The organism is Cryobacterium sp. (assembly GCF_026786305.1).
Classification (GTDB): domain Bacteria; phylum Actinomycetota; class Actinomycetes; order Actinomycetales; family Microbacteriaceae; genus Cryobacterium.
In genome coordinates, this window is record NZ_JAJAYI010000010.1 from 1 (window position 1) to 41,128 (window position 41,128).

The 41,128-nt window shown below is 66.0% G+C and carries 30 protein-coding genes, 1 tRNA gene and 2 pseudogenes; 18 read left to right on the forward strand and 15 right to left on the reverse strand.

The features are described from left to right. The 3 genes and pseudogenes from LH475_RS00810 to LH475_RS00820 all read left to right on the forward strand — a co-directional run. Positions 1–163, forward strand: a pseudogene (locus LH475_RS00810) (ferredoxin); the annotation flags it as partial. Between the two features lie 45 nt (positions 164–208). Continuing rightward, entirely contained in the window at positions 209–1,273 is a 1,065-nt protein-coding gene (gene dapC / locus LH475_RS00815) for a succinyldiaminopimelate transaminase (protein WP_297412658.1), read from the forward strand. A 233-nt stretch (positions 1,274–1,506) separates the two neighbouring features. Continuing rightward, positions 1,507–2,793, forward strand: a complete 1,287-nt coding sequence (locus tag LH475_RS00820; protein ID WP_297412659.1) for a citrate synthase — start codon at positions 1,507–1,509, stop codon at positions 2,791–2,793. Positions 2,794–2,825: 32 nt separating this feature from the next. Here the strand turns inward: LH475_RS00820 and LH475_RS00825 are convergent, their stop codons facing one another. Both LH475_RS00825 and dapD read right to left on the reverse strand, forming a co-directional pair. Further along, positions 2,826–5,396, reverse strand: coding sequence for a penicillin acylase family protein (locus LH475_RS00825; RefSeq protein WP_297412660.1), 2,571 nt, complete (start codon positions 5,394–5,396; stop codon positions 2,826–2,828). A gap of 138 nt (positions 5,397–5,534) precedes the next feature. Further along, positions 5,535–6,527, reverse strand: coding sequence for a 2,3,4,5-tetrahydropyridine-2,6-dicarboxylate N-succinyltransferase (gene dapD / locus LH475_RS00830; RefSeq protein ID WP_196843287.1), 993 nt, complete (start codon positions 6,525–6,527; stop codon positions 5,535–5,537). A gap of 17 nt (positions 6,528–6,544) precedes the next feature. On the opposite strand from dapD, the gene dapE reads away from it, so the two are divergent. From dapE to LH475_RS00845, 3 genes are all read left to right on the forward strand, one after another. After that, on the forward strand, positions 6,545–7,666 hold the full coding sequence (dapE, locus tag LH475_RS00835; RefSeq protein WP_297412646.1) for a succinyl-diaminopimelate desuccinylase: 1,122 nt from the start codon (positions 6,545–6,547) through the stop codon (positions 7,664–7,666). A 29-nt stretch (positions 7,667–7,695) separates the two neighbouring features. Continuing rightward, positions 7,696–8,910 (forward strand): mannosyltransferase family protein, encoded by a 1,215-nt coding sequence (locus LH475_RS00840; RefSeq protein ID WP_297412648.1) that lies wholly within the window; start codon positions 7,696–7,698, stop codon positions 8,908–8,910. Between the two features lie 105 nt (positions 8,911–9,015). Then, on the forward strand, positions 9,016–9,192 hold the full coding sequence (locus LH475_RS00845; protein WP_104084115.1) for a DUF3117 domain-containing protein: 177 nt from the start codon (positions 9,016–9,018) through the stop codon (positions 9,190–9,192). Positions 9,193–9,305: 113 nt separating this feature from the next. Here LH475_RS00845 and LH475_RS00850 read toward each other — a convergent pair whose 3' ends face one another. Then, positions 9,306–9,938, reverse strand: a complete 633-nt coding sequence (locus tag LH475_RS00850) for an O-methyltransferase (protein ID WP_196843289.1) — start codon at positions 9,936–9,938, stop codon at positions 9,306–9,308. An 87-nt stretch (positions 9,939–10,025) separates the two neighbouring features. Here LH475_RS00850 and LH475_RS00855 point away from each other — a divergent pair, with 87 nt between their 5' ends. Next, positions 10,026–10,415, forward strand: a complete 390-nt coding sequence (locus LH475_RS00855) for a sec-independent translocase (protein ID WP_196843290.1) — start codon at positions 10,026–10,028, stop codon at positions 10,413–10,415. Positions 10,416–10,445: 30 nt separating this feature from the next. Next, positions 10,446–11,270 (forward strand): polyphosphate kinase 2, encoded by an 825-nt coding sequence (ppk2, locus tag LH475_RS00860; RefSeq protein WP_297412649.1) that lies wholly within the window; start codon positions 10,446–10,448, stop codon positions 11,268–11,270. 3 nt (positions 11,271–11,273) lie between these two features. On the opposite strand, the gene LH475_RS00865 is transcribed toward ppk2, so the two are convergent. From LH475_RS00865 to LH475_RS00875, 3 genes are read right to left on the reverse strand one after another with little or no spacing between them, the layout of a single operon-like run. Beyond that, entirely contained in the window at positions 11,274–12,431 is a 1,158-nt protein-coding gene (locus tag LH475_RS00865) for an Mrp/NBP35 family ATP-binding protein (protein ID WP_196843292.1), read from the reverse strand. Next, on the reverse strand, positions 12,428–12,982 hold the full coding sequence (locus tag LH475_RS00870) for a DUF1003 domain-containing protein (RefSeq protein ID WP_196843293.1): 555 nt from the start codon (positions 12,980–12,982) through the stop codon (positions 12,428–12,430). Before LH475_RS00870 ends, LH475_RS00865 begins: the two co-directional genes overlap by 4 nt. Then, a complete protein-coding gene (locus LH475_RS00875; protein WP_196843294.1) occupies positions 12,969–14,300 on the reverse strand; it encodes a CBS domain-containing protein in 1,332 nt (443 codons plus the stop codon). The genes LH475_RS00870 and LH475_RS00875 overlap by 14 nt, the downstream gene beginning before the upstream one ends. 111 nt (positions 14,301–14,411) lie before the next feature. Here LH475_RS00875 and LH475_RS00880 point away from each other — a divergent pair, with 111 nt between their 5' ends. Further along, on the forward strand, positions 14,412–14,939 hold the full coding sequence (locus tag LH475_RS00880; protein WP_196843295.1) for a general stress protein: 528 nt from the start codon (positions 14,412–14,414) through the stop codon (positions 14,937–14,939). 8 nt (positions 14,940–14,947) lie between these two features. Here LH475_RS00880 and LH475_RS00885 read toward each other — a convergent pair whose 3' ends face one another. After that, on the reverse strand, positions 14,948–16,492 hold the full coding sequence (locus LH475_RS00885) for an aminopeptidase P family protein (protein WP_297412650.1): 1,545 nt from the start codon (positions 16,490–16,492) through the stop codon (positions 14,948–14,950). 70 nt (positions 16,493–16,562) lie between these two features. Next, complete coding sequence (locus LH475_RS00890; protein WP_196843297.1) at positions 16,563–17,654, reverse strand: endonuclease/exonuclease/phosphatase family protein; 1,092 nt, start codon at positions 17,652–17,654, stop codon at positions 16,563–16,565. A gap of 97 nt (positions 17,655–17,751) precedes the next feature. On the opposite strand from LH475_RS00890, the gene LH475_RS00895 reads away from it, so the two are divergent. Then, positions 17,752–18,621, forward strand: a complete 870-nt coding sequence (locus LH475_RS00895) for a PHP domain-containing protein (protein WP_297412651.1) — start codon at positions 17,752–17,754, stop codon at positions 18,619–18,621. Between the two features lie 155 nt (positions 18,622–18,776). Here the strand turns inward: LH475_RS00895 and LH475_RS00900 are convergent, their stop codons facing one another. Further along, positions 18,777–20,402 carry a DEAD/DEAH box helicase gene (locus LH475_RS00900; RefSeq protein WP_297412652.1) on the reverse strand — a complete coding sequence of 542 codons (1,626 nt, stop codon included), beginning with the start codon at positions 20,400–20,402 and terminating at the stop codon, positions 18,777–18,779. Between the two features lie 229 nt (positions 20,403–20,631). Here LH475_RS00900 and LH475_RS00905 point away from each other — a divergent pair, with 229 nt between their 5' ends. After that, positions 20,632–21,264 carry a ferritin-like fold-containing protein gene (locus LH475_RS00905; RefSeq protein WP_297412653.1) on the forward strand — a complete coding sequence of 211 codons (633 nt, stop codon included), beginning with the start codon at positions 20,632–20,634 and terminating at the stop codon, positions 21,262–21,264. A gap of 29 nt (positions 21,265–21,293) precedes the next feature. Here LH475_RS00905 and LH475_RS00910 read toward each other — a convergent pair whose 3' ends face one another. Both LH475_RS00910 and LH475_RS00915 read right to left on the reverse strand, forming a co-directional pair. After that, complete coding sequence (locus LH475_RS00910; RefSeq protein ID WP_196843301.1) at positions 21,294–21,602, reverse strand: hypothetical protein; 309 nt, start codon at positions 21,600–21,602, stop codon at positions 21,294–21,296. A gap of 6 nt (positions 21,603–21,608) precedes the next feature. Continuing rightward, the gene (locus tag LH475_RS00915) at positions 21,609–21,833 is read right to left on the reverse strand and encodes a DUF3107 domain-containing protein (protein WP_092108379.1); all 225 of its coding nucleotides are present in this window, start codon (positions 21,831–21,833) and stop codon (positions 21,609–21,611) included. 94 nt (positions 21,834–21,927) lie between these two features. Here LH475_RS00915 and LH475_RS00920 point away from each other — a divergent pair, with 94 nt between their 5' ends. Both LH475_RS00920 and LH475_RS00925 read left to right on the forward strand, forming a co-directional pair. After that, a complete protein-coding gene (locus LH475_RS00920) occupies positions 21,928–25,179 on the forward strand; it encodes an ATP-dependent DNA helicase (RefSeq protein WP_297412654.1) in 3,252 nt (1,083 codons plus the stop codon). Further along, a complete protein-coding gene (locus LH475_RS00925) occupies positions 25,176–28,541 on the forward strand; it encodes an ATP-dependent DNA helicase (RefSeq protein WP_366145576.1) in 3,366 nt (1,121 codons plus the stop codon). The genes LH475_RS00920 and LH475_RS00925 overlap by 4 nt, the downstream gene beginning before the upstream one ends. Before the next feature lie 308 nt (positions 28,542–28,849). Here the strand turns inward: LH475_RS00925 and LH475_RS14460 are convergent. After that, positions 28,850–29,659: pseudogene (locus LH475_RS14460) on the reverse strand (phosphotransferase); the annotation flags it as partial. Between LH475_RS14460 and nudC the strand changes: the two are divergent. After that, positions 29,658–30,650: an NAD(+) diphosphatase gene (gene nudC, locus LH475_RS00935; protein ID WP_196843303.1), complete on the forward strand. Its 993-nt coding sequence runs from the start codon at positions 29,658–29,660 to the stop codon at positions 30,648–30,650. The pseudogene LH475_RS14460 and the gene nudC sit on opposite strands and share 2 nt — an antisense overlap. A gap of 8 nt (positions 30,651–30,658) precedes the next feature. Then, positions 30,659–32,374: an ATP-dependent helicase gene (locus LH475_RS00940; protein ID WP_297412656.1), complete on the forward strand. Its 1,716-nt coding sequence runs from the start codon at positions 30,659–30,661 to the stop codon at positions 32,372–32,374. Here the strand turns inward: LH475_RS00940 and LH475_RS00945 are convergent. The 3 genes from LH475_RS00945 to LH475_RS00955 form a co-directional block, all read right to left on the reverse strand. Further along, entirely contained in the window at positions 32,265–33,110 is an 846-nt protein-coding gene (locus LH475_RS00945; protein ID WP_196843304.1) for a hypothetical protein, read from the reverse strand. The two genes, LH475_RS00940 and LH475_RS00945, sit on opposite strands and share 110 nt — an antisense overlap. Before the next feature lie 141 nt (positions 33,111–33,251). Continuing rightward, a complete protein-coding gene (adhP, locus tag LH475_RS00950) occupies positions 33,252–34,262 on the reverse strand; it encodes an alcohol dehydrogenase AdhP (RefSeq protein WP_196843335.1) in 1,011 nt (336 codons plus the stop codon). A 153-nt stretch (positions 34,263–34,415) separates the two neighbouring features. Continuing rightward, on the reverse strand, positions 34,416–35,717 hold the full coding sequence (locus LH475_RS00955; RefSeq protein ID WP_196843336.1) for a zinc-dependent metalloprotease: 1,302 nt from the start codon (positions 35,715–35,717) through the stop codon (positions 34,416–34,418). A 239-nt stretch (positions 35,718–35,956) separates the two neighbouring features. Between LH475_RS00955 and LH475_RS00960 the strand changes: the two genes are divergently transcribed. From LH475_RS00960 to LH475_RS00970, 3 genes are all read left to right on the forward strand, one after another. Next, entirely contained in the window at positions 35,957–37,057 is a 1,101-nt protein-coding gene (locus tag LH475_RS00960; RefSeq protein ID WP_297412657.1) for a S16 family serine protease, read from the forward strand. Positions 37,058–37,159: 102 nt separating this feature from the next. After that, positions 37,160–40,072, forward strand: coding sequence for a UPF0182 family protein (locus LH475_RS00965; RefSeq protein ID WP_196843306.1), 2,913 nt, complete (start codon positions 37,160–37,162; stop codon positions 40,070–40,072). Between the two features lie 171 nt (positions 40,073–40,243). Further along, positions 40,244–40,317, forward strand: a tRNA-Met gene (locus LH475_RS00970). Positions 40,318–41,128 lie beyond the last annotated feature (811 nt).

Genomic DNA, 41,128 nt, shown 5'->3' on the forward strand with positions numbered 1-41,128 from the left:
CATCTACTACGAAGACGACCTGCCCGAACAGTGGGCCGACTACTACAAGGCCAACGTCGAATTCTTCGACGACCTCGGATCCCCGGGCGGCGCCGCCAAGATCGGCGTACTCGCCAAAGACCACCCCGTCATCTCCGTGCTACCGCCGCAGGTTCAGTACTAAGCGATTTTCGTGCTGAAGCCGCTTCCGGACTACCCCTGGGACCAGATGGTCCCCTTTGCCACGCAGGCCCGGCAGCACGCCGACGGCATCGTCGACCTGTCGATCGGTTCGCCGGTCGATGCCACGCCCGACGTGGTGCAGCAAGCGCTCCGCGCGGCAACGGATGCCCACGCCTACCCGCAAACCGTCGGTACGCCCGCCCTGCAGCTGGCGATCATCGCCTGGTATGCCCGGCGCCGCGGTGTCACCGGCCTGCAACCCAAGAACGTGTTGCCCACGATCGGTTCCAAGGAACTCGTCGCGCTCATGCCGTTCATGCTCGGCCTCGGCGAGGGTGACGTGGTCGTGCACCCGCGCGCCGCATACCCGACCTACGCGATCGGCGCCGCTATCGCCGGCGCCACGGCCGTGGCCTCCGATGATCCGGCGGACTGGCCCGATTCGACCAAACTGATCTGGCTCAACAGCCCGGGCAACCCGGATGGCCGGGTGCTGTCCGTTGACGAGCTGCGCGCCGCCGTTGCCCGCGCTCGAGAACTCGATGCGGTCATCGTCGGCGACGAATGCTACGCCGAGCTCGGTTGGGACGCCCCGTGGAATGCTGAGCCGATCCCGAGCATCCTCGACCCCCGGGTGATTGAGGGAGACCGACGCAAGATCGTGGCGATCTACTCGCTCAGCAAACAATCCAACATGGCGGGGTACCGGTCGGCCTTTGCCGCCGGCTGCAGCGGCGTGCTCGAGCGACTGCTGACCGTGCGCAAGCACGCCGGGCTCATGCTCCCGGCACCGCTTCAGGCGGCCATGATAGCCGCCCTCGAAGACGACGAGCACGTGGCCGTGCAGAAGGAGCGCTACCGGGCCCGCCGTGAGACACTGCGACCGGCTCTGGAACGGGCCGGCTTTCGGATCGATCGCAGCGAGGCCGGGCTCTACCTCTGGGCGACCGAGGGGCGACCCGCGTGGGAATCCATTGAACGACTGGCCGCCCTGGGTATTCTGGCCGGTCCGGGGCAGTTCTACGGCGATATCTACCCGGAGCATGTGCGCTTCTCGCTCACCGCGACCGATGAGCGCATCGCTGCGGCCGCTGCACGCCTGCGTTCCTGACGGTTTCCCCGAGTGCGGAATAGGCCCTGTGGACTATCACCAACGAACCGCCCGAAGTCTTGGCTGATGCAACAGTAGGCGTTCGGGCGGATTAGGCTGTAGTCGCGACAGAGTCGACCACAGCGGTTTCACCACTGGCCGTCTCGGTGACGCGTCGCCACATTTCATCCAGCAGTGATACCCGAGGAGGCTCCGTGACCGACGTCGCGCAGCACACAACATCCGGCGAACCGATGAGCGCTGACCCCAACAAGGTCACCCTGACTTTCCCCGGCGGGAGCGCAGAGTTCCCGATCCTGACCAGCGTGGACGGCGTGTCGAGCATCGACATCTCCACCCTGACCAAGAAGACCGGCCTCACCACGTTGGACTACGGTTTCGTGAACACGGCGGCGACACGCTCCGCGATCACCTACATCGACGGCGATGCCGGCATCCTGCGCTATCGCGGGTATCCGATCGAGCAGATCGCCCAGAACTCTAACTTTCTTGAGACGGCCTGGCTGCTCATCTACGGCGAGCTGCCCAGCGCGAGTGAACTCGCCAACTTTGACGATCGCATCCGCCACCACACGCTGTTGCACGAAGACATGCGCCGATTCTTTGATTCCCTGCCGCACAAGGCACACCCGATGAGCGTGCTCGCCTCCGGCGTCTCGGCCCTGTCGACGTTCTACCAGGACTCGCTCGACCCGAAAGACCCGGAGCAGGTCGAGATTTCGACCATTCGCCTGCTGGCCAAGTTGCCGGTCATGGCCGCCTACGCGCACAAGAAAAGCATCGGTCAGGCTTTTCTCTACCCCGACAACTCCTTGAGCTTCGTCGACAACTTTCTTATGCTCAACTTCGGCAACATGGCCGAGCCCTACGAGGTCAACCCGGTCGTCAGCAGGGCCCTTGAGCGCCTTCTCATGCTGCACGAAGACCACGAGCAGAACGCGTCCACCTCAACCGTGCGTCTGGTCGGTTCGACCGAGGCCAACCTGTTCGCGTCGGTCTCGTCCGGCATCAACGCCCTGTTCGGCCCGCTGCATGGCGGTGCCAACGAAGCCGTGCTGTCGATGCTCGGCGAGATTCAGGCATCCGGTCAGGGCGTCGAAAAGTACGTCGAACGCGTCAAGAACAAAGAGCAGGGTGTGAAGCTCATGGGCTTTGGCCACCGGGTCTACAAGAACTACGACCCGCGCGCCACCCTGGTCAAGGAGAGCGCCCACGAGGTGCTCGCCGCTCTCGGCGTCAAGGACGACCTACTCGACATCGCTCAGGAGCTCGAGCACATCGCGCTGAGCGACGATTACTTCAAGGAACGTCGACTGTACCCCAACGTCGACTTCTATACCGGCGTCATCTACAAGGCGATGGGCTTTCCGACGCGTATGTTCACCGTCTTGTTCGCGATCGGCCGTCTACCCGGCTGGGTCGCGCACTGGCGTGAGATGAACGAGGATCCGGCCACCAAGATCGGCCGCCCGCAGCAGCTCTACGTGGGCTCCCCGGCCCGCGACTACCCGCTCCGCTAGACGGTCCCCTCCCAGCAAACCCTCCTCATGACCTACGAGGAAGGATCGAGGGTCAGCGTGTTGCTCGCGTCTGCGTTGATGGCGGCCGGAGTGAAGAGCCACGGGCGACTCTCGTGGTCCCGCCAGAGCGGGGCCTGGTCGGTGTAGTTGGTGTGGAAGGCGTGACCGGATGCCCCGGTGAGGTTGATCCAGGTGGAGTCGTCGAAGTTGTCGAGGCTGACCACCTGCCGCATCGACGGTACCCAGTCCACCTGGTAGCCCCGCGTGGCATCCCAGCCGACCGCGTTCACGACGGCCGAGCCTCCGGCGAGCTCATAGGGCCCCCGGTTGAACAGCCACTCCAGCGGCGCGATCCCCGACTCGCCGAAGCTGGCATTCTTGAGCTCGAGCGTGTGGATGCTGCCCCACCGCCAGTCTGTGGGGTTTGAGCCCATCAGGTCGGCGGCCTCCGCTGCGGCGTCCGTCATCACCCGTCGCAACATGCTGTCCTCGCCGACTGTGCCGTAGGCGGGGTTCGACCACCACGGGGAGTTCGGCTGATCGAGCAGGCTGGTGACCACGGAGAACGCGCGGTCACCGCCGGTGAGGGCTGCGCCCGCATCGATCTTGCCGGTGAACATGTCTGTGAGCAGCGTGCGCCAGATCACGTTGAAGTACGCAGCCGCCGCACTGTCCGCATCGACGTGGTAGTCCCACCCGTCGAGCAGCCTCTGAGCCTGGGCGGCGTTGCCGCTGAGCCTCACCTGCTGCAAGGCAGGAACGAGAGATGCGGCAATGGCACTGTAATTGTCCCCCTGAATCTCACTCATCAACCGGCTGGTCAACGGGGTTTTCGCGGCGATGAGTTCTTGCAGCCGAGCCGTGATCTGGTTCGCCCGGTAGCCCAGATCCCAATCCGCGGTCAGCAGATAGGGATAACTTGCGTCGGCGGCCGCGTTATTGGCCGTGACGATGTACCCGCTCGGCGGATTGAACGTGCTCGGCAGGGCGTCAAAGGGAATGTACCCCGTCCAGCCGTACTGGCTGGTCCAGCCCGGCACAGGGAGCGTTCCGTTGCCGCTGGCCCGAATAGGAATGAGGCCGGGCGCCTGATAGCCGATATTTCCGTCGATGTCGGCATAGGTCAGATTCTGCGCCGGCACCTCGAACAGGGCGGCCGCGGCCCGAAAACTGGTCCAGTCGGTCGCCTGGTTCAGAGCGAAAATAGCGGATGCTGTTCGCCCCGGGGTCAGCGCCGTCCACTGCAACGACAGCTCATAGGTGGTCGGTTCAGCGCCGTCGATGGGCGGAGCGGGAGTTGGTAGCCCGGCCGCTGTGGGAAAGTCGCTCGCGATCTGGGGGTATGCGGTGCCTTCGAAACCGCTCAGGAGCGGACCACGTTCGGTGGCACGAATCTCGATTTTCACGTCGTCACCGCCAGCGACGGAAATCTTTTCGTCCCGCAGCAGCAGGGGCTTGGCCACACCGTCGAATTCGTAGCTGTCGCCGGTGACCTTCTCGATGTAGAGGTCAGCGACGTCGGGCCCGAGGTTGGTCAAGCCCCAGGCGATGCGCTCGTTGTGACCAATGATGATGCCGGGCATACCCGAGAAGCTGTACCCGGCGACGTCGAACGGACAGTCCACGGTGATCGACTGGCAGCGCAGCCCCACCTGATACCAGACCGACGGTAGCGCTGGCCCGAGGTGCGGGTCATTGGCCAGCAGGGGCATGCCGGTGTCGGTCAATGCGCCGGAGACCACCCAGGAATTGGAGCCGATCTCGCCGCCCGCCGGCCCGAGAAGCTCCGGCACCGACCCGAGGTGTGCGCGCAGTTCCGAGAGGGCTCCAGCGTAGGAGCTGACATCAGCGGGCTCCTGCGCAGCAGGGACATCCGTCGAATCTGTGCCCGGCGCGGCATCGGCCGGCGCCCCGGCCGACGGCACGGTCACGGCCTGGCTGCCGGTGATGGTGGGGTGCTGGCCGACCGGAAAGTCGGGGTGCAGCTGGTTCACCTCGGCGGGGGTGAGAGTGGTCGAGAGCAGCGCCCGGTCAATCTCGTCGTCAAGGTTGGAACGCAGGTCCCAGGCCATGGCCTTCAACCACGCAACCGAGTCGGCCGGGGTCCACGGTGCGACCTCATAGCCTGAGTTCTGGAAGCCGAGTACGGCATATTCGAGAGACAGGTCCGCGCCCTGATGGGTGTCGAGATAGGCGTTCACACCGTCGGCGTAGGACTGGTAATAGCCGAGGGTTACCGGGTCGAGCAGGGCTACTTCTTGCTCGGCGACGGCCCGCCAGCCCAGCGTGCGCACGAATGTGTCGGTGCCGACCTGGCTTTCTCCGAACAGTTCCGATAGGCGGCCGCTCGTGACGTGACGGCGAAAGTCCATCTCCCAGAAGCGGTCCTGGGCGTGCACGTAGCCCTCGGCCAGAAACAGGTCGGCCGCGGTCTTCGCCGTGATCTGAGGAATTCCGGCCTCGTCGCGGGTCACGGTCACCGCGCTCGACAGACCCGTGATGTCGACGGTGCCCGACAGAGTGGGAAACGACCGCGTGACCGTCCAGACGCCGAGCCCGGCAGCGACCAGGACGAGGCTGGCCACGACCCCGAGCGCAATCATCACGCGCCGAACGCGACGGTGGCCCGTACTGCGTGGTGCGTCGGTGCCCACAGCACTCCCTCGTGTGGTGGGCTACCCGAGTGGATGCCGCTTCTCGGATGCTAGCGGAACCCGCCGACATCCGCTGGGCACGAGGTACTACACGTGCAGCGCGGCGTTCAGGGTGATGCCGCTGCCCGTGCGTGCGAGCACCTCGACAGCGCCCGAGATGGAGTTGCGTCGGAACAGCAGGTTCGGCACGCCCGAGAGTTCGACCGCTTTCACCGTGGGCCGGGTGCCGTCTGCTGTGACCGGTTCGCCGACCAGAACAACCTTGGTGCCGGCCGTGACGTAGAGCCCGGCCTCCACAACGCTGTCCTCACCGATGGCGATACCCACACCGGAGTTAGCGCCGAGCAGGGCGCGGGCGCCGATCGAGATGCGCTGGGTGCCGCCCCCAGACAGAGTGCCCATAATGGATGCACCGCCACCGATATCGGCGCCGTCACCGACCACGACACCCTGCGAGATACGGCCCTCGACCATCGAGGAGCCGAGGGTTCCGGCGTTGAAATTGACGAAGCCTTCGTGCATCACGGTGGTGCCGGGGGCGAGGTGGGCGCCAAGCCGTACCCGGGAGGCATCCGCTATTCTCACGCCGGCCGGCACGACGTAGTCGAGCAGTGGCGGAAACTTGTCGACGCCGCTGGCCTGAATGCCGGCGCGCTGTAGGGTCGCACGCAGGCGCGCGAAGTCGACTGGCCGGATGGGGCCGGCGTTGGTCCAGACCACCGTCGGCAGGTGCGCGAAGATGGCGTCGAGGTTGATGCTGTTTGGCAGAACGAGCAGGTGGGACAGCAGGTGCAGCCGCAGGTAGGCATCCGACGTGCTCGCCGGTGCGGTGTCGAGCCTGATCTCCACAGTGACGGCCTCGAGGCGCACCGCACGGCGGGCATCATCGCCGGTCGCTTCGCTGAGCTCGGCCGGAACAATCCAGCGATCGCGGCCGGTCGGCAGCGCGCCGAGCGCCGGGGACGGAAACCAGGTGTCGAGCACGGTGCCGTCGGCGGTGGCAACGGTCGCTAGACCATACCCCCAGGCCTGGGTCGGTGTCGCGTCAGCAAGGGCGTTTTCGGAAACAACGGGGGGCATACCTCTAGATTAGTAGGGTGACTTCTACGACTCCGGCTCCGTCCACTCCCGCGAAACTCACCGTGCTTGACCTCACGGCCACGTCAATCGAACTGACCAGGCAAATCTGCGACATGGAGTCGGTCTCGGGCAATGAGACCGCCCTCGCCGACGCGATCGTCGCCGCCCTTGACGGGTTCGACCATCTCGAGATCATTCGCGACGGCGACACCGTCGTCGCCCGCACGAACCTGGGCCGCGCGCAGCGCGTCGTCATCGCCGGGCATATCGACACCGTGCCGCTCAACGGCAACCTGCCCACCCGCTACGAGACCATCGATGGCACCGAGTACCTCTGGGGCCGCGGCACCGTCGATATGAAGGCCGGCGTGGCTGTGCAGCTGAAGCTCGCCGCCGAACTGAGCAGCCCCGGAGTCGACGTGACCTGGATGTGGTACGACCACGAAGAGGTCTCTGACGACCTCAACGGCCTTGGCCGTCTGGCCCGCAACCGTCCCGACCTGTTCGCGGGCGATTTCGCCATTCTCGGCGAGCCGACCAAGAGCCAGGTCGAGGGCGGCTGCAACGGCAACCTGCGCGTGGAAATTCGAACCTTTGGCCTGCGCTCGCACTCCGCGCGCAGCTGGGTCGGCGACAACGCCATCCACAAGGCCGCCCCGATACTCAACATTCTGGCCCAGTACCAGGCTCGCGAGGTCGAGGTCGAAGGCCTCGTCTACCGGGAAGGACTGAACGCGGTCGGCATCACCGGCGGCGTCGCCGGCAACATCATCCCCGACGAATGCATGGTGCACGTCAACTACCGATTCGCCCCGAGCCGCAGCGGCGACGACGCCGTCATCCACCTGCGCGAGCTGTTCGCCGGCTACGAGCTCACCGTCGTGGACCGCGCCGAGGGCGCCCGCCCCGGCCTCGACGCCCCCCTCGCCCGAGACTTTTTGAACGCCGTCGGCGGCGTCGCCACGCCCAAATACGGCTGGACCGACGTCGCCCGCTTCTCCGCCCTCGATGTTCCGGCCGTCAACTATGGCCCCGGCGACCCGCTCAAGGCGCACGCCGACGACGAACGCGTGGCCGTAGCCGAGATCACGGCCTGCGAAAACGGCCTGCGCGCCTGGCTGAGCCCTTCCGTTCGCTAACCACACTCACACGCCCGATGACTGAGCGGATGCTCCGCACACCGCCGCCCCGCCGGCTGCCAGCCTCCTGGCACGCGCGCTACCGGCTGGCCCCGTGGTGGGGCAAGGTCTTTGTGGTCTGGGCACTGTCGCGCCTGGTCACCACGAGCCTCGTGCTGGTGTTGGCGAGCGTGCAAGGGCCCAACGCCTGGACCGGCGCGAGCCCGAAATACACCGATTTCGCGACCATGTGGGATGGCCGCTGGTACAACATCGTCGCCGTCGGCGGCTACCCGAGCGTGCTGCCGATCACCGATACCGGGCAGATCGGCGAGAACGCCTGGGCGTTTATGCCGGGCTACCCGGTTGTTGTCCGGCTGCTCATGGAGCTGACCGACTCTTTGTGGGCACCGGTGGCCGTGTTCGTGTCGGTCGCGTTCAGCCTCGGCACCGCGTTACTGTTCTACCGCCTGATGGCGCGGGTGCAGTCACCGGCCACGGCCCTGTTCGCGGTCGTGCTGTTTTGCGTTGCCCCGCTGTCGCCGATTCTGCAGTTCGCCTACGCCGAATCGATGTACCTATTTTTTCTGACCCTCGCGCTCTATCTGCTGCTCCAACGCCGCTACTGGCTGCTCTACCCCGTCATCGCGGTGATGGCGCTGACCCGGCCGAGCGGGCTCGCTTTCGCCCTCGCACTCGGGCTGCACGTGATCCATCGCTTCGTCACGCGATCCCGCGACCCGTTTCCCGTTCGAGAGCGGATGCTGGCGGCATCCGTCGCCCTGTTCAGCGCGCTGATGGGACTTGCCTGGCCGGTCGCCGCCTGGGTGGCGACCGGCGACCTGTGGGCCTACACCGACACAGAGCTGGCCTGGCGGGCACCGTACATCGGCTACCAGGAGCTCGTGCCCTTCACTGCCTGGTTTCAGAGCGGTGTCTGGTGGCTGGGCAACCCGTGGGGCGTCGTCGTGGTCACCGCCCTTATTCTGGCCTTCGCGCTCCTGCTGTTCACGCCGGCGGTGCGGCGGCTCGGCATCGACCTTCGGCTGTGGCTGACCAGCTACGGGCTGTACCTGCTCGCCGTGTTCTTTCCGCAGTCCAGCACGTTTCGGCTGCTCATGCCGCTGTTTCCGCTGCTCGGCGCGGCCGCGCTGCCGCGCAGCCGAATCTACCGGGTATCGATCGTGCTGCTCTTCGTGGCCGGCCAGTGGGGCTGGCTGCTGATCTGCTGGGGCGTGGACGGGTACGACTGGACTCCGCCGTAAAGAGCCGCCACAAACCCCAGATCTGACACCCAGTCCGATCCGAATTTACGTCTCGGGCCGAGATAGTCGATAATAGGGATACAAAGACGAATGGAAGGGGAGTTCATGGCGGCCATGAAACCACGGACCGGAGACGGTCCAATGGAGGCTGTAAAAGAGGGGCGCCTGATCATCGTGCGTGTACCGCTCGAAGGTGGGGGTCGGCTCGTGGTCTCAGTCAATGACGCCGAGGCCAAGGAACTTCACGATGCACTCGCCGGGGTTGTCGCGGCCGTGAAATAGCCTCGTGCCGGCGTGAACTCGTGCTGGCGTGAACTCGTGATGGCGTGAACGACGTGTGAGACGCGGAACGGCCGCGCAGTGACTGCGCGGCCGTTCTTGTGTGTGACGGCGCCTCAGGCGCGCAGCTTGGTGATCTGCAGCAGACCATCGCCGACGGGCGAGAGGGCGCTGATCACGGCGCTCGATGCGGCGATCTCGGTCAGCAGCGTACGAAACCCGGTCGCGACATCGTCGCGCTGGGCCGGGTCGGCCACGCGGCCGCGCCAGAGGGCGTGCGCGACCAGCACGGTTCCGCCCGGACGGGCCAGGCGCAGCCCGTGCTCGACGTATTCGATGACCGACTGCGGGTCGGCGTCAATGAATACAATGTCGTAAGAATTCTCATTCATGCGCGGGAGCACTTCGCCGGCCTTGCCGGTGATGAGGCGCACCCGGTTGGCCGGAATCTTTGCCTCGGTGAAATTCGCCTTGGCGTGCTGCAGGTGGTCGACCTCGGTATCGATCGAGGTGAGGGTTGCGCCGGGCGCTCCGGTCAGCAGCCAGATGCCCGATACTCCGGCACCCGTACCCACCTCCAGGATGCTGCGCGCCCCGGTCGCGGCCGCCACAACGGCCGACTGCGCCCCGACGGAGGGGGCGATCGCATCGATTCCCAACTCGAGGGATTGCTGGCGCGCTCGGGCGATGGCTTCGGACTCCACGACACAGTCGTCGGAAAATTTCCAGTTCAATTCAATGTCAGACACAAATAACTCCAGTAGATGATTAGGTCAAGACTAGGGCCGGGGCGCGTGTGGTCTGTGGATGCCTCGCCGGGCAGTTACTCTAAGGACATGTTTGGGCTGACGTTCGAGAAGATACTTCTGATCGGGATCATCGCTGTCTTCTTGCTCGGCCCCGACAAGCTACCGCACTATGCCGCCCAACTCGCTCGACTTGTGCGCCAGCTGCGCGATATGGCCAACGGTGCCAAAGACCGCATGCGCGACGAAATGGGTCCGGAATTCGACGATCTGGACTGGAAAAAACTGGACCCGCGCCAGTATGACCCGCGCCGCATCATTCGGGAAGCCCTCGCCGACGAAGACCCATTCAAGGAACAGTCCGCGACGATTTCCCGCGCCGAACCCAACCCCGACGGCGCCTATCTGAAACGCAAACGTGCCCGGGAAGCGGCTCTGGCCGCGCTCGAGCCGGCCCCGTTCGATTCTGAGGCCACGTAAGGCACACCATTCGTTCGCAAAGGAGTCTCGATGTCTCAAAGCCCGCCAACGCTTCGGCGCGTCAAGAAGAAGGTCTACGAGGCCGAACTGGCCCGCCTGCAGGCCGAACTGGTCACGATGCAACAGTGGGTGAAGGCATCCGGTACCCGGGTCGTGGTGATCTTCGAGGGCCGCGATGCCGCAGGCAAGGGCTCGACGATCAAACGCATCACCGAGTACCTCAACCCGCGCGTTGCGCGCATCGTGGCTCTGCCGATGCCCACCGAACGCCAGCGCGGCCAGTGGTATTTTCAACGCTACGTCGAGCATCTGCCGTCGACCGGGGAGATCGTCCTGATGGATCGCTCCTGGTACAACCGGGCCGGCGTCGAACGGGTCATGGGCTATTGCACCTCCGATGAATACCGCCGCTTTCTGCACCAGGCGCCACTATTCGAACGGATGCTCGTCGAAGACGGAATTCTGTTGGTCAAGTACTGGTTCTCGGTGTCGGACCTGGAGCAGGAACGACGTTTTCGTTCCCGCCTGAACGACCCGATGCGGCGCTGGAAGCTCTCCGAAACGGATGTGCTGTCGATCACCAAATGGGTTGACTATTCCAAGGCGAAAGATGAGATGTTCGTGCACACCGACATCGCCGAAGCACCCTGGTGGGTGGTGGAGAGCGAAGACAAGCGGGCATCTCGCCTGAACGTGATCAGCCATCTGCTCTCGCTCGTGCCGTACGAGAAGCTCGACCCGCCCAAGGTGCGCATTCCGCCGCGACCGCCGGCCTCCGACTATGAGCGGCCGCCGCGCGAAGAGAACCACCAGATTCCCGACCACGCGGCGACGCTGATCAAGCCCAAGGATTAGGCGTCAGCGAGGCCTGAGCCCGAGGCTGAGGCCGGCCAGGCCCCGGGCGCGTGTCTTCATGCTGTGAGCCAGGCGCAGAATGGCGCGGGCGGCGGGGTCGTCGGGCGCGCCGAGCACAACGGGCAGCCCGGCATCTCCTCCTGTGCGCAGCGGTACGCTCAGCGGTACCTGTGCGAGCACCGGAACCGGGACGGGCTGACCCAGCGACAAGCGCCGAGCCACCTCAGCGCCGCCACCCGAGCCGAACAGTTCGAGCAGGCTGCCGTCGGGCTGTACCATCGCCGACATGTTCTCGATCACGCCGTAGACGCTCTGCCCGGTCTGCCGGGCCACGATTCCGCTGCGTTCAGCGACATCCGCCGCCGCCGCCTGCGGGGTGGTCACGACGATGACCTCGGCGTGCGGCAGCAGCTGGCCGACCGTGATGGCGACGTCGCCGGTGCCCGGTGGCAGGTCGAGCAGCAGAACGTCCAGGTCGCCGAAATACACGTCGGTGAGAAACTGTTTGATGGTGCGGTGCAGCATCGGTCCGCGCCAGGCGACCGCGGCCGACGCATCGTCGATGAACATGCCGATCGAGATGATCTTTACGTCGTGCGCGATCGGCGGCAAGATCATGTCTCCGACCTGGGTCGGCTTCACCGCGAGCCCGTCGTGCACGAGGCCGAGCAGGCCTGGAATGCTGAAGCCGTGTACGTCGGCGTCGACGATGCCCACTCGGAGGCCCTCGCCGGCCAGTGCGACCGCCAGATTTGCGGTGACGGTGGACTTGCCCACGCCGCCCTTGCCGCTCGTGATCGCGTACACCCGGGTGAGGGATTCCGGACCGAACTGCACGCTGCGTTCCACCTGGCCGCCGCGCAGCTTCTCGGTGAGCGCGGTGCGCTGCTCCCGCGTCATGATCGCGACCTCGACGCTTGCGCGACCTGCGCCCGACACCGACTCGGCGGCGGCCAGAACGTCGCTCTCAATGCGCTGGGCGGCCGGACAACCGGCAATGGTCAAGCGGATTCCGACGGTCACCTGCCCCGTCTCGGTCACCGTCACGCCCGACACCATGTCGAGATCAGTGATGGGCTTGCGAATCTCCGGATCGGTCACCCCGGCCAAAGCGGTGAATACTCTCGAGCGGATGCTGTCGGTCAGGGGAGCAGGACTCATACGTGTGGGCGGCTTTCCGTGGTGCTTTGTTCAGGGTCGTCATCGGACGGACTGCGCTCGTCTAAATGCTCGAGCAACGCGCGCAGTTCCGCGCGAATGAAATCCTTCGAGGCCATATCCTTGATGGCTATACGCAGGGCCACGACCTCGCGGGCGAGATATTCGGTGTCGGCGAGGGTACGTTCGGCCCGCTGCCGGTCCTGTTCGAACTGCACCCGGTCGCGGTCGTCCTGCCGGTTCTGCGCGAGCAGAATCATCGGCGCGGCATAAGACGCCTGCATCGACAGCACGAGGGTCAGCGCGATGAACCCGAGCGCGACGGAGTCGAATCGCCACGCCTCCGGGGCGAGCGTGTTCCACGAGATCCAGGCGACGGCGAACAGGGTGAGCCCGAGCAGAAACCACGGGGTGCCCATGCCGCGGGCGATGGCCTCGGTGAAACGGCCGAACTGGTCACGGCTGTGGCCGTTGCGGCCGAGACCCACGATGTTGCTGGTGCGCAGCCCCTTGGGCGCGTCCAGGCGCAGGTCGGCGCGGTTATTGCGGGCCACGAGACGTCCTTTGCGCTCCGGGCAGCGGAATGCTGCCGGTTCTCAGTTCGCTGCGGGCGGCGGCACGGCGGCGCACATCATCGTTGCCGTCGTGGCTGCGCCAGTCGTCGGGCAGCAGGTAGTCGAGCACGTCATCAATCGTCACCACCCCGACCAGTCGGTAGTTCTCGTCGACCACGGGCACCGAGACGAGGTCGTAGCTCGCGAGAATGCGGCTGACCTCAGCCGCCGAGGTGTCGGCGGTCACCGGGTCCAGCCCGGCGTCGAGCAACGTGCCGAGGCGTTCGTGGGGCGGGTAGCGCAGCATCCGCTGAAAATGCACCATACCCAGAAAGCGACCGGTGGGCGCTTCGTAGGGCGGTAGGGTGACGCAGATCGCTGCGCCGAGGGCCGGCGCCAGGTCGTGACGACGGATGCGCGCAAGCCCCTCTGCGACGGTGGCATCGGCCGAGACGATGATCGGCTCGGTCGTCATGAGCCCACCGGCGGTATCGGGGGCGTAGGAGAGAAGAAACCGCACGTCTTCGGCCTCTTCGGGCTCCATCAAATCGAGCAGCTGCTCGCCGCGCTCCTCGGGTAGCTGGGCGATGAGGTCGGCCGCGTCATCGGGCTGCATCTGGTCGAGCACATCGGCGGCGCGGGCGTCGCCGAGACTGGTCAGAATGCCGACCTGGTCGATTTCGGGCATTTCCTCGAGCACATCGGCGAGACGATCATCGGGCAGCTCACCGGCCACCTCGAACATGCGCTCGCGCGGCAGGTCCAGCAGGGTATTGGCGAGGTCAGCCGGTTTGAGGTCGGAATAGGTCGCGATGAGGTGCTCGGCGGACTGAGCCTGCCCCTTGGTTTCTTTCTCGCGCACCTCAGCCCAGGTGGCGAAAGTCGTGACGCCCTTGACGAACGGCGAGGCGCTGGTCTTGGGGCGGCGCACAAACAGCTGGCTGATCGCCCAGTCGGCCTCGGTGCCTTCCTTGATCGCGACATCCTCGATGGTCGCTTCACCGGAGCCGTCAGTGAAGAGCACCTTGCGGCCGAGCAATTCGGCGATGACGCGCACTTCGCCGCCGCGCTGTTCGTAACGGCGCACGTTGATCAGACCGGTCGTGATGATCTGGCCACTACCGATGCTGGTGACCCGGTTGATCGACACAAAAACGCGTCGTTTACCCGGGATCTCCACGATCAGACCGACGACGTTGGGCGGGTCGTTTTTTCGATACACCACGAGAACATCGCGCACCTTGCCCACGCGGTCGCCCGCGGGGTCGAAAACGGTGCACCCGGCCAGTCGGGCAACAAAAACTCTGGTGGCACTCACAAGACAAATGTAGGCCACTGGCCTGATAATAATTCCCCAGCACGAACGGTTCGTCATTTTCGCCAGACAGCCATCAGCTGCGCAGCCGGGTCGACGTGAAAGAATGGCGCTATGAGCAACCAGAGCCTTTTCTCCCGTCGCCGCCCGGTGTTGCCCCCCGTGTTGCCGCGTGGGGAGGTGCTCGCCACCTACAGCACGTATGCCGACGCGCAGGCCGCGGTCGACATTCTCGCGAAGGCCGATTTTCCGGTGAAGCAGCTCTCGATCGTGGGCAACGACCTCAAGAGTGTTGAGCGGGTGACCGGCAAACTCACCTACGGCCGGGTCGCACTCGCGGGGGCAGCATCCGGCGCCTGGCTCGGAATCTTTTTTGGAATTCTGTTTTTTCTGTTCTCACCGACCGGGTCAAGCCTGCCGTTCGTGGCTGCAGCCCTCATCATGGGTGCCGGGTTCGGCATGCTGCTGGGCATCGCGAGCTACGCCATCAACCGGCGCCGGCGTGACTTCACGTCGACCATGCAGGTCATTGCGAGCAACTACCAGCTCATCGTCGACGCCGAACTGGCGAACCGTGCCCGTAACCTGCTCGGCGGTCTGAACGAAGCTGAGCCCCGCGTTGTTCCTCCCGCCCCCGACTAACGGCCCCGTTAGCGCTGGGCGGCGGCTATCCAGGCCTCGACCTCGGTGGCGGTACGCGGTATGGCGGCGGAGAGGTTCTCGGCACCGGTTTCCGTCACCAGGATATCGTCTTCGATGCGCACGCCGATGCCACGGAACTCGGCGGGAACGGTGAGGTCGTCTGGCTGAAAGTACAGCCCCGGTTCGATGGTGAAGACCATGCCCGGTTTGAGCACCCCGTCCATGTACATGTCACGTCGTGCTTGAGCGCAGTCGTGCACGTCAATGCCGAGGTGGTGGCTGGTGCCGTGCACCATGTAGCGGCGGTGCTGACCATTTTCCGGCTGCAGGGCTTCCTCAGCGGTGACCGGGAGCATGCCCCATTCAGCGGTGCGCCGGGCTATGACGGTCATCGCCGCGGCGTGCACGTCGCGAAAGACCGCGCCGGGACGAACGACGGCGAGGGCGGCATCCGCTGCTTCGCGTACGGTTTCGTAGACCAGACGTTGCACCTCGCCGTAGACGCCGTTGACAGGCAGGGTGCGGGTGATGTCGGCGGTGTAGTAGCTGTCGAGTTCCACGCCGGCGTCGATGAGAATAAGGTCGCCGGGGGCGACAACGCCGTCGTTGCGAGTCCAGTGCAGAATGCAGGCGTGCGGACCGGAAGCCGCAATGGTGTCGTAGCCGACCGTGTTGCCGTCGCTGCGGGCCCGGGTGTTGAAGACTCCCTCAACGAGGCGTTCGCCGCGGGCGTGCACGCTCGAACGGGGCAAATCAGAGATCACATCGTCGAAACCGCGGGCAGTGGCCGCGACGGCCAGGCGCATCTGCGCAATCTCCCAGACATCCTTCACGAGGCGCAGTTCGGAGAGGTCGCGGGCCAACGCCGCGTCGGGCTCATGCTCGGTGTTGATCTCAATGCTGAACGGAGAGTCGGTGGCGTTAGTGCCGAGTACGCGTTCGGCGGCGAAACGCAGGCGGGCTTCGTCCACTTGCTCGGTGAACGTCGGGTCGGCTTCACGCAGCACGAGCGTTTCACTGTCGACGGCGCGCAGCACGGCCGCGAGGTCGGCGATACCGCGTACGTCGAGGGCGAGGGCGCTGGCGACCTGCGCGACCGAGGGGCGTGAGCCGATCCAGAATTCGCCGATGTCGGGGTTGGCGTAGAACTCGTCGGAATCGCGGCCGGCACGCTCTCGAAAGTATAGGGTCGCGTCGTGGCCGCCGGCGGCAATCGGTTCGAGCACGAGCACGGCGCCGGGTTCGCTGTCGCTGCCCCAGCCGGAGAGGTGGGCGAAGGCGGAGTGGGCGCGGAAGGCGTAATCGGTGTCGTTGGAGCGCTGCTTCAACCGGCCGGCCGGAATGATCAGGCGCTGTCCCGGATACTGCGCCGAGAGGCGTGCGCGGCGTGCGGCGGCGAAGGGCGCCTGGTCGCGGGCCGGAGGCAGAACGTCGGTACGGTCGGCCCATCCGCTCGAGATGAACGATTTGAAACCGGTGGATCCCGGTGTCGTCGAACGGTTCTCGTTCGAGCGCGCGGCGGGAGTACGAGCGGGAGCAGTGCTATCAGCCATTCCCCCATTCTCGCACCGCACTCTGGGCACTGGCCGATCGGGTTCGTGCAGATGCTGCGACCAGCGGATGCTAGGCGACTGGGGTGAGCGTGGCCACGATCGGGCGGTGGTCGCTGCCGGCGCCATCGAGCGTCTCAATGACCTGCAGCGCGGTCACCTGCCAGTTCGGGGTGGCCATGACATGATCGATCGGGCTGCCGAGCGGTGCGGGAATGCTGGTGGGCCAGGTGCCGACGGCTGCCGCACCGGCCGACAACGCGGTATCCGCACAGTTACCGAGCACAGCGCCCGCGCCCCCATTCGAGCCGCCATTCGAGCCGCCGCCCGCGCGGCCGGCCATGTGGTCGAGCGTGGAATTGAAATCACCCGCCATGATCACATTATCGCCCTGGCACTTTGTGGCGAGCCAGTCGAGGTCGCTGCGCCAGTTCGACATCTCAAACTGAATCGGGGCAACGGCGTGTACGGCCACAATGGTCGGGCCGCGGCCGTCCACCGGTTCGGCCACGACGGTCGGCAGCACGTTGGTATTGCCGGGAGGGCCGGACCCCGCCGCATTGCTCACGACATAGTCGCCGAGGTCGGGGCTGATCAGCAGCGTCGTGGACCGCGCCTTCGACACCAGATCGAAGGCGAGCGTGTGCACCCACATCGGGCGGCCGGCGTCGCGCATCGCCTTGGCGATCAGAATGCCGGCCTCTTCCGTGGTCTCGGGCAGGGTCACGACGTCGACGTTCTGGGCCACCGCGAGGTCGGCGATGATCGCGGCGCCGGGAGCGTCGCCGAGCGTGTTCCAGCTGAGCACGGTGACGGAGTCGGTATTCGCTTCATTGCCGACCTGCGCAGTACTCACCTGCGCGGTGCTCACCTGCGCGGTGCTGGCGGTGAAACCGCGGGTGGCCAGAATGCCGACATTGGCCACACCGAACAAAACGAGCAACACCATGGCCATGCCGAGGGTTCGGCGCAACGGGCGAATGAACATCAGTAGCCCGAGCAGAACGATGCCCACGACCGCGCCGATCACGGCGATCGCACGGAACGACACGAGGTGGGCGACGACCCAAGTGTTGTGCAGACCGAACGCCTGCGGCCAGGTCAGGACCAGCAGAAGACCAGCCGCACCGATCAGAATCAGCGCTCGGATAAGTCGTGTGAACATTGTGCTGAACCCTAGATCAGAATTCTGGGGAATGACCAGTCGCTCGGGTATCGGCACCGCGGCCAACGGCCAGATGGTGGCCAACTAGCATGGGGACATGGCAGTCTCGCGGCAATTCCATGGTCCGATCGACCTGCATGCACACTCGAGCGTGTCGGATGGTACCGAGACTCCCGCGGAACTCGTGCGCGCTGCGGCCGCGGCGAAGCTCGGCACCATCGCCCTGACCGACCACGACTCGACGGCCGGTTGGGCCGAGGCATCCGCTGCTGCGCGCACCGAACACCTCACACTTATTCCTGGAATGGAATTTAGCACCCGGGTGCAGTATGCCAGTGTGCATCTTTTGGCATATCTCTTTGATCCGACCGATTCGGCCCTGCTGGCGGAGATGACCCGGGTACGCGCCGCACGCCTCACCCGGGCCGAGCAGATGGTCGCCCGCATCGGCGCCGACTATGACCTCAGCTGGGACGACGTGCTCGCCCAGACCACCCGCGATTCGACCGTGGGGCGGCCGCACATCGCCGACGCTCTCGTGGCGCGCGGCCATGCCCTCAATCGCAGTGCGGCCTTCGCCGACATCCTGCACTGGAAGGCCGGCTACTTTCAGCCGCACTACGCGCCCGACCCGTTGCGGGCGATCGAGCTCGTGCGGGCCGCCGGGGGAGTGTCGGTCATCGCCCATCCCGCCACGCGCGGTGTCCGGGACGTCGTCGCGGAATCCCGGCTGAAGATCCTGGTTGAGGCCGGACTGTTCGGTCTCGAACTGGGCCACCGCGAGAACCGGCCGGAACCCACCGCGCGACTCTCCGAACTCGCCGCCAAATTCGGCCTGTTCGTCACCGGCTCAAGCGACTACCACGGCACCGGCAAACCCAACCGGCTCGGCGAGAACACGACCGCCCCCGAGGTGCTCGAGCGCATCATTATCGAGGGCCGCGGCTCGGAACCCGTCTATGGCTGACTCTTTCGGCAGTGGATGCCGCGGCGCCGCACGCGGCACTGCGCGGGGAACTGCGCGGGGAACTGCGCGGGGAAAACAACGGCGCCCGCCCCGAGACCGCCGCGGCCGAAACGGCGGCAGCCCGGGTGCCGGGCGCGGATGGTTCTGATCAGCTATCAGATGGCGCTGCCGGCCTGCGGCGAGCGACGACGGGTGCGGCTACGACGAAGCGGGGCATTGTTGCCGTCGTGGTGCTCGGCTCCGCCACCATCATGTGTGCCGGCTGCGGGTGTTGCGGCTGGGGCATCCGGGTTGGTGCTGGAACCGACGCGGGTGCGTGAGCGGGTGGGCCGACCAGCGTCGTCGGCCCCGGTGGCTACCGGGCTCGTTGCCGTGCGGTCGGAGCCGCGCGCAGAATCTCCACGGCCGGAACCGCGGCTGCCCTCAGAACGGCCCCCCTCGGAGCGGCCCCGCTCAGAGCGGCCGCCCTCGGAGTGTCCGGACCGCGAAGCACCGGACCGACTCAATTCAGAACGGCTGCCGGCGCCGGAGCGTGCCGCGCCGGAACGGCCGGCGCCGCCGGTGCGACCCTCGCCAGCGACGACATCCTTCACCGGGGTTGCGCGCAGACGGCCCTTGGATCCGGCCGGAATGTTCAGGTCGGTGTATAGGTGCGGCGACGACGAGTAGGTTTCCATCGGTTCCGGCTGGCCGAAGTCGAGTGCCTTGTTGATGAGCGACCACTTGTGCAGGTCATCCCAGTCGACGAAAGTTACGGCGATACCGGTCTTACCGGCGCGGCCGGTGCGGCCGACACGGTGCAGGTACGCCTTCTCGTCTTCGGGAATGGTGTGGTTGATCACGTGAGTGACGTCTTCAACGTCGATGCCGCGAGCGGCGACATTCGTTGCGATGAGAATTTCTTTTTTGCCGGACTTGAAGCTGGCCATGGCGCGTTCGCGCTGTTCCTGGTTCAGGTCGCCGTGCACGGCCGTGGCGTTGAAGCCGCGATCGCCGAGCTCTTCGACGAGCTTCGCGGCGGCGCGCTTGGTGCGGGTGAAGATGATGGTTTTGCCGCGGCCCTCGGCCATGAGGATGCGGCCGATGACCTCGTCCTTGTCCATGTTGTGGGCGCGGTAGACGAGGTGCTCGATGTTGGCCTGCATGAGGCCTTCGTCTGGGTCGGTCGCGCGAATGTGAATCGGACGATTCATGAAGCGGCGTGCCAGGGCCACGATCGGTCCGGGCATCGTCGCCGAGAACAACATGGTGTGGCGGGTCGACGGGGTCTGCGCGAAGAGTTTTTCGATGTCGGAGAGAAAACCGAGGTCGAGCATCTTGTCGGCTTCGTCGAGCACCATTTCGCGCACGTTGGCGAGAGTGAGCAGACGCTGGCTGGCGAGGTCGAGCAGGCGGCCGGGGGTACCGACGACGATCTGCGCGCCGGCCTTAAGCTGTTCGATCTGACCCTCGTAGGCCTTGCCGCCGTAAATGGAGACGATCTTGGTGTTGCGGCCCGCAGCAGCGAGTTCGAGGTCTTCGGAGACCTGCACGCACAGTTCGCGGGTCGGAACGACGATGAGCGCCTGTACACCGGGCTCGGGGTCGAGGCCGAGGCGCTGAATGACGGGAAGGCCGAAGCCGAAGGTTTTGCCGGTGCCGGTTTTGGCCTGACCGATGATGTCTTGGCCGCCCAGGGCGAGGGGGATGGTCTGGGTCTGGATGGGAAACGGTTCGAGGATGCCCTTGGCGGCGAGGGAGTCGACCATGTCCTGGTCAATATTGAGTTCCGAGAAAGTCACGAATGTATGCCTGTCATTAACTGGAAGCGACGTGCGCCCGTTTTTGCGACTCGGGCAGCGGCCGCCGATCCTTGTCGACGACGTGATTCCACCTTACTGCCCCGTCTGTACCGCGGCCACAGGCGCGCTGTCCTAAGCTAAGCCAGTGGTCACGTGGTTCGGTCGGCGCCCGCAGCGCAATGAAGCTCCGCGGCTTTCCGCCCGCGGGGCGCTCCAGCCAACCGAAAAAGTGGACATCAGTTCGCTTGCGCCGAGCGTGCGGCACTTTCTCGGCCAAGCCGCGTACAGCGAGCTGGGAGAGTTCGAAAGCCTGGCCCGCGCCGTCGCGACCGCGCCGAACCTCGCCGTGAAGGAGGGCCTCAGCGCCGCCGCTGGTCGAGCCCTGAGCAAGCATCACGGACTGATCACCGAAATTCGCCGTCGCGGGCACGAGCCGGCCACCGAGATGGCCCCGTTCGTCGCAGGCCTCGATGAGTTTCGCCGCAAGACGGGCGGCGCCGACTGGCACGAGCTGCTGCTGAGCTGTTACCTCGCCGGTGGCCTGCTCGATGATTTCTTCATTCGACTGTCGGACGGCCTGCCGCGCGACATCGGGCCCCGGGTGGCGCAGTTGCTCGGCGAAGGTTCCGGTACCGACGTGCTCGTGCACGAGCTGCAGACCGCCATCGAAAACGACGTGGCACTCGGCTCCCGGCTGGCCATGTGGGGCCGACGGCTCGTCGGTGACACCCTGCTCGTGGCGCGGTCGGCCATGCCGGCCGCCGACCCTGCTGGCGGGGCCGAGGCGCGCATCGAACCGGTCTTCACCGAGATCATCGCCGCGCACACCCGCCGCATGGACGGCCTCGGGCTCACCGCATAGTCGTACGGCCTGGCAAAGCCGCCGAACACCTACGCGGTGTTGGGGGATCCGGTTTTGGCCAGTGCCTGCAGCATCCTCTGGTCGGCGTGAATACGTCGCCGACTGATCACGAGATTCAGCGTTACGCCTGAAGCGGCGGCCGCCCCGAGGGACACCCACCAGATCCACCCGCCGGCCCAATTCCAGCCGAGCCAGGTCAATCCGACCCACACCGCGGATGCCGCGACCGTTCCGATCGCCGGAACCAGCACCGAACCCTGGGTGGCTCGACCGGGCAGAAAATACCGCGCGGCGAGACCAATGACCGCCCCGAACAGAGCGACGAACAGAAGCTCCATGGCTGGTTACGCGACGAAACCGACGCGGCGCGATTCTTCGCTGCCGAGTTCGACGTAGGCGAGTCCCACCGTCGGAACGATGTACACGCGACCCTTGCTGTCGCTGAGCTTCAGATAACCGGTCTGGCCGGAGAGGGCCGCTGCAACGGTCTCCTCGATCTCGGTCGCTGGCTGCGAAGTCTCAAAACCGATCTCCCGGGGAGAGTTGAAAATACCAATGCGAATATCCATCGAACTGCCTTTCGTAGCCTTGCGCCCAGAGTACGACAGAACACACCAGTGCCCTGACCAGTTCACTGTCGGCGCAACCCGATACCGTTGAATTGTGACTAACCACAGCCTCGACGCCGCCCAGCAGGCCGTTCTCGACCTCGCCGACGGGGTGAGTGCCGCGGTGATCGGCGCGCCCGGCTCCGGCAAGACGACCACGCTCGTCGCACTCGTGGCCGACCGGGTGCTGAACCGGGGTTATTCACCGAGCGAGGTGCTGGTGATCGTGCCGACCCGTACCGGTGCTACCGCCCTGCGCGACCGGATCGCGCTGCGCCTCGCGGTACCGACGAACGGGCCGCTCGCTCGCAGCGCGAACTCGGTGGCCTTTCAGATTGTGCGTTCGGCTGTCGCCCAGAACGGCGGGCCGACGCCGACGCTGCTCACCGGTGGCGAACAAGATCAGATCATCGCCGAGCTGCTTCAGGGCCACCTCGATGATGGAGAACAGGCCGGCCCGGCGTGGCCGACCACTCTCGGCCCCGACGTACGCCGCCTGCGCGGTTTTCGCACCGAACTGCGCGACCTCATGATGCGCGCCGTGGAATACGGTGTGACCCCCGACCAACTGCAGCGTTTCGGCCTCGGTCGGCCGGAGTGGATCGCCGCGGCCGAGTTCATTCGCGGCTATGAGGAGGCCAAGGACCAGGCTCGCCCCGGCCAGTACGACTCCACCGAACTGGCCCGCTACGCCGCCGCCATCGTGGCCGGCGCGGCGGCCGGACCGGCCGGTGTGGCAACGCTCGGCTCGCTCGCCGGTCTGCGCGTGATCGTGCTCGACGACGCTCAGGAAGTCACCCAGGCCACCCTCACCCTCCTGGCACAGTTTCGGTCTCGCGGGGTGGCGATCATCGCACTCGGCGACCCCGACATCAGCACCGGCTCATTCCACGGTGCGCACCCGGATGCCCTTGGTCGCCTCGGCTCGTACCTCGCCGCCGACGATTCCCGCGTGGCTGCGCCGATCGTGCTGCAGACCGTCTACCGGCACGGGGCAGATATCCGTCGGGTTATTCAGGAGATCACCAGCCGGATCGGTGCGGCCGCGGCGGGAACCCAGCGCGCAGCTACCAGCGTCGAACCGGTCGGTTCGGATGCCGCCGCCGCCGATGCCGCCGCCGATGCCGCCAACGATGCCGCCGCCGCCGATGCCACCGACGATGCCACCGACAGCGTGGCCGATGGCCTGCGTAACCAGTCCGTGCGCACCGTTGTCGCAACCAGCCCGGCCGATCAGCTCGCGGTGATCGCCCGGCTGCTGCGAGAACGCCACGTGATCAACGAAACACCGTGGTCACGCATGGCCGTGATCGTGCGCACCGGATCGCTCGTGCCGTCGATCTCCAAGGGGCTCGCCGCGCTCGAGGTGCCGACCCAGGTCTCGACCCCGAGCTCGGCACTACGCGACGAGTACGCGGTGAAGGCGTTCATTCTGGCCCTCGAGGTGACCCTCGGTCGCAAAGCGCTCGACCCCGGTGCGGCCATCGAGTTGCTGCGCGGCCCGTTTGGCGGGCTCGACCCGATCACCCTGCGCCGGCTGCGGGCCGCGCTCCGCCAACAGGAGCTGGGCCACGACATCCCCACCCCGCGCAGCGCGGACGAACTGCTCGTCGCCGCCCTGCACGACCCCGAGCTGCTCGCCGCCATCGACAACCGCACCGCCCGCCGCGCGGCCGGCTTTGGTGCCAGCCTGCGTCAGGCCGCGATCGAATACGAGGCCGGCGCCACCATCGAAGAGCTGCTCTTTGGCCTGTGGCAGCGCAGCGGTCTCGACCGCGAATGGAAAGAACAATCCACCGGCACCGGAATCGTCGCCGACGAGGCCAACCACAACCTCGACGCCGTCGTCGCCCTGTTCTCGGCCGCGCAACGGTACGTCGAACGCACCCCGTCGGCCCCGCCGGTGTTGTTCCTCGAACACCTCGTCGACACCGACGTACCCGAAGACACCCTTGCCCCGCGCGCCCTCGGTGCGGCCGTCACCGTGTCCACCCCGAGCGGCACCATCGGGCGCGACTTCGACATTGTCGTGCTCGCCGGCGTGCAGGCCAACGTCTGGCCTGACCTGCGCATTCGTGGCTCCCTGCTCGGCGCCGGCGACCTCGCCCTGATCGCCTCCGGGCAACACGCCATCGGCATCGACGCCCGTACCGCGGTGCTCCATGACGAACTGCGCATGTTCGCCCAGGCCGCCAGCCGCGCCACGACCGAACTGCTCATCACCTCCGTCAGCAATGAAGAAAACGAGCCGTCGGCGTTCCTGCGCTTGCTGCCGCAGCCCGACCCCGAGCGCGGTGTCGACGATCTGGCCCGCTACCCCCTGTCGCTGCGCGGCCTGGCCGGTCGCCTGCGCCGCGACCTGACCCGCGCCATCCGCTCGCCGGCCCGCGCCGATTCCGAGACCGCCGCCCGGGCAGCGGATGCCGCGGCCACGCTGGCCCGCCTGGCCCACGAAAACGTGCCCGGCGCCGCGCCCGATCAGTGGTATGGACTGACCGATCCGAGCACCTTACGGCCGCTCAACGACCCGGAGGCTGGAGATCAGCCGGTGCGCGTCTCACCGTCGCGAATGGCGGCGTTCGAAACCTGCCCGCTGCACTGGCTGATCGGCCAGGTCAGCGGCGGCAGCTCGAACACCGCCGCGAACCTCGGAACGATCATCCACAAAGTCATGGAGGACGCGACCGAGCATCGGCCCGACACCCTCTGGCAGGCGGTGGAGGCCCGCTGGAACGAACTCGACTTCGACGCCGACTGGCAGTCGCGCGTGCAGAAGGTCGCTGCCAGGTCGCTCACCGATCGGCTCGCCTCCTACCTGCTCGATTTTGAGCACGGCGGGGGTGAGCTACTGAGCGCCGAGGGCACCTTTCAGCTGGAAGTGAGCGGCGCCGTGCTGTCGGGCACTATCGACCGGGTCGAACGCCAGGCCGACGGCCGGGCCGTGATCGTCGACCTGAAAACCGGCAGGGGCGACGCAACGAGCGATGATGGCGTCGCCGAGCATCCGCAACTCGGCGCCTACCAGCTTGCGTTCCAGGAGGGTGTTATCGAGGGCGTTCCCGGGGACATGACCCTGGCCGGTGCCCGCCTGGTCATCGTCTCGTCCGGCACGGTCAAGCAGAACTATCGCAATCCCACCCAGCCCGCCTTCACCCCGGAGCAGCTCGATGCTTTTCGTACCCGGGTCGGTTCGGACGCGGCTGGCATGGGCGGCGCCACTTTCATCGCCGAGATCACCTCGCACTGTCTCGACCCGCGGTCCCACGGGTTCTGCCGCATCCACGTCATCAAGCAGGTCAGCTCATGAGTCTGAATCCGACGGGTACCACGGTCTCGGCCCTCGACATTGCCGTCCAGCTCGAACTGCCGCCGCCCACGGCGGAACAGCAGGCGGTCATCGAGGCGCCGCTCACCCCCACCCTGGTGGTCGCCGGTGCCGGCAGCGGCAAAACCGAGACCATGGCCAACCGGGTGCTCTGGCTGCTCGCGAACGACCACGTCCGCCCTGACCAGATTCTCGGCCTCACCTTCACCCGCAAGGCCGCCGGCGAACTGGGGGAGCGCATCAACAAACGCATCTCCGAACTCGAACGGGTCGGCCTCATGCCGATCACGGCCGGACCCGATGACGGCACGTTCGCCGCGTCCTCCGACCTGTTCAACACCCCGAGCGTCTCCACCTATAACTCCTTCGCCAGCCGGCTCTTCACCGACAATGCCCTGCTGCTCGGCCGCGAACCGGAGTCGGTGCTGCTGAGCGAAACGAGCGCCTGGCTGCTCGCCCGGCGCGTCGTCATCGATCACGGCGATGGTCGCCTCGTACCGTTCGGCAAGAGCCTCGACCTCGTCACCGATGCCGTGCTACAGCTCAGTCGAGCCCTCGCCGAGAACCCACCGGCCTGGTACAACGGCGCGCCGGGAGCCCCGCACGATCTCGCCGGCGTGGCCGAGAGTTTCACCTACCTGGCCGATCTGCCCTACGGCAACCCGCGCAAGAAGATCCCGTACGGCTCGGTACTTGATTCCCTGGCCGCGGTCGCACCGCTGCCGGTACTCGCCGAACTCGCCGCCCACTACGGCAGCGAGAAACGCCGTCTCGGGCTGATCGAATTCTCCGACCAGGTTGCCCTGGCGCTGCGGGTGTGCCAGAAGGTCGATGCGGTCGTTGGCCGCTACCGCGACCAGTACCGGGTCGTCCTCCTCGACGAATACCAGGACACTTCGGTGTTGCAGACCGAACTGTTGCACACCCTGTTTCGCAACCACCCGGTGATGGCCGTCGGCGATCCGCACCAGTCCATTTACGGATGGCGCGGCGCCAGCTCCGCAAACCTGCTCGGCTTTGCGCGCGATTTCAGCCCGGCAGTAACTGTCCCGACCATGTCGCTGTCCTTCACCTGGCGTAACCCCGCCCGCGTACTCGACGCCGCCAACGCCCTCGTCGCCCCGCTGAGCGAGGCGCTGCGCGCCAAACCGGGCGGAATCCAGGTCGAAACGCTCAAAGTCCCGGCCGAAACCCGAGCCGGCGCTGTCGACGCGCTCATGGCGGAAACCATTTCCGAGGAGGCCGGCGCCGTCGCCGACTGGTTCGCCGCCCGGTTGATCGGTGACCACACCGGCGCCATGCTGTTTCGTGCGCGTCGTGAGATGGACTACTTCGCCGAGGTGCTGCGGGCACACGGCGTGCGCGCCCACGTGCTCGGCCTCGGCGGGTTGCTCTCCACACCGGAGGTCACCGACGTCGTGAGCGTGCTGCGCGTCGTGCACGACCCCGCCGCTGGCAGCGAACTGGTGCGCCTGCTCAGCGGCGCCCGATACCGTGTGGGCGCACGCGACCTGCAGGCGCTCGCCGACGTAGCCCGGTGGCTGGCCGCGCACGACTGGGCGCACAAGGCCATCTCGGCCGACCTGCGGGGCAAGCTGCGGGCATCCGTCGCAGGTGAAGAGGGCAGCTCGCTCGTCGATGCACTCGACTTTCTCGGCACGGCACCCGACTCCCACGGCCAATTCGCCGGGTTCAGCGAGCTCGGACGCGCCCGTGTGCAGTCGGCCGGCCGGCAACTGGCCTGGCTGCGGTCTCGTGCCGGCCTGCCGCTGCTTGACTTCGTGCGCCTGATCGAGCAGGAATTTCGGCTCGACATCGAACTGACCGCGAATGAGGCCAACGATCTCGGCCTCGCCAACCTGTATTCCTTCCACGACACGGTGGCCGCCTTCCTTGACAGCGACGAGCAGGGCACCCTGGCCAGCTTTCTGCGCTGGCTCAAGCGCGCGGAGCTACAAGACGACCTCGGCCCGCGCGCCGAACTGTCCGAACAGGGCACCGTGCAGTTGCTCACTATCCACGGCGCCAAGGGCCTCGAATGGGACTTCGTCGCCATTCCCAACCTCGAAGAGAAGAGCCTGCCCGCGGCCTCCCGCGATACCAGCGGTTGGCTGCGCTTCGGCGAACTGCCCTACGGTTTTCGCGGCGACCGGTCTGAGCTGCCCGAGCTCTACGTCGGCGGGCACGACACCCAGCTCGACTACGACACCGCGTACCAGACCTATAAAGCTGAATTGGCGACGCGGCACGACGACGAAGAACGTCGCCTCATTTACGTGGCCACCACCCGCGCCAAGCGTGAACTGCTGCTGACCGGCTCGTTCTGGGGCCCGGGACTAACCGTTCGGCGGCCCAGCCGCTACCTCGTGGAACTCGCCGCGGCCGGGCTCCTGCCGAACCTGCCCGACACGAGCGCCAAGGCCGACAAACCCGACTCCGCCGACGATGGCACCGAACTGTGGCCGTTCGACCCGCTCGGCACCCGCCGGGCGCTGGTCGAGGCCGCCGCGACCCGGGTGCGGGGCAGCGAAGCGGATGCCCCCACCCGCTGGTCCCACGCGGTCACCCTGCTGCTCGAGGAACGTGCCCTGCGGCTGGCCGGCGGCGCGGTTGCCCCCGTTCCCACCCGCATCCCGGCCTCTCGCTTCAAGGACTACGTCGACGACCCGGCCGCTGTCGCCGCCGAACTGCGCCGGCCTATGCCGCAGCGCCCCTATCGGGCCACCCGGCTCGGCACCCTGTTCCACTCCTGGGTCGAACGGCGCGCCGGCGGCGCCACCGGCACAGACCGCGTCGATGCGGGCCTGAACGAGCTGGACTTCGGCGATGACGACGGGGGTACCGGCACACTCAGCGACCTCGCCGTGCCCGAGCGGGAGCAGTTCGCGGTACTGCAGGCCACCTTCGAACGTTCCGAGTGGGCCGAGCGACGGCCCGTCGACGTCGAGATTGAAATTCACCACGTGCTCGGCGGCCAGGTCTTCGTCTGCAAGCTCGACGCCGTCTACCGCACCGAGACCGGGTATCAGGTCGTCGACTGGAAAACCGGGCGGGCACCCAAGAACGACGCTGATCTCGAGCTGAAGCAGACCCAGCTCGCGCTTTACCGGCTGGCCTACGCCCGCTGGAAGGACGTCGATCCAAGCCGTGTCGACGCCGTATTCTACTTCGTGGCCGACGACATCGTCATCGCCCCCGAGCGTCTCTACTCGGAGGCAGACCTTCTTTCCGCCTGGTCCGGAGCGATGGCCCCGGTGCGCGAATCGTCGGACTCCTCGTCTTCAGAATCAGAGTCAGACTCGTCATCAGATTCAGAATTCATGGTGAGCCCGGAGAAGTCGTAGCTGTCGGTGTGCATCGCCGCGTGCTGGTCGTAATCCCGGGCGGCACGCGGCATGTGGTCGAGCATGTTCTCCACGTCGCCGACGGTCATGATCGGGCCGGTTTTGGGGGAGAGGGGCTGCTGGGTGTGGCTGTGCACCGTGTCGACGAGGCCGTCGAGCATGGCAACGGCGTCATCGACGATGGACTGGTCGTGGCTGCTGGAGCCGTGCAGCAACCAGCGAGCCAGCTCCAGCTCGGCATAGAGCATGGCGCGCTGGGTGATGTGGCTGTCGCTGCCCTGGCGGGCGGTCGAATACGCGGTGATGGCCAGTTCGGCGGCATCGCCGCGCGCGGCGAGTAGCCAGTGCAGGTCGCGCGCCGGGTCCCCGACGGCCAGGCCCGACCAGCCGAGAATTCCCGACACGGCGTCGTCGGTGATCAGAATGGAATCGGCCGACATCGAGCCGTGCACCACGGCGGGCGCGAACTGCCAGAGGGCGTCGTCGTCGGTCGCCTGCTCCCAGCGGCGCAATAGCGCGGCGGGCAGATAGCCGGTGTTCGCGGCTCGGTCGATCAGGTCGATCGCATCCGTACGGCACTGTTCGGCGCTCTGCTGTGGCAGCCCGGCGGTACCGATGAAGGCGCTCGGCAGCGAGTGGATCGCGGCGATGGCCCGCCCGATCGACCCGGAGACGCCCTCGTGCCCAGTGAGGGCATCCGCATCAAAACTCTCACCGGCCAGCAGCTCGTAGACGACCGCGCGGGTACCCTGGATCGGCGTCTGGCCGACATATTCCGGCACGTCGAACGGCAGCCGGCTGCGATTGCCGGTGGTGAGCGCGCGTAGCGCCACGAGGTCGGCGGACTGCTCGGTTTCGGCCGACTGGCTGGTGGGAACGCGAATGATCAATGCTCGGCCGTCTGCGTCAATGACGAGCGCCGAGTCGAACAGTCCGTGCGCGCCGGCACTGTGCTTGCGGGCGTAGGCCACGTCGAGCCCCGGAACTGCGGAGGTGGCTAACGCGGCTAGAGTGAGTTGAGTTCTGGCCATGCCTACTAGGTTAGATCGACTTCCGGTTGCGTGGTTGTTCGCCACGCCTCCACACACACCTTCTCGCAGAGCTCGGAGATAAACCATGTCGTTCACTTTCACGACGCGGTTGCCGCTGTCTCGCCACGCCGTCGACCGTGACCACCTGAGCCGCGACCTTCCGGGCCTATTCGACCAGCTCTGGGCGGATGCCGCCACCCGTGTTCTGCCCGTCTGGCGCGGCAAAATGCTGCTCGCGCCGCACCACCCCAGCAGTGCCGATACCCACGAGACGACCGGCGTGCACCTCACCCTGCTGCCACCGACCAGCGTGCCGAACACCGGCCTGCGCGTCTACCTCGGCCAGTCGCTGCCGACCGACCTGCCCGAACCGGCCGGTACCCGCATCATCGCCGTGCAGCTCGACGATGACTCCGCCGCCCGTCTCGAACCCGACGAGCAGCGCTGGGTGGGCCTGCGCACGGTCGCAACCGCACTTGACAACCGTGACGCCGGCCTGTTCACGGAGACCCTCGGCCTGTTCAACTGGCACGCCTCGCACGCGCACTGCCCGCGCTGCGGCGCCGCCACCCTGATTGAGCAGGGCGGCTGGGTGCGCCGTTGCCCCGTCGACAACAGCCAGGTGTTTCCGCGCACTGACCCCGCCGTGATCGTGCTCATCACCGACGCGGACGACCGCATCCTGCTCGGCTCCAACGCCATGTGGGAGAACAACCGCTACTCGCTGCTCGCCGGATTCGTCGAGCCCGGCGAGGCCCTGGAATCGGCCGTCATCCGCGAGATGTTCGAAGAATCCGGCCTGCGGGTCACCGATCCGGCCTATGTCGGTTCCCAGCCGTGGCCGTTCCCGGCCTCGGTCATGTGCGGGTTTACCGCCCGGCTCGCCGACGACCAGCCGGCCGGTGATCTACTGCCCGACGGCGCCGAGATTCTGGCGCTGCGCTGGTTCAGCCGGCAAGAACTGCGCGACGCCGGCGAGTGGATGCTGCTGCCCGGCCCGTCCTCAATCGCGCTCGCCATGATCGAACGCTGGCTCGGCGCCCCGCTGCCGGTCGCATCCGAATTGATCAGCCCGTGATGGTGCCCGTGACAGTCACGACCGACTCGTTGCTGAAGGGCCTCGACGAACAGCAGCGCATCGCCGCCGAAGCGCTGATCGGCCCCGTCTGTATGCTCGCCGGAGCTGGAACCGGCAAGACCCGCGCCATCACCCACCGCATCGCGCTCGGCGTGCTGACCGGCGCCTACGCCCCCAACCGGGTGATGGCGCTCACCTTCACGAGCCGCTCGGCCGCCGAACTGCGTGGTCGCCTGCGCCAGCTCGGCGCCGGGGGGGTGGCCGCCCGCACGTTCCACGCCGCCGCGCTGTCGCAGCTGAACTACTTCTGGCCACACGTGGTCGGCGGGCAGGCGCCGCGCATCCTCGACGGCAAGGGCCGCATTCTCGGGCACGCCGCCGAGGCCCTGCACCTCAAGATCGATACGGCCACCCTGCGCGACCTTGCCGCCGAGGTGGAATGGCGCAAAACCGCGGGCCTGAGCATCGAACAGTACGCGGCCGGCATCGCCCGCCGCAGCCTCCCCGGCCGGCTTGACGTCGACCAGGTCGTCGCCCTGCAACAGACCTACGAGAAGCTCAAAGACGAACGCAAGCAGATCGACTTTGAAGATGTGCTGCTCGCTATGGCCGGCATGATCGAGGCCGAACCGTCGGTGGCCCTCCAGGTGCGGGAACAGTACCGATTCTTCGTCGTCGACGAATACCAGGACGTCTCCCCGCTGCAGCACGACCTGCTCGCGCTCTGGCTCGGTGACCGCCGCGACCTGTGCGTCGTCGGCGACGCCAGCCAGACCATCTACTCATTCGCCGGTGCCCGCAGCGACTACCTGCTCGACTTTCCCAAACACTATGAAGATGCCACGGTGGTGCGCCTCGAGCAAAACTACCGGTCCACCGCGCCCATCGTCGCCACCGCCAACCAGCTCATGCGCGGCCGCTCCGGTGCACTGACCCTGCACGCCGCACAATCCGACACCGGCCCCGATCCGACCGTTCGTGGCTACGCATCCGATATGGCCGAGGCCCGCGGCGTTGCCGAGCAGATTCTGCAACTCATCGACTCCGGCACCAAACCCGAAGACGTGGCCGTACTGTTCCGGGTCAACGTGCAGGCAGCGCTGCTCGAAACGGCGCTGACCGAGGTGGGGGTGAGCTACCAGATTCGCGGAGCCAAACGGTTCTTCGACCTGCCCGAGGTGAAGCAGGCGGTTATGAGCCTGCGCGCGGCATCCGTTTCAATCATCGGGGAACCGCTGTTCAAATCGGTCAGCGACGTGCTGCGTTCCCTCGGCTGGAGCCAGACCGCCCCGGAGACGCGCGGCGCCGTGCAGGCCCGGTGGGAATCGCTCAACGCACTGATGGGCCTGGTCGACCAGGCCGCTGCGGGCACCACCTTTCGCCAGTTCACCGACGAACTCATGGAACGCCAGGCCGGCCAGCACGAACCGACGGTGTCGGCTGTGACGCTCGCCACCATGCACTCGGCCAAGGGCCTCGAGTGGGACGCCGTGTTCGTGGTCGGCCTGAGCGAGGGCCTCGTGCCGATCAGTTATGCGAGCACGTTCGAGCAAATCGACGAGGAACGCCGGCTGCTCTACGTCGGCATCACACGGGCCCGTCGGCGACTCGCGCTCAGCTGGTCGTCCGCGGGCGTGCAGGCTCGAGCAGCTCGGGAACGATCCCGTTTTCTGCAAGAGCTTGGCAACCGCACCGCTCGTGGAGCCGGTGCACGGACCGCGTAATTGTACCGGTGGCGGCGTCAATGCGCAGCGATCGGGCGAACACCGCAGACCGGCCCGTCTCCAGGCGATCCTGCACGAGCCCGGCCACCCGGGCTGCGACCTCGAAGCTCAGCCTGGGCGTTTCACTCGGGGCCTGCCGCGGGGCAAGCTGGCAGGCCATGGCCGGCCAGGCCGGATCGTCATCGACGTGCGCGAGTTCGAGACAGGTCAAGCAGGGCCCGAGGCCGGGTTCGACCAGCGGCCCGACCCGCGCGGCGCTGTCGCTGAAGACCACCGGCAGGTGGGGAATGTCACGGCGCAGCCAGTGTCCGTGACGTTCGGGAGAGAGAACGTACTGCCCGACCAGCACGGCCAGCTCGGGTTCGTCACCGGGTAGCGGTTCCTCGATGCTGAGGTTGGCCAGTAGGGTGCGCACGCGAAACGCGGTTCGTCCGACGCCATCGACAAACACAGTGCGGGTCAGCGGGGCGGCCGGTGGTCCCGCATCGTCGGGCACGAACAGCAGCACCGGCTCGAGCAGATCAAGCAGATCCGCCACCTCGGCAGCGGATGCCCCGGCGAGCGTTCCCAGCAGCATCGCACCCGATCGATGCACCCCAACGGCCAGGGCTGACAGCACGGCCTCGTGGGCGACCGTCAGCCCGCCGATCGTCACAACGGCGTGGTCGATGCCGAGTTGAACGCAATCCGGTGTGCGCCACACCAGCGGGTAGCGAGGATTCAGTCGAAGAGCCATGCCGACATGATGACGCACATGTCGCACGCGTGAATTAGTTCTCCACAGGCAGGGGACTGAGCGTGCGGGCGCGCTCACGATGAATATTGGGATTCAACGATCACGCGGCCCGCACCTCAGCGCATATCGGGGCGGGGCGAACTAGTAGCGAATGACCACGCGACCGTCGATCTTGCCGTGCTTCATCTCGTCGAGCACCTCGTTGACCTCGTCGATGCGGCGTTCGGAGACCGTGGGGTGAATCTGACCGCGGGCGTAGAACTGCAGGGCTTCTTCCATGTCCTGGCGGGTGCCCACGATGGAGCCGCGAATGGTGAGGCCCTTGAGGACGATGTCGAAGATCGGCGCGGGAAAGTCTCCCGGCGGCAGACCGTTGAAGACGATGGTGCCGCCGCGACGGGTCATGCCGATAGCCTGGCCGAACGCGGCCGGGTGTACCGCGGTGACGAGCACGCCGTGCACACCGCCGGTGGCTCTCTGAATGGCGGCGACCGGGTCTTCGTCGAGCGCGTTGATTACGAGCTCAGCGCCGTGCTGGCGGGCGAGGGCGAGCTTGTCGTCGGCGATGTCGACGGCTGCAACGCGTAGGCCCATCGCCTTGGCGTACTGCACGGCGATGTGGCCGAGGCCGCCGATGCCGGAGATGACCACCCACTGGCCCGGACGGGCCTCGGTCATCTTGAGTCCCTTATACACGGTGACCCCGGCGCACAGCACCGGAGCGATCTCGATCGGGTCGGCGCCGTGGGGAATACGCACGGCGAAGCGCGAGTCGACGAGCATGTACTGCCCGAACGATCCGTCCACGCTGTAGCCGCCGTTCTGCTGCGCTTCGCATAGGGTTTCCCAGCCGGTGCGGCAGTATTGGCAGCTGCCGCAGGCGCTCCAGAGCCAGGCGTTACCGACGAGGTCGCCGATAGCGAGGTCGTCGACGCCAGCTCCGAGGGCGACGATCTCGCCGACCCCCTCGTGGCCGGGAATGAACGGCGGGCTCGGCTTGACCGGCCAGTCGCCCTCCATGGCGTGCAGGTCTGTGTGGCAGACGCCGCTGCTGATCAGCTTGACCAGGGCCTGTCCGGGGCCCGGCGTCGGTACCGGAACCTCATCGATCGTTAAGTTCCGGCCGAACTCATGCACGACGGCCGCGTGCATGGTCGTCGGTACCCGGGTGGATGTGCTCGTCGCGGTATCGGTTGTTGTCATTGCCAAACTCCTTCGTTTGGGACATTTCGTCCGTTGGATGACGGTAGGCCAACAAAGGTTGCGGCAACGTTGCGGCCCCCGTTGAGGGGTGGAGACGTGTTTCTACTCCTCGTGCGGGCGCTCGGCTCCGTCATCACGCAGCAGGTCTTCGAGCGCCTGGTCGACGTCGTCGAGCACCGTGGGCTCCCCACGGGCCACGCTCGTGAGCTGAATGATCAGCCGTTGGGGGTCGTCGATGTCCTGCTCGGTCGGCAGCAGGTCGGGGTGCGACCAGAGCGCGTCTCGCGCTTGGTTGCCGACGGCATCCGTCACGGCTTGCCACATAGCGGCGGCCTCCCGCAGCCGGCGCGGTCGCAGTTCGAGACCAACGAGCGTCGCGAAAGCGGATTCGGCCGGACCACCGGAGGCCCGGCGGCGTTTGACCGTCTCGGCAATGGCATCCGCTTTGGGCAGGCGGATCGTAGCGCGAGCGGTGACGACGTCGACCCAGCCCTCGACCAGGGCGAGCATCGTTTCGAGGCGGGAGAGGGCCGCGAGCTGCGACTCGGACTTCTGCTGAATGAGGGAACCGTCGACCATGGCCTGGCGCAGGTCTTCGGGGTTGGACGGGTCGAAGCTTCCGGCCAGTTCTTCGAGCCGGCTGGAGTCGATGCTGATTCCGCGCGCGTACGCGGTGACCGCGCTGGTGAGGTGCAGGCGCAGCCAGCGCGCGTGACGAAACAGTCGAGCGTGGGCGAGCTCGCGCACGGCGAGATAAATCTGCACCTGATCGGCGGGAACGTCGAGGCCGGTGCCGAAGTCGGCAACGTTCTGGGGGAGCAGAGCGGCCTGCTGCTCGCCGAGCAGCGGAATGCCAACATCGCCGCCACTGACGACCTCGCTGGCCAGTTGGCCGACGACTTGGCCGAGCTGCATGGCAAACAGGGTGCCGCCGATGCTGCGAACAAGCTGGCTCGCGTTGGCGACCATACCCTGCATCTCTTCGGGCACCTGTTCGGCGAACACCCGGGTGAGGGAGTCGGAGATGCTCGTGGCGACGGGCTCGGCCAGCTGGGTCCACAGTGGCATGGTCGCGGTGACCCATTCGCGGCGGGTCATCAGGCGCGGTTCAACCGTGAGTTCGGCGACGGTGATGACGTCATCGAGCCAGAGGGCCGCGATGTGAAAGGCCTGGCGTAGCTGGGTCTGCTGCTCGTCGGTCGCCGTGAGTTGGCCGTTGGCCGCTCGCTGCTGACCCTGGGTGAGCGCAATCTGCCAGTCCACGCCGGTGCCCTGCGTATTGAGTGCGCCCTGCAGCTGTTGCATGAGCGCGGCCACGCTGGCAGGGTCATTGGGCAGGCCGGCGGCACCGGCGAGCTGGCTCGGGTCGATGCCGCTCTTGCCGCTCAGAATGTCGCGCAGCATGTCTCGGAACTCATCACCGTCGTGGTGATCTCCGGGCTCGCCGGGGTTCTGGTCCTTCGGGGGTAGGGAGTCGTCGGCCACTTCAGGCCCCTCTCAGTCGCTTACTTCTACGCTAGTGCGAGTAGCCCGCTCGGGGCTGGGAAATATCCTAGGCTGGAGCGCTTGTTGTGCGCCCGTCGCGAACACGGCCCCGTTGCCACACCCACAGCACGAATACAGCACAACACGGAAGGAGCACGGTGGCTCTCTTCACCGATGACTCACCGGCACCGCACGGTGCGCGGCGTCGCCGCCCCTCGATCGGCTGGTCGGCGCTGTTGATCGCCCTCGTGGCTGGGGTGATCCTCGGCATCATGCCGGCCCCCTACGTCATCGAGAAGCCCGGCCCGGTCTATAACACCCTCGGCTCGGCGACCTACGACGACGTGGAAACCGCCCTCATCACCATCCCCGTCGAAACGGTCTACCCGACCAAGGGCACGCTCGACCTACTCACCGTGTCGCTGCTCGGCAACCGGGAGAACCGCCCGAGCTGGCTCACCGTCGCGGGAGCCTGGCTCGACCCGAGCGAGGCCGTGCTGCCCATCGACCAGGTCTTTCCCGCGAACGTCAGCACCGAACAGCGTGATGCACAGAGCAGCGCGGACATGATTAACTCCCAACAGGATGCCATCGCGGCAGCACTAACCCACCTCGGCTACGACTACCCCACCACGGTATCGGTGGTCAGTCTGCCCGACGGTTCTCCGGCTGACGGCGTCATCGAGCCCAAGGATCTGATTTCCGCCGTGAACGGTACACCGGTGGCCAGCGTCGCCGAGTTGCGGGCCACCCTGCAGGCCAACGGGGCTGAGAAAGCGGCGAGCCTCGACATTGTGCGTGGCGGAGTCGCCCAGACCGTCTCGGTAACGCCGGTCGACCAGGACGGCACGGTCGTGGCGGGGGTCAACGTGTCGGTTGCCTACGACTTTCCGTTCGAGGTACAGATTCAACTCGACAAGGTCGGCGGTCCGAGTGCCGGCATGATGTTCGCTCTCGGAATCATCGACAAGCTCACGCCGGGACAATTGCAGGGCGGCGAAAACGTGGCCGGTACCGGAACGATCGACCAGTCGGGCGTGGTCGGCCCGATTGGCGGCATTCAGCAAAAGCTGCACGGCGCGGTCGAAAACGGGTCCAGCTGGTTTTTGGCACCGGTCGATAACTGCAACGAAGTCACCGGCAATATTCCTGATGGCCTGAGCGTGTTCTCGGTTGCCACTCTCGATGACGCGCTGACCGCCCTCGATGCCATCAAAGCCGGCGACACGAGCGGCCTGCCCACCTGTCCCGCCAAATAACATCACGAAGCAGGCACAGCCACGAGTGGCAAAGATGACTCTCTCCTGGCGCGTCAGTAAGATAAGGGTCGACCCTGATCACTTAGAGCAAGAGGCCAATTCGTGAGTTCATCAGCAGCCGACAACGCCCCACGGCGCAGCCGAGCCCCGCTAGCAATCACTTCAGCAGTTATCGCGGGTTTGGTGATCCTGTTCTTTATCTTCGCTGGACTGTATACCGATGTGTTGTGGTTCGACCAGCTCGGGTTCCTGAACGTTCTCACCACGCAGTGGGTCGCCGGCACCGTGTTGTTTTTGATCGGGTTCGTCGCGATGGCCGTACCGATCTGGGTGAGCATTCAGCTGGCCTACCGGCTGCGCCCGGTGTACGCGAAGCTCAATGCGCAGCTTGATCGCTACCAGCAGGTCATTGAGCCGCTCCGCCGCCTCGCAATGTACGGCATCCCCGCTCTCCTCGGCCTGTTCGCCGGAGTGGCCGCCGCCACCCGCTGGCAGACCGTGCTGATGTGGCTCAATCGCACCGACACCGGGCGCGTTGACCCGCAGTTCAAGTTCGACATTTCCTTTTACCTGATGGACCTGCCCTTCTATCAGGCCGTGCTCGCCTTCGCATCCGCGGTTGTTCTTATCGCGGCTCTCGTCGCCGTCGCGACCAGCTACCTCTATGGGTCTATCCGGGTGTCGGGCCGTGAGGTGCTCATCTCGAAGGCTGCACGCGTGCAGATCGCTGTCACGGCGGCGCTCTACCTCCTGCTTCAGGCCGTGAGTATCTGGTTCGACCAGTACTCCACCCTGACCAACCAGGGCACGCTGATCACCGGTGCCGGTTATACCGACGTCAACGCGACCATCCCCGGCCGCGCCATTCTCGCCGGTATCGCCGCGGTCGTGGCGCTGCTCTTTATTCTCACGGCCATTATCGGTCGCTGGCGTCTGCCGGTCATCGGTACAGCGCTGCTGATCGTGTCGAGCCTGCTGATTGGCTCGCTCTATCCCTGGGTCGTCGAGCGCTTCCAGGTGGAGCCGAGCGCAAAGGCGCTCGAGGCCCCCTATATCGAACGCAATATCAACCTCACCCGCGACGCCTACGGCGTCGCCAATATCGAGGAAATTCCATACAACGCGAAAACCACGGCCGAGCCCGGTGCCCTCCGTGCCGACGCCGCGACCACCGCCAACATTCGTATTCTCGACCCGGCACTGGTCAGCGACTCGTTCGGACAGCTCGAGCAGTTTCGCCAGTACTACCAGTTTCCCAACAACCTCGACGTCGACCGGTACATGATCGACGGTACCTCGCAGGACACCGTCGTGGCCGTGCGCGACCTCAACCTCGATGGTCTGAACACCGGTAACACCTGGGTCAACTCGAAGACGGTGTACACCCACGGTTATGGTGTGGTGGCTGCCTACGGCAACCAGCGCTCGGTCGACGGACAGCCGGTGTTCCTCGAGTCCGGGATCCCGACCAGCGGCGCGCTCGGCGACTTCGAGCCGCGCATCTACTTCGGCGAGACCTCGCCGGAGTACTCCATCGTCGGAGCCGACAAGGGCGCCAAGCCCATTGAGCTCGACTACCCATCGGGCGTCGAGGGCGCGGGGCAGACCTACACGACGTTCTCTGGCGGCGGCGGACCGAAACTCGACAACGCGTTCAAGAAACTGATCTACGCGCTGAAGTTTCAGTCCGAACAGATCTTTTTGGCCTCCTCGGTCAACGACAAGTCCGAGATTCTGTACGACCGCGACCCGGTCACCCGCGTGCAGAAGGTGGCTCCGTACCTCACGCTCGACTCCGACGCCTACCCGTCGGTCGTTGACGGCCGGGTCAAGTGGATCGTTGATGGCTACACGACCTCGGCGAACTACCCGTATTCCTCACCGGTCAGCCTCAGTGACGCCATCGCCGACACGCAGACGCCGGCGCAGCCCTACGCGCTCGACAGCATCAACTACATGCGCAACTCGGTGAAGGCCACCGTCGACGCCTACAGCGGCGAGGTCACCCTGTACGCCTGGGATGACACAGAGCCGCTGCTGCAGACCTGGCAGAAGATCTTCCCGTCGACGCTCAAGCCCATGAGCGACATGAGTGGCGACCTGATGAGCCACGTGCGCTACCCAGCCGACCTGTTCAAGGTGCAGCGGGCCATCCTCGGCCAGTATCACGTCACCGACCCGGGGTCGTTCTACTCCAAGGACAACGCCTGGATCACGCCGAATGACCCGGATTCCCCGCCGACCAACCCCACCCTGCAGCCGCCCTACTACCTCACCATGCAGGTGCCCGGGTCGGACAAGCCGTCGTTCTCGCTCTACACGACCTTCCAGCCGGATGCGACCGGTGCGTCCAGCCGGAACGTGCTCTACGGCTATCTCGCCGTCGATGCTGACGCCGGATCAGAAGCCGGCGTCCGCGCTGACGGGTACGGCCAGCTGAGATTGCTCAACCTACCTAAGGACGGCACCGTTCCCGGCCCCGGCCAGGTGCAGAACGTCTTCAATGCTGACCCGACCGTATCGACCGAGCTCAACCTGTTGCGGCAGGGATCGTCGACGGTACTGAACGGTAACCTGCTGACGCTCCCGGTCGGCGGTGGGCTGCTCTACGTGCAGCCGGTCTACGTGAAGTCCACCGGTGAGACCAGCTACCCGCTGCTACAAAAGGTGCTCGTGGCCTTCGGTGACCAGATCGCGTTCGAAGACACCCTGAATGGTGCCCTCGATGTGCTGTTCGGTGGCGATTCGGGCGCTACGGCCGGTGACACGGCCGTGCCGGACACGGCCGCCACTGGTGGTGCGACAGGTGGTGCCCCCACGGGCACCGGCGTTCCGACCGGATCGACCGGCAATGCGGCAACGGATGCTCAACTCAAGGCGCTGCTCGCCGTCGCCAAGACGGCGCTCGCCGAGAAGGCAACCGCGCTCGCCGCTGGCAATTTCGCCGACTACGGCACCGCGGATGCCAAGCTCTCCAAGACGATCGCGAGCATGCTCACCCTGCTCGGCGAGTAGCCGCACCGCGTCAGCTGCCGCAAGCCCTCACCCGTCTTGGGTGGGGGCTTGCGGACGTTGTGCCGGATGGTGTTTCATACCAATAGAGACGCAATTTGCGGCGAATATGTTGCGATACCGACCCACCGTGGTCGACCGTGCTTTAAGGGTGTGCTAAAGTTGTACTTGTAGCGCGGGGTGGAGCAGTTCGGTAGCTCGCTGGGCTCATAACCCAGAGGTCGTAGGTTCAAATCCTGCCCCCGCAACAGAGGCCAATTCAGAGAATAGATTCACATCGTTCCGGCAATTGGTATGAAGAGGTCAGTTTCGAAGAAATTCGAAGCTGGCCTCTTTTTTTGTGCCGGTTTGTACGTGTTTTGTGCGCCCGCGCGGCCAAAGACATTGGTGTCGGTGCGCTTATGAGCGGGTTAACGACCAAAAGCCTGCACGGGGCAGGATGAAGTTCTCGTGCCAAGGACGTTGAGGGACTTCCAGCAGGCCTCGTTGAGGAACTCTACGCGCGTGCCCGTTCACGGACGATCAACTCTGCTTTCCCGCATCCGCACCGTTTACTGCCTCGAAGTGTCGTCGGTCCCGCCGGGCTGCAAGAAGAAGGCGCACACCGCCGACGATACCGACCAAGCACACGCCCAGCCAGAGGAGAGTGATCCATATGGGCAGGTAGTTCCCCACGATGATACTGACGCCCAACGATGCTGAGAAGAACGCGATAATAATTTGCGTAAGTGCTCGGCCTCGCTGGCGGTCTAGTTCCATACGTCTTTGTATCAGTGAACTCATGAGCGAACTCTATATCCGCTCTTGATCTAGTGATCCGGCATGGAATAGTCGGCCGACGGCCTCACTCTTCAAAGCGCAACTGGCTTGTGAGTCGCAGCGGTCCGTGATGCCGTGTCGGGTGCTGGGCCCGTCAGCGGAACCATTCTCAAGTCTCATTGATCTTGTTGGGACGATGGGCACTGTGGATGTCCTGAGTATGGGGAGACGTACGTCATCAGGGATTGGGACGCCCGCAGTGTTGGGTGGCGGCCCGCATCAACAGCTGTCCACGAACGA

Bases quoted from the DNA above. Each gene is read 5' to 3' on its own strand.
- dapC (WP_297412658.1), top strand. From the start codon at position 209: ATGGTCCCCTTTGCCACGCAGGCCCGGCAGCACGCCGACGGCATCGTC.
- LH475_RS00820 (WP_297412659.1), top strand. From the start codon at position 1,507: ATGAGCGCTGACCCCAACAAGGTCACCCTGACTTTCCCCGGCGGGAGC.
- LH475_RS00825 (WP_297412660.1), bottom strand. From the start codon at position 5,396: ATGATTGCGCTCGGGGTCGTGGCCAGCCTCGTCCTGGTCGCTGCCGGG.
- dapD (WP_196843287.1), bottom strand. From the start codon at position 6,527: ATGCCCCCCGTTGTTTCCGAAAACGCCCTTGCTGACGCGACACCGACC.
- LH475_RS00840 (WP_297412648.1), top strand. From the start codon at position 7,696: ATGCTCCGCACACCGCCGCCCCGCCGGCTGCCAGCCTCCTGGCACGCG.
- LH475_RS00845 (WP_104084115.1), top strand. From the start codon at position 9,016: ATGGCGGCCATGAAACCACGGACCGGAGACGGTCCAATGGAGGCTGTA.
- LH475_RS00855 (WP_196843290.1), top strand. From the start codon at position 10,026: ATGTTTGGGCTGACGTTCGAGAAGATACTTCTGATCGGGATCATCGCT.
- ppk2 (WP_297412649.1), top strand. From the start codon at position 10,446: ATGTCTCAAAGCCCGCCAACGCTTCGGCGCGTCAAGAAGAAGGTCTAC.
- LH475_RS00865 (WP_196843292.1), bottom strand. From the start codon at position 12,431: ATGAGTCCTGCTCCCCTGACCGACAGCATCCGCTCGAGAGTATTCACC.
- LH475_RS00880 (WP_196843295.1), top strand. From the start codon at position 14,412: ATGAGCAACCAGAGCCTTTTCTCCCGTCGCCGCCCGGTGTTGCCCCCC.
- LH475_RS00885 (WP_297412650.1), bottom strand. From the start codon at position 16,492: ATGGCTGATAGCACTGCTCCCGCTCGTACTCCCGCCGCGCGCTCGAAC.
- LH475_RS00890 (WP_196843297.1), bottom strand. From the start codon at position 17,654: ATGTTCACACGACTTATCCGAGCGCTGATTCTGATCGGTGCGGCTGGT.
- LH475_RS00895 (WP_297412651.1), top strand. From the start codon at position 17,752: ATGGCAGTCTCGCGGCAATTCCATGGTCCGATCGACCTGCATGCACAC.
- LH475_RS00910 (WP_196843301.1), bottom strand. From the start codon at position 21,602: ATGGAGCTTCTGTTCGTCGCTCTGTTCGGGGCGGTCATTGGTCTCGCC.
- LH475_RS00915 (WP_092108379.1), bottom strand. From the start codon at position 21,833: ATGGATATTCGCATTGGTATTTTCAACTCTCCCCGGGAGATCGGTTTT.
- LH475_RS00925 (WP_366145576.1), top strand. From the start codon at position 25,176: ATGAGTCTGAATCCGACGGGTACCACGGTCTCGGCCCTCGACATTGCC.
- nudC (WP_196843303.1), top strand. From the start codon at position 29,658: ATGTCGTTCACTTTCACGACGCGGTTGCCGCTGTCTCGCCACGCCGTC.
- LH475_RS00945 (WP_196843304.1), bottom strand. From the start codon at position 33,110: ATGGCTCTTCGACTGAATCCTCGCTACCCGCTGGTGTGGCGCACACCG.
- adhP (WP_196843335.1), bottom strand. From the start codon at position 34,262: ATGCACGCGGCCGTCGTGCATGAGTTCGGCCGGAACTTAACGATCGAT.
- LH475_RS00955 (WP_196843336.1), bottom strand. From the start codon at position 35,717: ATGCTGCGCGACATTCTGAGCGGCAAGAGCGGCATCGACCCGAGCCAG.